Source organism: Cryobacterium sp. PH29-G1 (assembly GCF_030063365.1).
Classification (GTDB): domain Bacteria; phylum Actinomycetota; class Actinomycetes; order Actinomycetales; family Microbacteriaceae; genus Cryobacterium.
Genome location: NZ_JASISY010000018.1, coordinates 1 through 56,017, shown reverse-complemented (window position 1 = coordinate 56,017; position 56,017 = coordinate 1). Strand labels below are relative to the sequence as shown.

Sequence of the window (56,017 nt, the reverse complement as noted above, 5' to 3'; positions counted from 1 at the left end):
CGGAGTCCCTGGACGAGTCGGACAGCTCCGACGTTCTTGATCTGCTGCGCCAGTTGCCACGCGAGCGAGATTTGACGATGATCATCGTCACCAGTTCCGTCAGCGTTGCCGCGCTGATCTGCCATCGCGTCGCGGTGGTGAGCGACGGTTCGGTCGTGGAATACGCGTCGGTCAGTGATCTCTTCGGCTCTCCCAAGCATCCGTATACCCGCGCGCTCCTGAATGCGGCCGAGGGTGACTGGCCTGACCGGCCGGCATTGTAGATTGAGGGCATGGAGGCACACAACGGAGGGGGCGCTCGCGATGCGATCTTCGCGCAGCTGCACGATGCCGGCCGCACCGAGCAGGTGACGGCCCGGCTCACCGACGCCATCATTCTGGGCGTTCTCGCCCCGGACGAACGATTGCCGAGCGAATCCGATCTGGCGCGCCGCTTTGGCGTGGCGCTCATCACGGTGCGCGAGGGCCTCGCTGTGCTGCGCGACGCCGGCCTGATTGAAACCCGGCGCGGGCGCGGCGGCGGTAGTTTCGTCATGAAAGCGGATGCCCCGCACAGCACGCTCGTGCAGGCCCGGCTCCACGGTCTCGCGCAGGTCGACCTGTCAGACACGGCCGACTACTTCGCCACCATCGTTGAGGGCTGCGTTCAGCGGGCCGCCGTGCGCGCCTCACAGCCCGATTCCGACCGCCTCGACCGCTGGCTGAATCGTGCTGACTTCTCAACGGTCGCCGGCGCCCGAACCAACGCCGGCGGTTTCTACCTCGAGCTGGCAATACTCAGCCAGTCCGCACAATTGGTGCGTGAACTCATTCGATTGCAGGCCGAGTTCGGCCCACTCTTGCTGCTGGGTATGACAGATCCTGACGCTCGCCAGTCACTCCTCGACAGCAACCGGGCGATTGCCGGAGCCGTGCGCGCCAATGACGGGGCATCCGCTCGGCAGCTCGCGACCGAGCAGGTGCGCGGGCTGGCCGAATGGCTGTTGAACGCGAAAGCAAGAATCGAACGGGGCGGAGCCGTGAATGACTGACACCATATCCGACTGCGCCGCCGCAGTGAGCGCCTTTTTCGCCGATGCCTTTGCCGAGCTTGATGGGTGGCGAAACGACCTCTCCGGAGGGGAACCCGCAGTGCGGCCGACAGACCTCGATGCCCACGTGGAGGGGCTCGTAGTTCCGGCCCTGACCGGTACCAGCCCGCTTTTTGTCGGCGCCGGATTCATCGCGGCACCCGGATACGTGCGGGGCCGGGACATCCACTTCGCTTGGTGGCTCGGTCCGCAGACCGGAAACCCGCTGCTCGGCAGCAGCAGCAGTGCCACGCGTCTCGACCTCGCCACCCGCGCCTATACCGACTACGTGCGCGATTTTCGCACCCTGGAGTGGTATCAGGTGCCGCAATCCACCAATCAGACGCACGTCACCGGCCCCTACGTCGATCATCTCTGCACCTGCGAATACATTTTCACGTTGACGATGCCGGTGCGCATCGACGCCGACACACCGATGGTGGGCGTCGTCGGCGCGGATGTCTCGGTGCGCCGGCTCGAGACCGCCGTGCTTCCCCTCTTTCTCGCGGCCGATCGGCCACTCGCCCTGGTCAACGCTGTTGACCGGGTGGTGCTCTCCACGGAGCCGACCGTGCAGGTCGGCCAGCTCGCCCCGCATTCCGGCAACTGGTTGGAATGCACCGGCCTGCCGTTTCGAGTTCTCGTTGGACCGGACCCGCTGCCTCGTCTTTAATCATCCGTTGCTATATCTTTGACGAACCAGAGTTTGCATCGGCGCCGGTTTCCTGAGCGCCCGACCAGTGAAGGATAAAGCCTATGACCAGCTACGCAGTCATCAACCCGGCCACCGGGGAGACAGTGAAGACCTACGCCACAATCTCGGATGCCGAGCTCACCACCGCGATCGCCGGCGCAGACGACGCCCACACCTGGTCACGCTCCATCAGCGTCGACGAGCGCGCGGCACTCGTGCGCCGCGTGGCCGAACTGCACCTCGAGCGCCGCCAGGAGCTTGCCGATATCATCGTGCGCGAAATGGGTAAGCCCATGGAGCAGGCCCTCGGCGAGGTCGATTTCAGCGCCGACATCTACGCCTACTACGCCGACAACGCGACGGACCTGCTCAAGGACGAAACCATCAACCTGCTCGCCGGCGAGGGTTCGGCGCTCCTCCGTCGCAGCTCGCTCGGCGTACTGCTCGGCATCATGCCATGGAACTTCCCGTACTACCAGGTTGCCCGTTTCGCCGGACCGAACCTGATCATCGGCAACACCATCCTGCTCAAGCACGCCGAGCAGTGCCCCGAATCGGCCGCCGCGATCGCGCAGATCATGCTCGACGCCGGTTTCCCCGCGGGGGCATACACGAACCTCTACGCGTCCCATGATCAGATCGCCACCGTCATCGCCGACAAGCGCGTGCAGGGGGTCTCGCTCACCGGTTCGGAGCGCGCCGGAGCGGCGATTGCCGAGATCGCCGGGCGCAACCTGAAGAAGGTCGTACTCGAGCTCGGCGGCTCAGACCCGTTCATTCTGCTCTCCACCGACGACCTGGATGAGACCGTCGGCGCCGCCGTTGCTGCCCGCCTCGACAACAATGGCCAGGCCTGCAACGCCGCCAAGCGCTTCATCGTCATCGAGGAGCTGTACCAGCCGTTCCTCGACAAGTTCACCGCGGCAATCGCCGCCGTCGAGCTGGGCGACCCCACCAAGGACGGCACCGGACTCGGGCCGCTGTCCTCGAAAAAGGCCACCGAAACTCTCACCGAGCAGGTTGCGCGCGCCGTGGCTCAGGGGGCCACCCTCGTCACCGGCGGAACCTCAGAGGGCAACTTCTACGCCGGCACCGTGCTCACTGATGTCGAGCCCGACTCCGACGCCTTCCACGAAGAATTCTTCGGCCCGGTCGCACAGATTTTCAGCGTCCCCGACGAGGCCGCCGCAGTCGCTCTGGCCAACAACACCCCGTTCGGCCTGGGCTCCTACGTCTTCACCACCGACCCAGAGCAGGCGCTGCGCGTGGCCGACGGCATTGAGGCCGGCATGGTCTTCATCAACCTGGTCGGTGCCGACGGTGCCGAGCTGCCCTTCGGTGGCGTCAAGAGGTCCGGCTCGGGGCGCGAACTGGGCCGTTTCGGCGCCGACGAATTCGTCAACAAGAAGATGATCCGCATCGGCTAACCTGGCCGCTGCCGCTTTCGAGCCTGTCGAACCCCGCCGCCGTGCGGGTTTCGGCAGGCTCGGCGCGTTAAGGAGCCTGAAAACCTGCAACTGACCGGCACTCCAGTGGCGCACCGAAATCAATCATCCGGTTCTATAGCTTTAGTTGCCGGCATCCGCTAGGTTTGTGCACACACCTCAAGGTGTACCCGCCCTCAGGGCGTTTCGTTCGGATTGAAAGGCAGTCATGTCCGTAGAGGCCTCTCCCCAAAAGGGCATCGGCGATGGCGACCACCTCAAGGTGCTCGGCTACGACGACTCGTTCCATCGCTCCATGTCGTTGTGGTCCAACTTCGCGCTCGGATTCACCTACTTGTCTCCGCTTGTAGGCGTGTACTCGCTGTTCGCCCTGGCGATGAGCACCGGTGGTCCACCCTCGCTGTTCTGGCTGTTCATTGTGGGCACCGGCCAGTTGCTCGTTGCCCTGGTGTTCGGCGAGGTCGTATCGCAGTACCCGATCGCCGGCGGTATCTACCCGTGGACGCGGCGGCTGTGGGGCAAGCGGTATGCGTGGATGGCAGCCTGGGTCTATATCTGGGCGATGCTCGTCACCATTACCGCCGTCGCCGAATTCGGAACCGGGTTTCTGGCCAGCCTGATCAATGCTCCGGTCACCAAAGAGATCACCCTGGGCCTGACCGTCGCGTTTCTGGTGGCCGCCTTCGCGCTCAACTTTTCCGGGACCAAGATGCTGGCACGCGTGGCCCGCATCGGGCTCGCCGCCGAGCTCATCGGCGTCGTGGCTGTCGGACTGTACCTACTCATCTTTCAACGACACCAAGAGTTCAGCGTGTTCTTCAACTCCCTGGGCGTGCAGGGAAACGGCAGCTACGCCACAGCTTTTCTCGGCGCTGCCCTCACCGGACTGTTTCTCTTCTACGGTTTCGAGGCCTGCGGCGATGTCGCCGAGGAAGTAGAAAACCCGGCTCGCGGCATTCCCCGCGCCATGATTTTGACGATTTTCGTCGGAGGCATCTCGGCCCTTCTCTCGTTCAGCGGGTACGTAATGGCCGCACCGAACCTTCAGGAGATCGTCGACGGGGTCGACACTGACCCCATCCCGGCGATTCTGGACGCCGCGCTCGGTCCGATCGGCGCCAAGATCTTTCTCGTCGTGGCCCTCACCGCTTTCCTGTCGTGTGTACTCAGTCTCCAGGCCGCAGCCAGTCGCCTGCTGTTCTCTTTCGCTCGTGACGGCATGCTCCCCGGGCACAAGTGGCTCGCCAAGGTATCATCGCGCACCGCAGTACCGATCAATGCGCTGATCGTGGCCTGCTCGATTCCGGTGGTACTCGCCCTCGTTATCTACGTCGGCAGCGACGAAGTCTTGACCCAGATCACTTCCTTTGCCGTGCTGGGCATCTACGTGGCCTTCCAATCCGTGGTGCTCGCCGCCCTGCGGCAGCGTATCAAGGGGTGGAAACCGGCCGGACCGTTCAGCCTCGGCCGCGCCGGCTTCGCCGTGAACGTGGTCGCCCTGGCCTACGGCGTCTTCGCTATGGTCCTTCTTGCGATTCCGGGATCCAGCGGAAAGTTCTTCAGCGACTTCATCGTACTCATCGGCCTTGTGGTCGTCGGTGGCAGCGGCTTGTTGTATCTGTTCGTCGCGAAGCCGGACCGTTTGTCCACGGCACCCGCTGGCGATGCCATCGAGGTCGCCGCGCTGCTCCGGGCGCACCCCGACCACTAGTACCGACCGGGCGAGTCAGCTCCCGGCATCCGCTTAAAGCAAAGCAGGGCCCGTCCGAAGACGGGCCCTGCTTTGTTCTAGCGAATGCTTAGATGCTGTTCACATCGAGCTGGATGCCAGGACCGAAGGTGGTCGAGACGACGCCCTTCGTGATGTAGCGGCCCTTGGACGAGCTCGGCTTGAGACGAACAACCTCTTCGAGCGCTGCGGAGATGTTCTCGTTCAGCTGCTCGACGGAGAAGGATGCCTTGCCAACGACGAAGTGCACGTTGGAGTGCTTGTCAACGCGGAACTCGATCTTTCCGCCCTTGATGTCGGAAACGGCCTTGGCGACGTCGGGCGTCACGGTTCCGGTCTTCGGGTTCGGCATGAGGCCACGCGGGCCGAGTACCTTTCCGAGACGACCGACCTTACCCATGAGCTCGGGGGTCGACACGGCGGAGTCGAACGAGGTGTAACCAGCGGCTACCTTCTCGATGAGCTCGTCGCCACCAACCTCGTCGGCGCCAGCTGCGATAGCGGCTTCGGCGGCGGGGCCGGTTGCGAAGACGATAACGCGGGCGGTGCGTCCGGTGCCGTGCGGGAGGATGACGGTTCCACGAACCATCTGGTCGGCCTTGCGGGGGTCGACTCCGAGGCGGAGGGCGACCTCAACCGTGGAGTTGAACTTCGCGGAGCCGGTCTCCTTGGCCAGGGCCACGGCCTCAGCGGGGGTGAAGACGTTGTCTTCGCCGATTTTCGCGGCGGAGGCGCGGTACGCCTTTGACTTGGTTGCCATGTTAAATCTCCTGTATGTACTTCAGAGTGTGGTGCGAGCCTGGCAGGCTCTTCCACTAACTGCTAAGGGTGCGCGGCGCCGTGTGACGCCGAAACGGGGTGTGCTTAGGCGCTGACCGTAACGCCCATGGAGCGGGCGGTTCCGGCGATGATCTTTGCGGCGGCTTCGATGTCGTTGGCGTTGAGGTCAACCATCTTCGCTTCGGCAATCTCGCGGATCTGGGCCTGCGTCAGGGTGGCAACCTTGACGGTGTGCGGGGTCCCGCTGCCCTTGGCGACGCCGGCGGCCTTCTTGATGAGCTCCGCAGCGGGCGGGGTCTTCAGGATGAACGTGAACGAGCGGTCGTCGTAGACGGTGATCTCAACGGGGATGACGTTGCCACGCTGGGCTTCGGTCGCTGCGTTGTAGGCCTTGCAGAATTCCATGATGTTAACGCCGTGCTGACCCAGTGCCGGCCCGATGGGCGGTGCGGGGTTGGCTGCGCCGGCCTTGATCTGAAGTTTGATCAGACCTGTAACCTTCTTCTTCGGTGCCATTGTGTTGTCCTTCGTATTGGTGTGCGAGCAGCCCGCAGGCCGCTCTCCCGGTGGCCCGGATGGGCCCCGGTGGTTTGGGAGTACCAGTGTGAATGACCCTCGCGGGGCATCCGTTCTACTGGTGAGAGATTGCTGGGTTAGAGCTTGGTGACCTGATCGAAGCTGAGCTCGACCGGAGTCTCACGCTCGAACAGGGAGACGAGCACGATGAGCTTGCCGCTCTCCGGCTTGATCTCGCTGATCGAACCGGGCAGGCCCGCGAACGAACCCTCCTTGATCGTGATGGTCTCGCCGATTTCGTAGTCAACCTCGGCAGCAATGACGCGCTGCGCCGACTTTCCGGGGGCGCCGCCGGCCTTGGTCGGGGCTTCGACGATTTCGACGAGTCCCTTGAGCATGCCGAAGGCCTCTTCGAAGCGCAGCGGGGTGGGGTTGTGAGCGTTACCGACGAACCCGGTCACACCGGGAGTGTGGCGAACAACCGACCAGCTGTCTTCGTCGAGATCCATGCGCACGAGCACGTAGCCCGGGATGCGCACGCGGGTGACCATCTTGCGCTGGCCGTTCTTGATCTCAACGACGTCTTCCATGGGTACTTCGCACTGGTAGATGAAGTCTTCCATCGCCATCGACTGCTTGCGGTTCTCAATGTTCGACTTCACGCGACGCTCGAAGCCGGCGTAGGAGTGGATGACATACCACTTGCCCGGCAGAAAACGCAGTTCCTTGCGGAACGCTTCGTAGGGGTCAACCTCGACGTCAGCATCCGCTTCGGCCTCGGCGGTGACCAGCTCGTCTTCGTCTTCAACGGCTTCGACGGAGGCATCGGCTTCTTCAGCCGAATCAATGTCGAGGGCGTCGTCGACGACGGAGTCAGCTTCGGGATCGGTGGACTCGGCGAGGGCGTCGAGTGCGGCGTCGAGGTTGACCTCAACATCGTCATTCTCGTCGACGACGTGCAGGGCAACCTGCTCGGCAGCCTCTACGGAATCTTCGTCGGCAGCGAGGGTGTTGCCCTCCTGGGCTTCGTCGTCCTCGGAGGACTGCTCGGCGGCAGTGGCCCAGTCGACATCGTCGTGCTTCGTCTCAGTCACTAAATCTCAATCCCTAATTTTTGTACCGGTGCAAGTTGTGGGCACGTTTCCGTGCCGGTGATGCAGGCGTTTCGCCAAAGCGGATGCCGGTGTTGCTCGTTAGCCCGGCGTTCCGAACACATACAGAACGGCGAGGCCGAAGACCCAGTCAAATGCCGACACGATGACCATCATGATGATCACGAACACGAGCACGACGCCGGTGTAGCTCAGCAGCTCTTTACGAGTCGGGGTGACGACCTTGCGGAGCTCGGCAAAAACCTGCTTGATAAACAGGGACAACCGAGCGAAAGGACCGCGATTGGACTCGCGGGCCGTCCGTGCGTTCGCGACGACTTCCTCACTAGGTTCGTCGACAACTTTTCGGGCCACCTGTTACACCTCTCATGGTCGGCAGACTTCTACCGATGTGCAGGGCGGACAGGACTCGAACCTGCAACCTGCGGTTTTGGAGACCGCTGCTCTACCAATTGAGCCACCACCCTATGGAAGCAAACCCGCCACACTCCCAACACCTTCGACCAAAAGAAAAGATTGGAAATAGGCGCAAAAAAGCATGGCAGAATTCAACTACCTTGAACCAGTCTAGGTCACTCACCGGCCACTGTAAAGCTGAGACAGTTCCGCCCGGCGAACGAGCCCGGTGCCTCCCTGCCAGCTTGGCATAAGTTCCCCCGCAATCGCACCGTTAGCCCCACCTCCTTTCCCCGCGCGGGTCGGGTAGCTAAACTCAACGTGTGACTCACGAACTCAAGCGAATCTCTACTCGGATCGGCTCTATTGCAGAGTCGGCGACCCTCAAGGTTGACGGCAAGGCCAAGGCGCTGCAGGCAGCCGGCCGACCGGTAATCAGCTTCGCGGCGGGTGAACCTGATTTTCAAACGCCCGAGCACATCGTGGAGGCGGCGTTGGCCGCCGTGCGCGACCCGAAGAACTACCGGTACACCCCGGCGGCTGGACTGCCCGAGTTGCGCGAGGCCATCGCGGCCAAGACCCTGCGCGACAGCGGGCTGAAGGTGGCGCCGAGCCAGGTCGTGGTGACCAATGGTGGCAAGCAAGCGGTGTACGAAGCATTCGCCACTCTGCTCGATCCCGGCGACGAAGTTATCGTGCCGACCCCGTACTGGACCACGTACCCCGAGGCCATTCGCCTGGCCGGTGGCGTGCAGGTCGATGTCTTCGCCGGAAGCGATCAGGACTACCTCGTGACTGTCGAGCAGTTGGAGGCAGCGCGCACTCCGCGCAGCAAGGTGCTGCTGTTCGTCTCACCCTCCAACCCCACCGGCGCGGTCTACTCGCCGGAGCAGACCCGGGCCATCGGCCAATGGGCTGAGGACAACGGCCTCTGGGTCATTTCCGACGAGATCTACCAGAACCTGACCTATGACGGCGTGCGGGCCGTCTCGATCGTCGAAGCTGTACCGGCACTTGCTGACCGCACCATTTTGGTCAACGGCGTGGCGAAGACCTACGCCATGACCGGGTGGCGACTGGGCTGGATGGTGGGCCCCGCCGACGCCATCAAGGCGGCGGCAAACCTGCAATCACACCTCTCCTCGAACGTGTCGAATATCTCGCAGCGCGCCGGAATAGCGGCGCTGAACGGCCCGCAGGACGCCGCCGAGGACATGCGCGTGGCCTTTGACCGCCGCCGCAAGCTGATTGTCGCCGAGTTGAATAAGATTCCCGGCGTCGTGACCCCCACCCCACAGGGTGCCTTCTACGTCTACCCCGACGTGACTGGACTGCTGGGCCGCGAGTGGCGCGGGGTCACCCCCACGACCTCGCTCGAACTGGCCGACCTCATTCTCGACCAGGTCGAAGTGGCAGCTGTTCCCGGTGAGGCGTTCGGGCCCAGCGGGTTCCTACGCTTGTCGTATGCCCTCGGAGACGAGGCCCTGCTCGAAGGCATTCAGCGCCTGCAGCGCCTGTTCGCCTAGCGGCCTTCCACCGGCTTGGTGTGCTGCGCGGGATTTCCGCCAGTACGCGGGAGTTGCGCCTCCCGCGTACTGGCGCAGCTCCCGCGCGCCGCGAAATCGAGGATCCGGGCATGGCGGTGGTGCGGTGCGCGCAGGAGTGGGAGTCTGGAGCCATGACATCCACTCTCCCCATCGTGCAGGTGCGCGACCTGCAGAAGACCTATGGCAGCGTCGAGGCCGTGCGTGGCGTCAGTTTCTCCATTGCCGCCGGCGAGACCTTTGCCCTGCTCGGTCCCAATGGCGCCGGCAAGAGCACCACGATTGAGATTCTCGAGGGCTACCGCGCTCGCACCGGCGGCGAGGTGAGCGTGCTCGGGGTCGATCCGCACCGCGGCGGCCTCGATTGGAAAGCCCGCCTCGGCATCGTGTTACAGACCAGTGGCGAGAGCGGCAACGTGACCGTTACCGAGCAGTTGCGCCACTTCGCCGGGTTTTATCCCAATCCTCGCGACGTTGACGAGGTCATCGACGCAGCCGGCCTGCGGGAGAAGGCCACGACCCGCATCAGCAAGCTCTCGGGCGGGCAGCGCCGACGAGTGGATGTTGCGCTCGGTATCATCGGACGCCCCGAGCTGTTGTTTCTCGACGAACCGACCACCGGTTTCGATCCGGAGGCCCGGCATCAGTTTTGGGATCTCATCCGCGGGCTCAAGGCTGACGGCACGACTATCCTCCTGACCACCCACTACCTCGACGAGGCGGCGCAGCTCGGCGACCGCGCCGGGATCATTGCCGGCGGGAAGCTCATCGATATCGGCGCCATCGATGAGCTCGGCGGCGCCACCGCGCGAGTACCGTTCGTGCGCTGGAGAGATTGCAACGGCACGCTTCGCCAAGAACGCACCAGCAATCCCGGGCAGCTCGTCGCCGAACTCGTCGCGGGTTTGAACGGTGCCGAACCTGCAGACCTCGAAGTGATCCGGCCAAGCCTCGAAGACGTGTACCTGTCGCTGGTGCGCGGCGCTGAGGCGGCGGTACCGGGCGAGGCTGCGGCATCCACTCGCACGGGCCGCCATGTCTCCTCCATCCTCGCCGATCAGGACCTGACAGCATGAGTGCAACGATCCCGGGCATTCGGCCGGCCGCGAAGTCACCGAGCACGCTCGCGCTCGGCCTGTCTCGCATCGGCTACGAAACCCGAATGTACTTTCGTTCCCCGGACACCGTGTTTTTCACGTTTCTTTTTCCCTTTCTCATGCTCGGCATCTTCACGGCGGCTTTCAGCGCGGGCGGCAACCTGGGTACCAATCCCGATGGAACGGGAGGTGTGAGCGTCGGCGCGTACTACCTGCCCGGAATGCTCGCGGCCGGCATGTTGCTGTCGGGGGTGCAAAACCTGGCGATGGATATCGCCGGAGAAAAGAGCGACGGAACACTCAAACGGCTCGGAGGAACTCCGCTGTCGCCGATCGGCTACTTCATCGGCAAGATCGGCCAGGTCTTTGTGACCGCCGTTCTGCAGGCCGTGCTGCTGCTGCTCGTCGCTCGATTCGCGCTCGGTATCGACCTGCCCGCGTTTGGCGAGCGGTGGGTGGTGTTCGCCTGGGTGTTTCTGCTCGGCGTCATCACCTCAGCGTTTGTGGGCATCGCACTCTCGGCTGTCCCGCGATCGGGCAAGAGTGCCACCGCCGTGGTGATTCCCATCGTGCTCGTGCTGCAGTTCATCTCGGGCGTCTACCTGCAATTTGGCATGCTCCCCACCTGGATGCAGAATTTCGCCAGTGTATTTCCGTTGAAGTGGATGGCGCAGGGCATGCGCAGCGTTTTTCTACCCGATTCTTTCGCTGTCGCCGAGCAGAACGGCGTGTGGGATCTCCCCTGGGTCGCCGCCGCACTAGGTATCTGGCTCGTGGTCGGGCTTCTGCTCAGCCTGATGACGTTTCGGTGGATTCGCCGCGACGCCTGAGACTGTGCTGACGCCCGGCTAGAGGAGTTTGCGTTCCAACGCCCAGGCGGTCAATTCGTGACGACTCGACAGCTGCAGCTTTCGCAGCACTGAGGAGACATGCGTTTCCACGGTTTTGACCGCGATGAACAGGGTGCTGGATACCTCTTTGTAGCTGTAGCCGCGCGCGATCAGGCGCATGACCTCGGTTTCGCGGGCGGAGAGCCGATCGAGTTCCTCGGTCGTCTCTGCCGTCTCGCCGGCGACGGCGCCGAAGGCATCGAGCACAAACCCGGCCAGCCGTGGCGAGAATACCGCGTCGCCCTCGGCGACGCGGCGAGCCGCGTCGGATACCTCGGCCCCGGAGGCGCTCTTGGTGATGTACCCGCGGGCACCGGCCCGAATGACGTTCACCACATCGTCAGCAGCATCGGAGACACTCAGCGCCAGAAACAGGGTGCGCGCAGCGAGGGGCGCGGCTTCGCGAATGACCTCGGCGCCACCGCCGCCGCGCCCACCGGGCAGGTGCACGTCGAGCAGCACGACGCGCGGCTGCAGGGCGATCACCTGCAGGATCGCCGCATCGACCGTCGCCGCCTCGCCGAGCACATTGATGTCGTCGTCGAGTTCGGCACGCAGCCCCGAGCGAAAGATGGAATGGTCGTCGACGATGAGCACGCTCAGCGCCGCAAACCCTGCGGATGCGGGCGGTGCGGCAGGTGACTGAGCGCGCTCGCCGTTATCGCTGAGGTCGGGAGTGGTCATTGCACGCTCGTTTCGGAATGGTGCTGATCGGTCGATGTGGTGCCGGGCGATGGCACGGTCGCTGCTGCTGGCACGGTTAACAGAATCTCCGTGCCGGTACCGCCCGGACCGGGACGCACCGCGGCGTTTCCGCCGGCCCGACGCATCCGCCCGAGGATGGATTCGCGCACGCCCAGCCGGTCTGCGGGAATCTGGTCGAGCAGAAAACCAGGGCCACGGTCGGTGATGCTCAGTTCGACGCCGCGTGCACCGGTCTCCAGATAGACCGACACCGCTCCCCCCGCGTGCCGGGCCGCATTGAGCATGGCTTCCCGGGCGGCGGCGACGAGAGCTTCCGGGGCCTCCGCGTCGTTCGGGTTCACCCCGGAGCCCACCCCGGCGCCCACCGTCACCACCTCGAAATGCACCGCAAAGTCTTCTTCGATTTCGCCGGCAATGCGGCGCAGCGCGGCGCCCAGGTCGGTTGCCGGTTCGCCGCTACCGCCCCGCGTTCCGGTGAACAGCCATTCCCGCAATTCACGCTCCTGCGCCCGGGCCAGCCGCGCGGCGTCGCTGTGCGGTCCGGCTTTCTGCTGGATAAGGGCGAGGGTCTGCAGCACCGAGTCGTGCAGGTGCGCGGCGATGTCGGCTCGCTCGGCTTCACGGGCTCGCGCGGTCCGTTCATCGGCGAGGTCGCTCCACAATCGCAGCAGCCACGGCGCCGTCACCACGGCGACGCCGAGCAGAACGGATGCTGCCGCGAGGATGACCGTCCACGCGTTCGGGTTGGTGCCGGTCACGAAAAAAAGCAGAATCCCCACGGCAACGAGCAGGAGCGCCGCCAGGATGCGCGCGACCAGCGCTGAGGATTGCTGGGCCGCGCCACTGCGAATGTCGGCGAACTGGTGCCAGGCCAGCGCGGTTCCAGCCAGAACCACGATGGCGGGAACGACCACCGCGAGCGGAATATCGGCGCCGAGGCGGCTCGCTACGAGGGCACTCCCGGCAGCCAACAGTGCCAGACCGAGCAAAATTTCGGTGACCGGCGCGGCTCGGGCCGAGGCAGCATCCGCTCGTGAAGTGGGGGCGGCGGGAGAAGTCGGCCCAGTCGTGCCCGGCGCCGCCAGGAATGAGGCGACGCCAGACCTCGCGAGGCTCAACTTGGGCAACGGGTCGGCCACCACCTGGCGCTCAGCACTCGGTACGGTCGCCCACAACCAGATATAGAGCAAGACGCCGAACCCGCCGCACAGGCTCAGCAACACGGTGACCAACCGCACCGCGGGGAGGGGAATGCCGGTGTGCTCGGCGAAACCCGCACACACTCCGCCAACGAGGCGGAGCCGGGGACGGGCCATCCGTTCGGTTCTCACGTGTTCATCCAAGCACGCCCCACCGAGATCTGCGGTTTCACCGCCAGCAATCAGGGTTCAATCAGGGTCATCCCCCATGGCAGCGGTTTCGGCGCCCTGTCAGACTCGGATCATGACCGATACACCGAGGGCAGAAGCTCCGCACCAACCACAGCGTCCCGACCAGATCACCCGGTTCTTCGACTGGATTCGCGGCAGCGGCCTGAATCGTGACGGTGACCGCTGGATCGCGGGAGTCTGCGGTGGCATCGCCGCCCGCATCGGGCTCGACCCCCTCATTGTGCGGGGCATCGTTGTCGTGATCGCGATCCTCGGCGGCCCCGCCGTCTTCGCCTACGCCGTCGGCTGGGCCCTCATGCCGCGCGGCGCTGGCCGCATCTACGCTGAAGAGGCAATCCGCGGGCGGTTCGAGCCCGCTATGGTCGCCATCGGCGCGGTGCTCCTGTTCACCGCCGTGCCGCTCTTCAGCGGATTCTGGTGGGACGGTCCGAGCGGATTGTGGGCATTCTCTGGCTGGCTTGGCGGCATCTTCTCGCTCGGCTGGGGTCTGGCCATTACCGCCGGTGTCATCTGGCTGGTCGTATTCCTGGTGCGCCGCGCACAGAATCATCGCCCGACACCCCCCGCTGGCCCAGGATCCGGTGCCGGTGCCGGCCCGACCGGCCCATTCGGCCCGGGCAGCGTCTACGACCCCCGGCCGTTTACCGGTGCCCCAACGAGCTCCCCGGCGTCGTCATCGACGCCGTCCGCATCGCGTTCTGCGAGCGGCACATCGCCGACCGGCAGTTCGATGGCCGGCGCGACCGATGCCGCACAGGTCGGCGCACCCGTCGACGAACCGCGCGGTGCAGCGTCGGGCGAACAGTTCGGCGCACAGTTCGCCGCCACAACCCATCCGCCCACGGCGCCCTACTCCAGCGAATCGGCCAGGAACCTCCGCGTGGAGCAGAATCGGGCCTGGCAGGAACAGAACCGGGCGCGCCAGGCCGACCGCCGCGCCCGGATCCGGGCCCGGCGTCCCGGTGCCGGCTACAGCGCCATCGTTCTCGGCCTGGCCTGGGTCACCGGCGCCGTTGCTGCCGGGGTCTACTCAAACGGCTCCTGGTCGCAGGGCGCGGTGATTCTCGGTGTCGCCGTCGCGCTCGGGGTGCTGGCTCTGGGCATCGTGATCGCCGGTATCCGCGGGCGCACCGACGGCGCCATGGGCGGGTTCGCCTTTGCCGCAGCCATCACACTCGTGGTCCTGGGCGTTTTTCCGCAGGGCACCCAATTCACCGCGGTCGGATCCAACGTGTGGGCGCTCAGCGCGAACTCCGAAATGGTGAACCCGGCCACAAGCTACGCCATGGTCGCCGGGCAGACCACGCTCGACCTGAGCGACTTCGATAACCCCGGGCTGCAGAACGACCGCGTCATCGACGTCTGGCTCGGGGCCGGCGAGACTCGATTGATCCTGCCAGCGGATGCCCCCGTGCGCGTCGAAACGCACGCCCTGGTCGGCGGCGTGGAGTATTCCGGTCGCGCCGTTGCCACCGAAAACAGCGAGCACACCGGTCTGTTCGCCTCCGATCAACGCACCTTCAACGCGAGCAGTCGCAGTGCCGGACCGCTTTTGCGGATCTGGACCTTCGCCGGCGTCGTCGTGCTCGCTTCCTCCACCGACTAGGACCCCCCAATGACCAATCCGCTTTTTCCTGCCGACTCCGACGCCGCTGATTCCGGAGCGAATTATTTTGGCGCGAACTCTTCCGGCGCTGATTCCCCCACCGAGAATTTTGCCGCGAATCCGCTGGCTGACGGCAGTACACCCGCCACCACCGCCGTGCGCCGGCTGCGTCCGCGGCTTGGAACGATCCTCTGGGGCATCCTGCTCCTGGCCTTTGCCGCCTATATGGTGATCGTCACGCTGCTACCGGTGCCGCCCGACCCCACCCTCTGGCTGCTCGGCGGCGTGATCGTCGTCGGGCTGGGCCTCGTCGTGGCCGGCATCGCCGCCGCTGCCCGTCGCGCCGACTGACCGGTCGGGAGCATCCTGATCGGCTACAGGGTCAGCCCGACCAGTACCGGCTCAGCCTGCAGGTTCACGCCGAACTCGGCTTGCACCCGGCCGAGCACATACCGGGCCAGTTCGGCCACCTCCTCGGCGGTAGCGCCGCCGGTATTCGTTAGGGCGAGGGTGTGTTTGCTCGACACTGCGGCTTTCGAACCCGGGAGACGAAACCCCCGGTGGACACCGGACTGCTCGATCAGCCAGGCGGCGCTGAGTTTGACCAGACGCACGGGTTCCTCGCCGGGAATCGGCCCAACACCCATATATTCCTCAAGTGGAATAACTCGGTCGGCGGGCTCGGCGTCGAGTGGCCAGCGCGGCGCGTTTGTGGGCAGAGTGCGCGCAAATCCCTCGGTCACGATCGGGTTGGTGAAAAACGATCCGGCGCTGAACGTGTCGGGGTCATTCGGGTCGAGCACCATGCCCTTGCTGGCGCGCAGGCCGAGAACTGTGGCACGCACAATCTGCAGTGGCACCCGGTCGCTCACCTGCACTCCGAGTGCTCCCGCGAGTTGGGCATACTTCAGGGGCTGCCCCAGAGTGCTTCCCAAAACGGATGCCTCTGCCGCGGTATCGTGCAGCTCCAGTTCCAGCGCCAGCACTACGCCGCGCAGCCCCTGCTTGAGCACCGAGGTGCGGTAGCCGAGGCCGAGTTCGGAGCGCTCGAGACGATCCACCTCACCGGTTTCGTAGGAGAGAAAATCGATCGCAATGAGGCTGTCGGAGAGTTCCTGGCCGTAGGCACCAATGTTCTGCACGGGCGCAGCGCCGCACGATCCCGGGATGCCGGACAACGCCTCAATTCCGGACCAGCCACGCTCGACCGTGTACGCGACCAGGTCATCCCACGGCTCACCGGCCTGCACGCGCAAGCGGATCCGGTCGGCGAGGGGTGCTGCGACCGGTTCGACATCGTCGCCGTCTCCGCCTGCAGCCCCGTCAATGACCCCGTCAGCGGCATCCGCTTCGCTGCCCGGTTCAGCGCCGCCAGCGAGCACCTCGATGCCGCGGGTCACCACCTGAATGACGATGCCGTCGAAGCCCTCGTCGGCGACGACGGTGTTGGAGCCGCCGCCCAGCAGCAGCCAGTTTTCGTCCATGCCCCAGACGACGAGGGTCTCGTCAATGAGATCCTGTTCGGTCACCGGCGCCACCCGCGCTGCGGGTGGTCCACCGACGCCGAAGGTCGTGAGCGTGCTCAGGGCAACGGGTTCCAGCATGACTGATCTCCTCAGGCCAGGTTGACGCGCGCCTGCGCCTTGCCGAGAACCGTCGCGCCGTTGAAGGTCACAACGAGGTCGATGCGTGCCACCGTGGCTTCGAGGTCGAGGGCGCCCACCTTGGCGACCACGGTCACGGTGGCGCCAGCCGTGGCGTCGACGAAGACCGGGCGGGTGAACCGCACCTGGTAGTCGATGACCCGGGCCGGGTCGCCGGCCCAGTCGACGACCGGCTGCACGGCCAGGCCCATCGTGAGCATGCCGTGGGCGAGCACGCCCGACAAACCCACCGACTGCGCCACGTCATCGCGGTAGTGGATGGGGTTGAAATCACCGGATGCCCCGGCGTAGTGCACCAGGGAATCGCGGGTCAGGGCAAAGTTTGCCTCGGCGACGATGCTGCCAACCGAGAGGTCACTCATAGCGGGGGTCATTCGTCTCCCCTGACGACGAGGGTGGAGATGGCGGTCACGACGTGGGCGCCGGACGCGTCGACGATCGTGGACTCGGCGGTCACCATCGAGTGGCCTCCGAGAGTTTTAATGCTCGTCACCGCGAGGGTCGCCGTGAGTTCGTCGCCGGCGACGATCGGGCGGGTAAAGGTGAACCGCTGGTCGCCGTGCACGACGCGAGTGAAGTCAATGCCGCCATCCGGCTCGGCCAGCAGCTGCGCCAGGGTCGCCTCCTGCACGACCACGGCGAACGTGGGCGGGGCGACGACGTCGGTATGGCCGGCCGCGCGGGCCGCTTCGGGGTCGTGGTTGATCGGGTTGGTCGCGAACACGGCGCGCGAGAATTCGCGCACCTTTTCACGGCCGACAAGATACGGTGCGACCGGCGGAAAGACCCGCCCCTGCAACTCTGGGTTCACTGACACCCGTCGAGTCTACTAAGAGAGCTCCCGCAGACGGTCAGAAGCCGACCTCGAGAGGGCGCACACTTATAACCGTGAAATGTGTATCCGTACGCCTCGGCGACCCCGAGGTAGCTCCCCTGCTGCTTGACCTGCACCGTGAATATGAAACCCGATACGGCGACGGTGATTCCGTGCACGACGTCAATGGGACCGAGTTTGAGCCGCCCAACGGCGGCTTCCTGGTGATCGTCGACGGCGACACCACGGTTGCCGGCGGCGGCCTGCACCGGTACAACGCCACCACAGCCGAGGTCAAGCGCATGTGGACCAACCCGAACTACCGCCGCCAGGGGCACGCGCGCACGATCCTGCGCGAACTCGAGTCCCTCGCTCGCGCTCTCGGCTACGAACGGATGCGCCTGGAGACCGGCTACGCCCAGCCCGAAGCTCTCGCCCTGTACGCCAGCCTCGGCTACAACAACATCGGCAACTACGGCATCTACGAGCACGCCTCCGGCTTCGAAATCGACCTCACCTGATGTGCCGCGTGCTGTGTGCTGTGTGCTGTGTGCTGTGTGCTGTGTGCTGTGTGAAAGTTAGGCGGTGGGGATGACCAGACCGCCCCAGGTGTCGGTCATGTACTTCTGGGTCTCGGGGGCACGCAGCAGCTCGAGCAGCTTGAGCACGCGCGGGTCGTTCGCCAGTTCAGGCGTCGTCGCGAGCACGTTGGAGTACGGGCTGTCCGCACCCTCGATGAGGAGGGCCTGTTCTCCGGTCAGGCCGGCCGGCAGCGCGAAGGTGATCGTGACGAAGGCGACATCGACGTCGGGCAGCGCCTGCGGCAGGGTCGCGTTCTCCACCTCCACGAAGTCGTAGTCATGCGGGTTGCCGGTCACGTCGGCGACGGAGGTCGGCTCATCGCCGAGCTTGATGAGGCCCTCGGCGGCGAGCATCTTCAGCGCGCGGCCCTCGTTGGTCGGATCGTTGGGGATGGCGATCCGGGCGCCGTCGTCGAGGTCATCCAGGCTCGTGATCTTGTCGCTGTAGAACGCGGCGCTCGGCAGGTAGACCGAGCCCAGGCTCACCAGGTCGCCGCCGGTCGCGGTGTTGAAGGTTTCGAGGAAGGTCTCGTTCTGAAACAGGTTGGCGTCGATCGATCCGTCGGCGAGGGCAACGTTGGGGGTGTTGTAATCGGTGAAGTCTTTGTAGACGATGTTGAGTCCGGCATCGGCCGCGAGGTTGTCTTGCACGAAGTTGAGAATGTCGCCGGCCGGTGTCGCGAGAGCGCCGACGTTGATCGTGCCGAGGCTCGACGAGTCAGTCGCGGCGGGCGTCTGGGCGCAAGCCGACAAACCAAGCAGAGCGGATGCTGCGAGAGCGACGCCGGCAACACGGCCGACGGGGGTGGTGAGCTTCATGGGTTCTCTTTTTCTGGTTGCTGTGTGGAACTAAATGGCGGTGGGAACGGAGGTGCGGGTGCGCGCCGGCCGGGCGCGGTGGGAGAAGCGGCGGGCCAGCCAGGTTGCGGTCCCCTGCAAAATCATGACGATGATGAAGATGAGGATGATGACGGCGACCATGTGAATGGTGCTGTAGCGCTGGTAGCCGTACTGGATGGCAACCTGGCCGAGTCCGCCGCCGGCGACGGTGCCGACCATCGCGGAGAAGTTGATGATCGACGTCACGGTGGTGGAGAGCCCCAGGATCAGCGTCGAGAGCGACTCGGGCACGAGCACCTTCGACACGATCTGCCAGCGCGTCGCCCCGAGGGATTCAGCGGCTTCGATCAGACCGGAGTCGACCTCTTTAATGGCGATCTCGACCATGCGGGCAAAGAACGGGATGGCAACGACGGCCAGCGGCACGATGGCGGCCGTGGAACCGATGAAGGTACCAACGATCAGCCGGGTGAGGGGAATCAGCGCCACCATGAGAATGATGAACGGCACCGAGCGGCCGAGGTTGACGATGAATTCCAACACCCGGTTGATTACGCGGCCCAGCGGCCGGGAGCCGAACGGTGCCGCGAAGAGTCCGCCGCGCTCGGTGCCGACCAGCACGATACCCAATGGCAGCCCGACCAGGACGGTGAGCAGCAGGGCGATGCCGACCATATAGAGGGTCTCACCGGTGCCGACCAGAAGTACCTGGAAAAGTCCCGACCAGAAGTCGGGAGCCGTGGGGTCGATCATGCGTGTGCACCTTCCGCAGACGATGAGGAAGAGGGGGTCCATGAAGCAGCGCCGTCGCCGACGATTTCTACAAGCAGGCCCTGCCCGCGCAGGTCGGCGATCGGGGCGGCGTTGGCCACCGGGGAGCCGGGCAGTTCCAGACGTGTGCGCCCGGCCTGCTTACCACCGATGGTCTCGACGGCGGCACCGAGAATGCTCACGTCGAGACCGTAGTTGCGGGCCAGCTGGGCAATCACCGGCCGATCGGCCGAGCCGCCGCTGAAGGTGATTTCGATCACGGTGTTGCCGGCGTGGGGCGGAACCTCGCCGAGGGGGAACAGTTCGTGCGCGAGCCGGGAGCCGGGGGTGGAAATAAGCGACACGATGGAACCCTGCTCGAGGATGCGGCCATGTTCGAGCATGGCGGCCGAGTCGCAGACTCGTTTGACGACATCCATTTCATGCGTGATCAGCAGCACGGTGAGGCCGAGTTGCACGTTGATGGTCTTGACCAGGTCGAGAATCGACCGCGTCGTCTCGGGATCGAGGGCGCTGGTGGCTTCGTCGGAGAGCAGTATTTTGGGATTACCGGCGAGCGCACGGGCGATGCCAACGCGTTGCTTCTGCCCGCCGGAGAGTTCGGCGGGATAGGCTCCGGCCTTGTCACCGAGGCCGACCAGGTCGAGAATCTCCAACGAGCGACGGCGACGTTCCGCACCGGTGACGCCGACAATCTCCAGGCCCAGCTCAACATTTCCCTGCGCGGTACGCCCCGCCAGCAGGTTGAAATGCTGAAACACCATGCCGATCTTGCGGCGGGCCACGCGCAGCTGGTCGGGCGAGAGCAGAGTGAGCTCATCGCCGTCAACGGTCACCGTGCCGCTGGTCGGGCGTTCCAGCAGGTTGACCGCACGGATGAGTGTGCTCTTGCCGGCACCGCTCTGGCCGATAACACCGAAAATTTCACCGCGGGCAACGTCGAGGCTGACGTCGTCGAGCGCGGTCGTTGCCCCGGTACCAGACCCGAAGGTCTTGGAGACGTGTTTGATGGAGATCATGGGGCACCCGGGCCTGTCGTCGCGCGGTACCCGTTTACCGCAACAGTTCCAGTCTTGCGAACCAAACCCGGCTTGCCAAATCGTCGATTGCTTCTATTGCGTCGTATTACCGGGATGAGATCGCCGTCTGGGACCGGATTCGATGGCCCCCGCCGCCACGGGGAGGTAGCGTTAGAGGGCTATGCAAAACAAATTGATTCCGCACCCCGACCTTCCGATCGACCTGCCGACCGACGAGCGCATTCGCGCCGCTGTCGCGCACTACGGCGAGAGCGTCGTCGTCGACAACGCTGTGGCGCTGTTGCGGGCTAAGAATGCCGGAAAAGACTTTTTGCTCTACGCCGGCGGACGCCACGCCCTCGGTATCCTCGAGGGTGCCCCCGCGCTGTACTGGCCTGAGCTGTGGGGTGCCCGCGCGCTGCTGCACGTCTGGGGCGAATCGGCCGCGCCGTACATCGTCGTCGGCCTCACCAATCAGGCCTGGCGGGTGCGCGAAATGTGCGCCAAGGTTGTGCTGCTGCGCGGCCTGCAGGTCGCGCCCAAACTCGTGCGTCTCACCACCGATGAAAACCCACGAGTACGTTCTGCGGCGCTGCACGCCCTGGCCGACCAGGGCACGGCCGACAACATCGCCACGATCGAGGTGCGCCTGCGCGACTCCGACAAGGAGGTGCGCCGTGCGGCCCAACAGGCCCGCGACGCTATTCGCGGCCGTCTGAAGCTGACTGAACCGACCGTCGAAGCCGAAACGGACACCGAGGCGTAAATCGCCCGGTGGCCGGCTTGCGGCCATCGCGGGGGCCGGATCTAGGGTCGTCGCAGCAACGCCCCCTCGTGCCGGCAGGTAGCTGCGGCCGTGAGCATGGCGTCGACCAGCAGCGCCCGCCAGGCCACTGCATCGCGCGGCATCCCGGCGTTTAGGATCGTGCAGACGGATGCCGCAAGCGTCGCGTCCCCCGCTCCCATCGTGTCAATGACCGGGCCGTCGAGCTCCGCAATCGGAACACTGATCGGGTCGCTGCCGGCGACGGTGACCGAAGCCCCCAGACGCCCAGCTGTCGCCAGCACACTGTGCGCGCCGCCGTCAACCAGCCGTTCCCGCAGTTCATCGAGCGTGCTCTCGTAGAGCAGGTCGGCGTCATCGTCGCCCACCTTCACGAGCAGGCTCCGCGCGGCGAGCGCCTCAAAGTTGCGCACGAACCTCGGACCGTCGTGCAGCATCCCGGCACGCGGGTTCGGGTCGATGACCAGACGATGATCCGGGTCGGTCACACAGGCCGCGAATGCTTCGGTCTGTGCGGTGTCGTCGAACGGAAAACAACTCACAACGATGAGTTCGGCGCCAGCCAGCGCGGCCCGCTCCTCGGCACCGAAGTCAATGCGTCGCCCCTTGGCTGCGTCGTTGAAGAAGTAGCGGGGTTCGCCGTCCGTGCGATCGGACACCGCACGCGACGAGCCCAGCGGCCCGGGCGTAGCGATCAGCTGCACGCCGAACTGATCGAGAACGGCTCGCAGCGCGGCACCGTCAGCGTCGTCACCGACCATGGCGATGAGGGTCGTCGGCACCCCGAGCACGGCGAGACCCACGGCCACGTTCAGGGCGGCACCGCCGGCGAATTCCCGGCTCGCCTCCGAGTCGCGCAACACGTCGATAAGGGCGTCGCCGACGACGACGACACGGGCGGAGGTGCTGTTCTGGGTCATGCGGTCCATTCTTTCAGCCGGCCAGCGCTCCCACGAGTGCGGACACAGAAAACAGCCGTCACGAGAATCAATGACTCTCCTGACGGCTGCTCTCCTGCAGCGCTAGGCGCTCTTGCGTCCTGATATCGATCGCATCAGGAACATGATCACCGCAACAATGGCGAGCACGATACCGACCCAGATCAGAAACTGAAGCGACTGCACCAGTCCACCGGTAATGAGCAGTACCACCGCAACAATGGCCACAATTATCAGTAACGGGTTCATAATCCGACCTTTCATTCATGCGCGGGAAGGTCCCGATCGTAAGGATAATACCCCCCCAATGGGGAGGAAGAGCGGATGCCGGCTCCCGGCATCCGCTCGCGTGTCGCGGCCGGCACGCGACCGGCTGACGGCCTCTTACGCGCCGAGGTACGCGTCAATGATGCGCGGGTCGTTCAGCAGGTCGGACGCCTGGCCCTCGACCGTGGTGACACCGCTCTCAATGACGTAGGCGCGGTCGGTGACCCGCAAGGCGGCACGCGCGTTCTGTTCCACCAGCAACACTGTCGTGCCCTCCTCGCGAATCTCCCTGATCACGTCCATCACCTGGTTGACGATCAGCGGCGCGAGCCCCATCGAGGGCTCGTCGAGCATAAGCATCTTCGGGCCGGCGATGAGGCCGCGACCGATGGCGAGCATCTGCTGCTCGCCGCCGGACAGCGTGCCCCCCTGCTGGGCGCGCCGCTCGAACAAGAGCGGCAGCAGGGCGAACACGTGCTCGATGCGCTTGGCCACGACGCCGCGATCCTTAACCAGAAAACCACCGAGCTGCAGGTTCTCCAGCACGGAGAGCGTACTGAAAATGCGCCGACCCTCCGGAACATGAATGAGCCCGGCCCCGACGACATCCCAGGGATTGGCCCGGCTGATGTCATTGCCGTCGAAGGTCAGCTTTCCGGAGCCGACCTTGACCAACGCCGATGCGGTGGAGAGGGTGGTCGTCTTGCCGGCACCGTTATTGCCGAGCAGGGCGACAATCTCACCTTCGTCAACGTGCAGGCTCAGCCCACGCAGGGCCTGCACCTTGCCGTAATAGACCTCGACATTGTCGAATTCAAGCATTGTCATCGATCTCCACCTCCTCGTCCTTGCCGAGGTAGGCCTCAATCACGGCGGGATTCGCCTTGACTTCGGCCGGGGTTCCCTCAGCGATCTCGCGACCGAAGTTCATCACCACGATGCGCTCCGACAGTTCCATAACCAGCCCCATATCGTGCTCGATCAGCACAATTGAGGTGCCGAGGTCACGGATGCGGCGGCACAGTTCCAGCAGATTCTGCTTCTCCGTATAGTTCAGGCCGGCGGCCGGTTCATCGAGCAGGAGCAGCTTGGATTTTCGGGCCAATGCCCGGGAAATCTCGACCTGCTTCTGCTGCCCGTACGAGAGGTTGGCGATCGGCACCCCTCGAGGACCCTCAAAGTTGACGAAGTCGAGCCAGTAGTGCGCTTCGGCCGTATATGCGGCTTCGCTGCGCTTGAACCGGGGCGTGTGGAAAATCGCGTCCGCCCAGCTCTGACCCCGATTAAGGTGCATTCCGGCGCGCACATTGTCGAGCACGGTGAGGTCATTGAACAGCCGCAAGTTCTGAAACGTGCGGGCAACGCCGACGGCAGCGATGTCGGCCGGGCGGTGGCCGGTGATATCGGTGCCCTCCATGACGACGGAACCGCCGGTGGGCTTGTAGAAGCCCGTGATGCAGTTGAACGCGCTGGTTTTTCCGGCCCCGTTCGGGCCGATGACAGCGATAATCTCTTTTTCGTGCACATCGAAGGTGAGGCCGTCGACGGCTTTGACACCGCCGAAGGCAATCTGCAGGTCGTTGACCCCGAGTACCACGCTCATCGGCTTTCTCCTCTCGAGACGGCGGCATCCACCGCGGTCTGCGGCTCCGCGCCTGTGCGCTCGTCTTCATGCGGGCGAGCGGGCCACAGCCCCTTCGGACGAAAGACCATGGCGACCACGAGCAGCAGGCCGAAGGCCAGGTACCGGTACTCCGACAGGTCGCGCAGCAACTCCGGAAGCAGGGAGATCACCAGGGCGCCGACGACGACCCCGCGCATATTGCCCATACCGCCGAGCACAACGGCCATCAGCACGAGGGCCGACTGCAGAAAGATGAACGTCTTCGGCGAGATTGCTGTGAGGTGCGAAGCGAACAGTACGCCCGCGAAACCACCCCAGACCGCACCGAAGATGTAGGCCATGAGCTTCACCTTGTAGGTGTGGATGCCCATTGCCTCCGCGGCGTCCTCGTCTTCACGCACGAAGCGCCAGGCCCGGCCGAGACGCGACTTACCCAGGCGCGCCGAGGCCAGCACGAAGAACGCCACGATGAGGATGGTCACGTAGTAGAACACGGCCGGGCTGTGCACGCTGAAATCGCCGAAGGTCAGCAGCTTGGGAATACCGTAAATACCCGACGGCCCGCCGGTGACGGCGAGGTTGTTGGCTGTGATGCGGGTGATCTCACCAAAACCGAGAGTGACGATCGCGAGGTAGTCGCTGCGCAACCGGAGGGTGGGCGCGCCGATGATGAGCCCGGCCAGAATTGTCATCACCAGCACCGCGGGGATGGTGAAGAACAACGGCAGGTCGAAGGCCCGCGAGACGATGCCCGAGGTGTAGGCGCCCACCGCCATGAAGGCGATGTAGCCGAGGTCGAGCAAGCCACAATAGCCCACGACAATATTGAGACCGGCAGCGAGCATCACAAAGATCGCCGCCGTGGTCATCACGTTGAGCGAGTAGGGCGAGGCCGTGAGCAGCGGTGCCAGCAGGGCCGCGGCGAGGGCGATCCAGCCCAGGTATTTGCTCTCGAGCAGTCCCGATACCTTGGCAGCGACGGGGCCCATGCGACGCGGCGCCTGGCTCTTGAAAGTTGATCCGCTCATGCTAGACACGCTCCGTAACCCGTTCGCCGAGAATTCCGGTCGGACGCAATGTGAGGAAGAGGATCAGCACGACGAAGGAGAATACGTCACGCCACTCTCCGCCGAAGACCGAGGCACCGAAGGCTTCCAGCAGGCCGAGTACCAGGCCGCCGAGCATCGCGCCTTGGATATTGCCGATGCCGCCGATCACGGCAGCGGTGAACGCTTTGAGGCCGATCAGGAACCCCATCATGAAGTCGATTTTTCCGTAGTAGGCACCCGACATGACGCCGGCGGCACCCGCCAGAGCCGAACCGATGAAAAAGGTACGGGTAATCACGGAATTGACGTTGATTCCCATCAACAGGGAACCCTTCATATCGAGTGAAATGGAGCGCATGGCCCGACCGGTCGATGTCTTCTGAATATAGGTATTGAGCGAGATCATCAAAATTGCGGCGATGGCCATGAGCAGCACCTGGGGAAGCGAGATGCGAGCGCCGAGAACATCGAACACGTCGCCCTCGAGTCGCACCGGATAGGAGCGCGGGTTGGAGCCCATGATGGCGCTGACACCGTATTGCAGGGTGAAAGACACACCAACTGCGGTAATGAGCACGGCTAATCGTGGGGCCTTGCGCAGCGGCCGGTAGGCGAAGCGTTCAATCAGAACGCCGGCACCACCGGTGAGGGCCATGCTCACGAGCAACACGACGAGCAGCGCGCCGATGCCCAGGGCACCGGGGAGGCCACCCATCGATGTCAGCATCACGAAGCCGATGAAAGCGCCCAGCATGTAGATGTCACCGTGGGCGAAGTTAAGAAGTTTGATGATGCCGTAGACCATGCTGTAACCCAGCGCGATCAGGGCATAGAACGAGCCGACGAACAGCCCATCCCAGATAATTTGCGTCATGATGTCCCGTTTTCTGTGAACAGTTAAGCGGATGCCGCGGCCTGGGCCGCGGCATCCGCTACGTGGGTCAGAATCTTTTGATCACGGCCAAAGATCAGGACCCAGGGTCAGAACTACTGGATCAGGACAGGTCGTCCTCGAGCGCGAAGGCTCCATCCTGAACGGACAGGATGACGAATCCGCCGCTGGACAGGGTGTGGTCGGCCGTGAAGGTCAACGGGCCGGAGAACATCTTGAACCCGTCAACGGCTTCAAGGGCGGCGATGATGGCGTCGCCGTCGGTGGAACCGGCCTCGTCGATGGCGTGGGCCGCCAGGCGAACCGCGTCGTAGGACTGCAGCGAGAACGGTCCGGGAGCGCTCCCGAAGGCGTCTTCGTAGCTGGCGATCCAGTCGCCGCCGCCTTCGAGGGTGTCGGGGGTCTGGGTCATCGTGGCGAGCACGCCTTCGGCGTTGGCACCGGCGATTTCCGAGATGGAGGCGTCAACGCTGCCGTCGGCAACCATGATCTGGCCCGTGAAACCGGCGTTGCGCAGCTGGTTGATGATGAGCCCGCCTTCTTGGTAGTAGCCGGTCCAGTAGACCAGCTCCGGGTTGGCACTCATGATGTCGCGCACGGCAGCGGAGTAGTCGCTCTCACCCGGGGTGACCGAGGTGCTGAGGGCGACTGTGATTGTGCCGTCTTCTTCGATCAGGCGCTTGGTTTCGGCGGTGATGTCGACCGCGTAGCTGTCGTTGTCGTCGACGAGGGCCACCGAGGCGACGCCGGTCTTCAACATGTACTCGAGAGCGGCGTTGGACTGCTGATTGCCCGTTCCGTTCACGAGAAAGACGTTTTTCTTGCCGGCCTTGACCAGGTCCTGCGAGTTGGCGGCAGGGATGATCATGGGCACGTTGGCCTCTTCAAAGATGGGCAGCTGCGGAAGGGTGGCTCCCGAGCAATAGCCACCGACCGACACGACGGCGCCAGCCGAGACGGCCTTGTTCGCGCTGGCCACCCCCTGCTGGGCATCGCACGCTTCGTCTTCGACGAGCAACTCGAGCTGGCGGCCGTCGAGCACGCCGCCGGCCTCGTTGATTTCGTCCACGGCGAGCTGTGCCGCATTGGACATGTACTCACCGGACGGGGCGCTGGGCCCCGAGATAGGAACGACCATGGCGAGTTTGACCGGGCCGGTGTCATCGCTGCCGGCGTCGTCGCCGCCGAGCAATCCGCCACTGCATCCGGATGTCGCAAAAAGCATCGCTGTGGCGACGCCGAGCAGCAAAGTGCTGCGCTTTGAGATTCTCATGTGTGCCTCTCCTGTGGGAGCGTCGGGCGCGTGTTCTACTCGTCTTGATTGCAAGACGGCTTGGAATAAACGCCCAAACACCCCAGTGCTGTATGACACATTACACACTCGCAGCGTTTTACCAGCTTCCGAACCGGGCTTATCGCGTCTCGCCCGGGGCGCCGCTCCAGCCGGCTACCGTCGCCAAATGATTCGCCGTCAGCTCGCTCAGCGCGGCCGAATCTCCGTTCGCGAGCAGATCAAGCATGACGTGATGTTCCCGCGCTGTTCCCCAGAGTTCATCACTTTGCATCATCGCGGCGATGCTCACCATTCGGGTCTGGGCGCGCAGCTCCCCGACCATGTCGACGAGCCGTGAGCTGCCGTGCAACGCCAGAATTCCCAGGTGAAACCGACGGTCAGCGGCGAGAAAGCCCGCCAGATCTTTCTGCCGCGCATGCTCGGAGATCTCGTCAGCCACGCTGCGCCACAGCTCAATCTGGTCGGCATCGAGGGTTCCGGCAAGGGCGCCCATCGTGGGCGCCTCCAGCAGCTGGCGCAACTCAATAACCTCGCGCAGGTCCTGGTCGCTCATCTGGGTCACCCGAAACCCCTTGTTGCGTACCGCGGTCACAAAACCCCGTTGTTCCAGATCGAGCATCGCCTCCCGAACTGGGGTGGCCGACACCTCGAAGCGGATGGCGAGGGTCGGCACCGTCACGAGAGCCCCGGGAGCGAGTTCTCCGGTGTTGATCGCGGCCGCCAGCGACTGCGCAATGCGGTCCCGCAACGTTGAACCCTGCTCTACTTTTTGAATCAAAAACACCTCGGTGGCTCCTCACTGACACACGCGACCACGGCGAGCCTCGTGCCGCCAGTATCCACTGCCCCGTCCTAAATGGGTAATGCGGCCGGGCCGCGAACGGGTCCGCTCGGTAACATTGAGCAACCTCTGGAGCCCATGCGACACTTCACCCTGACCCAGTTGCGGTATTTCGCCGTCGTCGCCGAGCTGGAAAGCATGACGAAGGCCGCCGCCCGACTACTGGTGAGCCAATCCGCCGTATCGACGGCCATGGCGGAGTTGGAGCGCACGCTCGGCGCCCAACTCTTTCTGCGCAGTCCCTCGACCGGACTCAAGCTCACCCCCACCGGCCGCCGGTTCGCGCTCGATCTGAAAGGGTTTCTCGACCACGCCGATTCCCTGTTCGAATCTGCCTACGGTGCCGCGGAGTCGCTTTCCGGAGAGCTGACCGTGGGCGTGTTCTCGCCGCTCGCCTCGTTTCGACTGCCGGCCATTCTCAAGGCCTTCGAGGCCACCCATCCCGGCGTTGACGTAACTTTTCTGGAGGCCGACCTCGCATCCCTGCAGACCGCTCTGCTCGAGGGGCGCTGCGATCTCGCGCTCATGTATGGGCACGGGCTCGGCCGGGCTTTCGCCAGTCAGGTGCTCGAGCGCGTTCCCCCACACGTCATCGTTCCGGCCAGCCACCGAGCCGCGAACACCCCCGGTCAGGAGATCTCCCTGAGCGACCTCGCCGGTGAGCCGCTCATTCTGCTCGACTTGCCGCACAGTCGGGAGTACTACGAGAGCCTGTTCGCGCTGGCCGGGGTGACGCCCAACGTGCGCCACCGGTTCGCCGGCTACGAAACAGTGCGTTCCTTCGTCGCCCAGGGACACGGCTACGCCCTGCTCAACCAGCGGGTGTACAACGATGTGCCGTATTCCGGCGGTCGGGTCGTACCGCTGCGGCTGATCGATGAATTCCCACCGAGCGAGGTCATGCTCGTGCGCTTGCGCACCGCCCTGCCCACCCGGCGCGCGCTCGCGTTTGAAGAGATCTGCCGACGTTTGTATGGAGCAACCACCGCCTAGCCATCACCAAAACCGATGCGGTCGGTCAAGAGAATCAATTGGACAAGGGTGAACGGTGACGAGCAAGCTTGACCACAATCAGCCGCAGTCCCCCGGCATCGCCCCGTGTGACCGGGATCCGGCTGACCATGATCAAGGAGGATCAGTGTTCGAGCAGACGATTCATGTGTCGCCCCGGTTACCAAACAGCGGATGCGCCGCAATATGACCGACACACGGCCCGCGCAGAGTTCACGGGTCAGAAATGAAGCGGCGAGCGCCGGAATCATGCCGATCGTACGGTGGATTTCATGACCACGACCGCAGCCACCGCCCCGATCAGTCCGCCAGCCGAGACCGCTCCCCGCCAGAAAATCACCGGCTTGCAAAAGCGGGTTCTGCTCGGCGGCAGCATCGGCCAATTCATCGAGTTCTACGACTTCACGCTGTATGGCTTGACGGCGGTGATCTTCTCCCAGCTGTTCTTCCCCAGCTCGGACCCCATCCTCGCCCTGCTGGCCACCTTCGCCACCTTCGGCGTAGCGTTCGTGGTTCGCCCCCTCGGCGGCCTGTTCTTCGGCGCCCTCGGCGACCGGATCGGACGACGCAAGGTACTCGCCATCACCCTGCTCGCCATCGGCACCGCGACCGCGTGCATGGGATTGCTGCCGACCTTTGACCAGATTGGCTTCTGGGCTCCCCTGCTCCTGCTGCTGCTGCGTCTCGTGCAGGGCTTCTCGGCCGGCGGCGAATCGGTCGGCGCTCCCTCGTTCGTCTTCGAACACGCACCGATCGACCGACGCGGCCTCTGGTTGAACTTGACCATCGCCGCGACCGCGCTGCCATCCGTGTTCGCCGGCACGATGATCCTCATCCTCAGCCAGAGCATGTCCGATGAGTCGTTTATAGCCTGGGGCTGGCGCTTGCCGTTCCTGCTTGCCCTTCCCCTCGCGCTGTTCGGTGTCTGGATTCGTAGCAAAACCAGCGAGAGCAAGTCGTTCACCGACGCCCAAGCCACCGCTCCCGCAGAATTCAGCCCGGTCAAGGAATCCTTTCGCGAAAACAAGCTGCGCATGGTGCAGGTCATATTCGTTATGGGCCTCACCGCGATGGGCTTCTACTTTCTGTCGGCCTACTTTGTGGCATACGTGCAGACCACGGGAAACCTCAGCCGCGAGCAGTCTCTGCTGGCCAATGCGGCCGCCCTCGCCCTCTACGCCGTGCTGTTGCCGATCGGCGGGCGCATTGGAGACCGGGTCGGGCGCAAGCCCATGCTGATCGCCGGTTCCGCCGCTATCGCCATTCTCTCCGTTCCGAGTTTCATGCTCGTCACCAGCGGTAGCCTGCCGCTGGCGCTGCTCGGCCAGATGCTGTTCGTCATTCCGCTGTGCATCTATGGCGGCGGCTGCTACACCTTCTTCGTTGAGATCTTCACGACCAGAACCCGCTTCACGAGTGCTGCCGTGAGCTACAACCTCGGCTACGCCATCTTCGGCGGCACCGCACCGCTTATCGGTACCGCCCTCGTAGCCAGCTCCGGCGTGTCTTTCGCCCCGGGCTTCTATATGGCCGGTGCCGCCGTGATCGTGTTTCTGCTCGTGACCCTCACCAAGGTGCCCGAGACGCGGGGGCGGATGGGCTGAGCGCGCCGCAGCATCCGTTCCGTCATCACCCACTTTCAAAGGAGCTTCCCGTGTCATCTGCTGATTTTCTGACCGACTTCCACCACGTAGCCACTATCGGTGCCACACCCCGCCATGGCGTGGACCGGCAGGCCGCCACCGCCGAAGATGCGCAAAGCCGCGCCTGGTTCTCGAAGTGGGTCGCCGACGCCGGTTACACCCTGCACGTCGACGGCATCGGCAACATGTTCGGACTGATCGAGTGGACTCCCGGCGCTCCGTACGTGCTGATCGGCTCGCACCTCGACAGCCAGCCTCTCGGCGGGCGCTTCGATGGCGCCTACGGCGTGCTCGCGGCACTGCACGCCGCTCGGAACGTCGACGAACTGGCCACGAAGAGCGCCACGAGGCCACCGTTCAACCTTGCGGTGGTGAACTGGTTCAACGAAGAGGGCGGCCGTTTTGCCCCGAGCGTCATGGGCAGCAGCGTGTTCGTCGGGTTGTTCGACCAGGAGAAGATGCTCGACACCACCGACCTGGCCGGCGTCACGGCTCGCGCTGCCCTCGCCGAAATCGGCTATCTCGGTACCGACCCGCGCCCGGTCACGGTGAGCTACGCCGAGATCCACATTGAGCAGGGCCGCATTCTGGAACGCGAGAACATTGCGATCGGGGTGGTCGATCGCAGCTGGTACACCCAGAAGCTCGATATCGAGGTACTCGGCGAGCAGTCCCACACCGGGGCGACCGCTATGGCTGACCGGCACGACGCACTCGTGGCCGCCGCCAAGATCATCCTCATGGTGCGCGAGGTCACCACCGACTTCGCCGAGGAGGCCATCGTGTCTTCGGTGGGGCAGCTGACCCTCGAACCCAACTCCCCCATCGTGGTCGCCCGCCGGGTTCGACTGGTCGCTGATCTGCGCAGCGGCGACCCCGCGATCGTGCAGGCCGCCCGCGCCACCCTGCTGGAGAAAATCGCGGCTCTCGCCGTGGAGCACGACATCAAAATCAACGTCACGGACTTCGACATTCGTCCGATCCGCTATTTTCCGGAGAACGGCCTGCAACTGGCCGAGCAGGCCGCCGGGCGTGCGGGCCTCTCCACCCGCCGCATCCAGACCATGGCCGGCCACGACTCGGTCGCGATGAACACCATCGTGCCCTCGATCATGCTCTTCATTCCGAGCGTTGACGGAGTCTCGCACTGCGAACGAGAATTCACGACGGATGCCGACATGGTCGCCGGGCTCGCGCTGCTCACCGAAGTGGCCACCGATTTGGTCAACGGTGCCCTGGTCGATCCGGCACTGCTCGATCCGGCACTCTCGCCCGCCCTGGCTTCCTCGGCTCGCGCTTAGTCGGGTCGGTCATGATCAGCCGCACCGATTCCCCGACCATCCGATCCAGCAGCACCGGTACCGACCTGCACTACCTCGGCGCGAGCGAGGCGCTTGATCTGTTTCGATCGCGCGAGCTGTCGCCGGTCGACCTGCTCGAGGCCGTTCTCGTTCGGATTGACGCGGTCAACCCGCAGGTCAACGCGCTGACCGAGCAGCTGGTGGACGAGGCACGGGAATCGGCCAGGGACGCCGAGCGGCAGTATCGAGCGGGCACACCCGTCGCTCCGCTGCTGGGCCTGCCCGTCGCGGCCAAGGAGAAGCATTCGCTCGCCGGGCATGTGCTCAGCAATGGGCTCATCAATCAGCGTGCGGTACTGGCGAGCGCCGATCATCCGGTGATCAGCCGCATCCGCTTGGCCGGCGGCATCGTGCACGCCCGCACCACGACGCCCGAATTCTGCTGCGCCACGGTGACACATTCGCCGCTCTGGGGGGTCACGCGCAATCCGTTCAACCTTGAGCTCTCACCGGGCGGCTCGTCGGGCGGCTCAGGCGCTGCCCTCGCTGCCGGTTTTGCGCCGCTCGCGACGGGCTCGGACATTGCCGGGTCAACCCGGTTGCCTGCGGCGTTCACCGGAACCGTTGGATTCAAGGCTCCGTACGGGCGCGTTCCGGGCGTTGCCCCGCTCTCCGCCGACCATTATCGCGGCGACGGTCCGATGGCCCGCACGGTAGCCGATGCCGCCCTGCTCGCCAATGTCATGGTCGGCCAGCATTCGGGTGATCATGCTTCGCTGGCCGGGGCGAGGCCGCTGCCCGGAGTGTGGGCGTCGGTTGCGGGCCTGCGCATCGCCCTGTGCATTCGCCTGGGTGATTACCGCGTCGATCCCGACGTGGAGGCCAATACCCGCGCGGTCGCCGCGGCCCTGCACAGCGCCGGCGCGATCGTCGAAGAGGTCGAACTGCCGTGGACCTCGGCCGAGATTCACCGAGTGTCGTTCACCCACTTCGGCAACATATTGGGCCCGGCAATGGAAGATGAAACCCGCGGGGCCGACAGTGAACTCGCCGCCTATACGGTGCAGTTCATGGCGGATGCCCGCGCGGCCGCGGCCGGCAACCGCTTTCTCGACGGTCTCAGCATCGAAACCCGCATGCAGGGCGAGCTCGCCGCGGTGATGACCGGGTTCGATGCCCTCATCTGCCCCACCTCGGCGGTCGCGGCACTTCAGGCCGATGGCCATTATCTCGACGGCATTGCGGCCGGCGGCGAGCGCCTCGAGCACTACTGGCAGGCGCACATGACGGTGCCGTTCAACATCGCCAACCGCTGCCCGGTACTCGCCGTGCCCAGTGGCATGGCCGACTGCGGCATCCCGACCGGGGTGCAGATCGTCGGGCATCCCTTTGCTGACGATACGGTCTTTCGCGTTGGTGCCGCCGTCGAACTGGTGCGTCCCTGGGCTCACCGTTACGCGCAGATCGGCGGCTGAACCGCGCGGGCCTAGTACGTCGGAAGTGTGGGCTCAATCTCCTGCACCCAGGCCAGGATGCCACCGGTCAACTGGCGAACCCGGTCGTAGCCGCGACGCTCCAGCTCGGCGAGAACCGCAGCGGAGCGGGGACCAGCCTTGCAGTGCACGACAATATCGCGGTGTCGAGCGAGAGTCGACAGCGCCTGCCCCGAGAAGATGCCGCCCAGCGGAACGAGCCGGGCCCCGGCAATATGCACGATCTCGTATTCCTCGGGTTCTCGAACATCCACGAGGTCGAAGTCGTTCTCGCCCCGCGCTCGGCCCGCGAGCATGGCGGCGAGTTCCTGCACGGAAACATCATCAGCGCCCGGATTTGATGTTCCGCAGAAGAGGTCGTAGTCGATGAGCTCGGTGACCGGGTCGGTGGCGGGGTCGCGCGCAATCGCCATCTCGCGCCACGACGCGTCGAGGGCGTTGAACAGCACGACCCGGCCCAGCAGGGTGCGCCCGACCCCGGTGATCAGTTTTACGGCTTCGGCCACCATTGTCGCGCCGATCGTTCCGCAGAGCATGCCGAAGACTCCGCCCTCGCCGCAACCGGGCACGGAACCGGCCGGGGGAGCTTCGGGATACAGGTCGCGGTAGGTGGGACCGTGCAGGTTCCAGAACACGCTGACCTGCCCGTCGAAGCGCAAAATGGATCCCCAGACGCAGGGCTTGTCCAGCATCGCGGCGGCGTCGCTGACCAAATACCGTGTGGCGAAATTGTCGGCTCCGTCAATGATCAGGTCGTACTGGGCAAACAGCTCCAGGGCGTTGTCGGCAGACAGCCAGGCATCGTGTTGGTGCACGGTGACCAGAGGATTGAGTTCAGCGACCGCTGCGGCAGCCGACTCCAACTTCGAACGACCGAGACCCGTGACGCCATGAATGATCTGGCGCTGCAGGTTGCTCAGGTCCACGGCGTCATGGTCGACGATGCCGAGCGTTCCCACTCCGGCCGCCGCAAGGTAGAGCAGAACCGGCGAACCGAGACCGCCAGCGCCGATCACGAGCACGCGCGCGTTCCTTAATCGGCGCTGGCCCAGCATCCCGATTTCGGGAATGAGGATGTGGCGCGAGTATCGCTCGCGTTCGGCGGCACTAAGGTCGTCGCCCGGTTCGACCAGTGCTGCCAGCCCGGGCATCCGCTTCACAGGTCGGGCCGTCCGGCCATTGTCGATGAAGCCTGGGCGAGGGCACGCCGGGGAATGCGGCCGGCCTGCGCGGCCTGCCGGCCGGCGAGCACGGCATGCCTGAAGGCGTCAGCCATGCGAACCGGGTCTTGCGCGCGCGTCACCGCGGTGGCCAGCAGCACGGCATCGCAGCCCAGTTCCATGGCCAGCGCGGCGTCAGAAGCCGTACCGATTCCCGCATCCAGCACCACGGGAATGGCAGCGCGAGCAACGATCAGCTCGATATTGTGCGGATTGAGAATGCCCAGCCCGGTGCCGATCGGCGCCCCCAACGGCATCACGGCGACGGCTCCCAGGTGCTCGAGCCGCAACGCGAGCACGGGGTCGTCATTCGTGTAGGCGAACACTTTGAACCCCCGCGCCACGAGCTGTTCCGTGGCCGTGACCAGCTCGACCGCATCGGGCAGCAGAGTCTGCTCATCCGCGATGACCTCCAGCTTGATCCAGTCGGTCTCGAGGGCTTCCCGGGCCAGCTCGGCGGTCATGACGGCTTCTCGCGCGGTGAAACACCCCGCTGTATTGGGCAACACCCGGATGGAATTCTCTACCAAAAGGTCGAAGAGCGAGCCGGTGGTTGCCACGTTGTGGCGCCGCATGGCAACGGTGGTGAGCTCGGTTCCGGAGGCACGCAGCGCAGAGCCCAGGCCGTCGAGACTCGGGGCGCCACCGGTGCCCATGATCAGGCGCGAGGTCAGCTCCACCCCGTCGATGATCAGGCTGTCAGCGTTCGTGAAAGGCACGGTCAACCTCCCTGGACCGCGGTGACAATTTCGATGTCATCACCGTGGCGCAGCCCGGTGCACCACCACTGGCTGCGGGGAACGACCTCGGCGTTTCGTGCAACGGCCACGCCGAGACGGCTGCCGTCGGTGGCCCGGCCGTCTTCGGCGATGGGCCGTCCGGTGATCTCCGTCACGAGGTCGGTCACCGTACTGCCCGGCGACACGGTTCGGTGCTGACCGTTGACGGTGATCGTGGTGGTCAAGGCTTCGGTCACGAGTGGACTCCTTGGGGTAAAGCGGATGCGGGCGGGTGGCTTGCTGAGAAACGATCCGGCCGAAACCGTCGCCACCGGTCGTTGGCAGTCCCCTCGATGAGCTGAAGGCAGTACTCGGCCGCGACCGGCGTGAGCAACACCCCATGGCGAAAGAACCCGGTGGCAATGATGAGGCCCGGAATGTCGTCGGTGTCACCCTGCGCACCGGTGCGACCGACCCGACCCAGCAGCGGCGCGTTGTCGGGCGTTCCCGGACGAGCCCGAGCGGTCATCTCGAGCAGCTCAAGTTCGCTGACCGCGGGCAGCAGCACCTGGGCGTCACGCAACAGCTGGTATACACCGCCGGCCGATACCGTGCCGCAACCATCCTCACGTTGCGTGGCACCGATCACGAGCGTTCCGTCGGTGCGCGGAACCAGATAGACCGGCACACCGTGCACCAAACCGCGAACCGTGCAGGTGAGTAGCGGCCGAAGATGCTCGGGCACCCGCAATCGGAGAACGTCCCCGTAGACCGGGCGAAGGGGCAGGCTCAGCCCCTCGGGCAGGCCGCCCAGCCCGGCTGCCCCGAGCCCATTGGCCACAATCACCTCGCTGGCCTTCACCGTCGCCCCACCGTCCAGGGCCACACCGGTGACGCGCGATGAGGCATCCGCGCAATTTTCGTGCAGCAATCCGCGGGCGTTCACCCGCACCACGGCAGCGCGTGCGCCACCGGCGAGCGCGGCCAGAGCGAGCTGTAGCCGCTCGGCCAGCCGGCGCGGGTCAACCTGATGATCCTGCGGGGCGACGAATGCACCGGCGATGCGGGGGCTCAGCAGCGGCTCCAGCGCCCGGGCTTCGCCGATGGTCAGCGGCGGGGCCTGCAGCCCGTTGGCCAGTTGCACGCCACGCAGGTCGGCGAGGGCTTGCCGGTCGGACGAATCGGCACCGACGTTGAGGGTTCTGGTGCGCCGGTAGCCGGTTGTGCTCGAATCCGGTCCGAGCGATTCGATGAAGGCCGGATACAGCGCCGCGGAGGCGAGCATCAGCTCCAGCAGACCCTCCTCCTGATAGTGCAGTTCGCTTACTGCGGCGAGCATTCCGGCGGCCGCAAACGTTGCGCCTCCGGCCGGATCGGGGTCGATGACCACCACGCTGCGGCCCGAGCGCGCAACCGCCCAAGCGATGCCGAGTCCCACGATGCCCCCGCCGATGACGGCGACATCAACCGTGCGGGGCACGCCCCGCTCACTCATAATGGACACCGTTCCCGCCGTGCCGGGGTGCTGGAGCGCGCCGCGGCCCATGCCCTTTAGGGTTGGTCGAATGGACCAGATGACCGCCCGGCTGTATCTCTGCACCGATGCCAGAAAGGATCGTGGCGATTTCGCAGACTTCGTAAATGCGGCGTTTGCCGGCGGGGTCGACATCATCCAGCTGCGCGATAAGCACATCGACGCCGCCGAGGAACTGGACTACCTCGAGATTCTGCACTCGGTCGCCGAACGTCACGCCCGACTCTGGGCGGTCAACGATCGGGCCGATATCGCCGGCCTCGCGGGCGCGCCGGTCTTTCATGTCGGCCAGACGGATCTGCCGACGGCCTCGGCGCGCAAACTGCTCGGTGCGAGTGCACTGATTGGGCTGTCCACGCACACCACCGAGCAAGTGAATGCTGCACTGGCCGTCGAAGCCCTCGACTACTTTTGTGTCGGCCCGGTCTGGGCAACGCCGACGAAACCCGGTCGAGCAGCCGTCGGAACGCACCTGCTGAGCTATGCCGCCGCACGCAGCACGGCAGCCGCCCACCCTCGGCCCTGGTTCGCCATTGGTGGCATCGACCTCGGCACCATCGATCAGGTCGTCGAGGCCGGAGCGACCCGGGTGGTTGTGGTGCGGGCGATCACCGACGCCGACGACCCGACGGATGCCGCGCAGCGGCTGCTGGCCAGCCTGCCCCCGCTCGGCTAGTCGCGCCCACCGCAGCTCGTTCCACACCATCACCTCACACCCGCGCAAGCTGTCGCGGGGCGTCGAAAAAGTCGAGTTCGAACCGTGACGAGGCCGCAAACGCCTGGCGCATCGCCACGCGTTCCGATTCCGAAGCCGTCGCCGCCGCGTCGTCAGTGAGGGCGATCGCCCGCCTCGTGGCCGCGGCGAAATCGTCATCCGAGTAAGTTTCGAGCCAGGCGGCATACGGATGCTCCGCCCCGTCGGGGCGCGACCGAAACTCGGCGTGCAGCCGGTCACCGACATCGGCATACAACCAGAAGCAGGGCAATATTGCAGCGAGAAGCACGGCGAAGTTCCCGGCCTCGCTCACGGCGAGCAGGTGATCGAGATAGCCCGTCGTCGCCGGGCCAGCCTCGTGCGGCTCTGGTTGCTGGTGCAGCCAGGTTCGATGCAATTCCAGCTCAACGTCACGGCACTGCGTGGCGGAATCGGCTAGAAAGCGTTGCGCGCTCTCGGTCGGGGCGAGTTCACTGGCACGAGCGAGAACACTCGCGTAGGTGGCCAGATAGAGCGCATCCTGCGCGAGGTAGTAGGAGAAATCTTCGTGCGCCAGCGCGCCGCTGCCCAGATCAGTGATGAACGGAAGGTCAAAGATCTGCCGACGAATCAGCTCGACGTCTCGCCACAGGGTCGAGCTAAACGTCGGCGCAACACCGGGCGCGGGCGCGGCTGCCCCATCAGAGAACAGTCGATGAAAATGGTGGATCGGACCGTTTCCGTGGCCGACCTCGAGCTCGTCGGCGTGGGCCACGGCATCCTGAAGCCAATCTTTGGCCTCGGCGAGGGTTTGCGCCCAGTTTCCGGTTCTCGCTTGCACGGTGGCCAGCGCCGACGAGAGCGAGCACCCGGTGCCGTGGGTATTCGTGGTGGCAATGCGCGGCGCCGTGAATTCGATAACACCCGGCGCGAGTCGTCCGTGGGTATCGACCAGGGCATCCGGGCAGTCGCTGTCGTTGAAGTGCCCGCCCTTGACCAGCACGGTCACTCCGGTGCGGGCTGACAATCGTTTTCCCTGCTCGATGGCCGCCGCCCAGTCGGCCGCCGGTCGCTCGGCGAGCAGAACGGCAAGCTCGGGCAGGTTGGGCGTGACGAGATCCACGAGAACGATCAGGTCACGTAACGCCTGCTCGGCTGCGGGCTCGAGCAACCGGTCACCGCTCGTGGCGACCATCACCGGGTCGAGCACGACCAGGGGCGGCCGACATTCTTCAAGCCAACTCCGCACCGTGGTGATCACATCGAGATTGGCGAGCATGCCGATCTTGACGGCATCGATGACCACATCCTCGCTCACGGCGTGCAATTGCTGGCGCAAAAACTCCACCGGCGGGATGTGCACCGAGCGCACCCCGAGCGTGTTCTGCGCGACCAGGGCGCTCACCACCGCCATTCCGTAGCCGCCGTTGGCCGCGATGCTCTTCAGGTCGGCCTGGATTCCGGCTCCGCCGGTCGGATCGGTGCCGGCGATACTGAGAATTCGCGGCGTCTGCCGCAGAGGGTGGTTGGAGGTTCGATTGATCATCGGTGACATTCCTTCGCTAGTGCTAACTAGACAGGTTCAACGGGTATTGATCTCAGCGCGCAAACTGTATGCGGCACCCCGTGTCAGGAACCAAGCCTATAGGTAGCGCCCCGATAAAACTCGTCTCAGCCCACGGCCGCTTTCGGGCACTTTTCACGCCGTCACCGTCGCAGTCACAATCCGGCCGGTCGCGAGCATCCCGATGGCCGCAGCGCGTTTCTTCCGATCCGCTCACGCCACCTCGTGAGCGGAGGGCCGGTCAGGAGCCGATACGGTGGAAGTGCCGACCACCATCGCACTTGCGAACCCGGGTCTTCGGCCATCAACGATGAAGGAGATCCCCTATGCCCGTTCTCGATGAGCGGCTGGTGCCCATCTTCGAAGAAGTCCTGAGCCGCAACCCCGGTGAAACCGAGTTTCACCAAGCCGTGCGTGAAGTACTTGAGAGCTTGGGTCCGGTCGTATCGAAGCATCCGCAATACGCCGATTCTGCGGTAATCCGGCGTCTGTGCGAGCCGGAACGACAAATTATCTTTCGTGTGCCGTGGGTGACCGACAGCGGAAAGATCGAAGTCAATCGAGGCTTCCGGGTGGAGTTCAGCTCTGCACTCGGTCCGTACAAGGGCGGACTGCGCTTTCACCCCAGCGTGTATCTGGGAATCGTCAAGTTCCTCGGGTTCGAGCAGATCTTCAAGAATGCCCTGACCGGCCTGCCGATCGGCGGCGGCAAGGGCGGTTCCGACTTCGATCCGAAGGGACGCACCGACGCCGAGGTGATGCGCTTCTGCCAGTCCTTCATGACCGAGCTGTACCGTCACATCGGTGAATACACGGACGTCCCAGCCGGCGACATCGGCGTTGGCGGGCGTGAGCTCGGCTACATGTTTGGTCAGTACAAAAGAATCACCAACCGCTACGAATCCGGCACACTCACCGGCAAGGGCCTCAGCTGGGGCGGAGCACAGGTGCGCACAGAAGCCACCGGCTACGGCACCGCATTCTTCGTCAACGAGATGCTGAGAACCGAACAGGACAGCCTGGATGGCAAGAAGGTCGTCGTGTCCGGGTCGGGCAATGTTGCGATCTACGCAATTGAGAAGGTGCACCAGCTCGGCGGCATCGTCGTGGCATGCTCCGATTCTGCCGGCTACGTGCACGATCCGGCCGGAATCGACCTGGAGCTCCTCAAAGAGGTCAAGAACGTTCAGCGGGGTCGCGTCTCCGATTATGCCGTTGCGCGCGGCAATCAGGCCTCGTTCGTGTCGGATGGGTCGATTTGGGACGTACCGTGTGACATTGCCCTGCCCTGCGCGACGCAGAACGAACTCGATTCGATCGGCGTCGCAACGCTCATCCGCAACGGATGCTGCATCGTCGCCGAAGGCGCCAACATGCCCGTCACCCCAGACGCCATTCGCACCCTCGCCGACGCGAACGTTAGATTCGCGCCGGCCAAAGCGGTCAACGCGGGCGGCGTCGCGACCAGCGCGCTGGAGATGCAGCAGAACGCTTCCCGCGACACGTGGACATTCGACTACACGCAGAACCGCCTCGCCGAGATCATGCGCAGCATCCACGATCGCTGCCTGGAGACAGCCGACGAATACGGTTCTCCCGGAAATTACGTGGCGGGTGCCAACATCTCCGGCTTCACACGGGTCGCTGACTCCATGCTCGCCCTCGGAGTCATCTAGGGCTCGGTCGCTCGCCCAGCTCAGGTCGACTCGGGTTAGCCACCGAACGCGACGAGGTGGTGCTGAGAGGCGGTCAGCAGGTTTGCGTAGACGGCGAGCACGTCGGGAGCGGTGACTCCGACAGCGGCGGCGGTGAGGTCGGCGATATCGGTCTCTTCGACCGTTCGGGCGACCTCCTTCGCGGCGTCCAGACTGGCTGAACCTTGAGCCAGCAATGTGTCATAGAGGTTTTGCGTGGCTTCAGTCGGGAACACACCAACCGTCAGGCCGAGGGTCGTATCCGCGACGTCGTAGCGCTCCAAAAGCACCCGAACGGAACTGAGATGCTTCGTTTCTGAATTGGCGATTCGGCTGAAGACCGTTTCGTCGTACATCCCATCAAAGGCAATGTAGAGGTCGTGCGCCAGTTTCTCTTCGGCGGCCATCTCAGTGAGAACGGATGTTTGCTCCGCGCTCACCGTTCCGCTGGCCACGTTCGTGAGGCCATCGGCCGAGCTTTTGCCGGCACCGCGTGCAGCACCCCGACGCGCACCTGCCCCGTCGCCACCAGCCTGACGCATCCCCGCTCGATTTGACCGGTCGGTCGGCTGACCGAGCGACCGGGCGTAGGGGGCACTGGAACTCACACTTGATCGGGTATCTGCGGTGACGTCGTTCGTGCTCGCGAGGGCGAGACTCGGTGTGGCAATGAGGGCCGTTACAACAGCCCCGCCAGCAATAACCGCGGTTACGGTGGTTGACCTTCGCATGATGTTCTCCTTTGATTGGGGTTCTTTCCAACTACACGGTGCCCCACCGCCGTGGAGGGGTTCTGCCCACCGTGTGGAGACCGCGTGGAGATCTGACGCCGCCGCTCCACAGTGGCGTCCGTTGGCTAGGGTGAAGTTATGCCCACGGTCTTGGTAGTTGAGGACGAACGCGATATTCGAGACGTGCTCCGGCGTTACTTGGAGCGGGCCGGGTTCTCGATACTCACCACGGCGTCGGGTGCCGAAGCCCTCCGACTGCTGCCCTCGGCCGATCTGGTCATTCTCGATCTCGGTCTGCCCGATATCGACGGCACGGACATCCTGCGGGAGATTCATCAGGGCGGCGTACTTCCGGTCATCGTGCTGACCGCACGCAGCACCACCGAAGACCGTATTCACGGTCTCGAACTCGGAGCCGACGACTACGTGACCAAACCATTCAGCCCCGCCGAGGTGGTACTTCGGGTGCAGGCGGTGCTTCACCGTTACAGCGGGCACCCCACGCCGAGCGGCCCGGTCACGTATGGCAACCGCCGGCTGAGCATTGACGAAGGCGCACACCGAGCCTGGCTGGACGGCGCGCTACTCGACCTGACGCCCACGGAGTGGGGCCTCCTGGCCGCGGTAGCTAGAGCGCCGGGGCGGGTGTATTCACGCTACGAACTGGTGAATCAGGTTCGCGGCTACGAGTACGCGGGCTATGAGCGCACGATCGACTCGCATGTGAAGAATCTCAGACGCAAGCTCGGGGTCGCTGGCGCAGACGTCGTGGAGACCGTGCTCGGTGTCGGATACCGACTGGGGCTGCTTCGGGATGAGACGCCATGACGTCCATTGGTCCCGGGCTGGGGGCCCTCGGGCGGCGTCTCCTGCTGGCCTTCGTGCTGGTCGCGGTTTCTTCGGTTTTAGTTCTGTCTGGAGCTGCCCTCATCGGCGTCGATCGGGGCGTTCAGGTAGCGCAGCTCGACGACCGCGTGCGCATCGCGAACGTCGCGGCGGTGGCCGCCGCTGACGCCTACCGAGAAGCAGGGGGGTGGGATGAGGCGGATCTGACCCGGGTTGTCGCCACTGGTGAGGCGGCATCAGCCCACCTCGCCGTGGTGGATGCCGGCGGCGATACCGTTCTAGCGCGTGGTGGCGGCCGTACCACCTCCGCCCAACCGCGCGTGGCTGCGGGCGGCGGCGGGATTCAGAACGCTGTCACCGTGCCGATCCTGGTGGATGGAACGGCTGTCGGACAAGTACAAATGAACTTTGGCGGCAACGGCGGAGCCCGAGTGCTTGGTGTGGTCTGGAGTTGGATCGGCGTGGCGGCGGCCGTCGCCCTCGCTGTAGCGGTCGGCGCAAGCTGGCTGGTGTCGAGGCGCCTGGTCCGCCCGATCCGTGCCATGACGAACACGGCACGCTCGTTCACGGCCGGAAACCGAGAGACTCGCGTCGCGGGGCGCAACCCCGGGGAGCTCGGCGAACTCGCTCGAGCGTTCAACGGCATGGCCGATTCGGTTGTTCGTTCCGATCTCGTCCGCCGCAATCTCACCGCCGACGTTGCCCACGAGCTGCGCACGCCCCTGGCAGCGCTGCAGGCTGGATTGGAGGAGCTCCGTGACGGGCTGATCTCCCCCACGCCGGAAGGGCTCGCCGGCCTGCACGACCAGTCTCTTCGGCTTGGTCGAGTGGTGGCCGACCTGGCCGAGCTCTCGGCGGCGGAGACCGCGGGACAGTCTGTGCATCTGGAATCAGTCGATCTGGTCGAGATCGTGCGCGACGAATCGGTACTGCGTGAATCTCAGTTGCGGGCCGCGGAGATCCAGCTCACGGTTAATGCTGCTGCGCCCGTCTTCGTGCGGGCGGACGCCGACCGGTTGCACCAGGCCGTGGGCAACCTGCTGGCCAACGCGGTGCGATTTTGTCGACCGGGAGACGGCGTCACACTGACCGTGTCGGTCAGTGAAGGTCAGGCGGTACTCACGGTCGCCGACACCGGTCCTGGAATCCCACCCGACGAACTCCCCCACATCTTTGAGCGACTGTGGCGAGGACGAGCAGCGGAACAGATTGCCGGTTCTGGTATCGGCCTGGCCCTGGTTCGTGAAACAGTCAGGAACCATGGGGGAACCATCGAGGCCGTGTCTCCGCCGGGTGAGGGCACCACGATAACGGTCCGGTTGCCGGCTGTTTCCAGCTCGGTGCGGTGAGAACAAGGCTCCCCGAACCACGGCCACAGTCCATCGGACGGGCGTAGGAGTGTCGACACTGTGGTGATGACCGGGCCCGGCCATCCGCTTCTGTCGCACGGGCAGGAGCCGCGCCACGGCCTCGGACGCCTGTTCCGATCGTGTTGGATGGAGCTATGGACAATTCCCCGGCACGTTTTCAGAAGTGGGATTCCCGCGTGCGAATGCCGCTCACCGAACCGTGAGTTTCGCGCGTCGAGCGGTGAGGTTCAGACCATTTTTGCCGCAGAAATCGCTCAAGACTCACGGCTCGGCGTATGCAAAAAAGCCCCGGACTTCCGCAGAAGTCCGGGGCTATTTCGATGAATACCGTGTAGCGGGAGCGGGAATTGAACCCGCGACACCACGATTATCGTGAACCAGACTCAGCCGGGTCAAGGAGGCCTCATACAGTCATCGGTCCCAATAAAACACTGGGTAAGTGATCACGCTCTTACCGCCACGCGAGTTTCAATCTGCGGGGTTTCTGCGGGGTTTCTGCGGGGTTTCAGAAATGAACGCTCTGCCATACATCCCTATCACTGCTGATGACCCACAGTCGAAGTTCCGTCGCCGCCATCGAGCACTCGAATTCGCGGCGACGAAAGTCAATCGCGAGGCACATGATTATGAGCCATAAGTCCAATAAACAGACCCATCGATGGCCCCAAGCACCACAGGTACGTACCGGTGAGATTTGAACCCTAATGCGCACTCAATGAGACGGCGGATCCGGCCTCAGATCCGCGTGATTGGGCGTTTTTCCAATCATTTGAGCGAGTCTGAAACCAGAGCAATTTCATTCAACTGTTGCCAAAATGTTGCCAAGAGTCTGCCCGCGACAATAGCGGTCAATACCTCCCGGCGTTCACGCCGGTAGACGCCGGTAGACGCCTTGATCATCAACCACCGAATCGCCTCGGCGCTTCTCGGCCGGCGGCAAGGCCGCGAGCCTGGCCGTCTTCCAACCCATGCATCAGGAGAAAGAAAGCAACGATACACATTCGAGCGCTGCGTGGAGAGACTCGGAACGCCCGAGATCCGGCACCATAACCTTGCACTGCCCGGGGCGAGCTCGTCGGGGCAGGCTCCGACGTGCTCGGTCTGGTTCAAACGTCTGCGGTTGTGGTGATCGGCACGTCGATGCGGTCTCGAGCAACCACCATTCCGTCCTTAATGGCGTAACACTCCACAATGTGCTCCCCGCGGAAGATCGAGCTCTCTTTGCGGATGCCGGGCTGTGTTGAGTCGATGATGTCGCCGCGGATCACGTCGCGACGCTCCGCCTCCGGGCCTTGGTTGAGCACCTTCCACTTCAGCGTGTACGGCTCGGACACCGTGCAGCTTGCGACCTGGAACTTCAGGTGCTTGCCAGCATTGAGCGGGACTCCAACACGCCCCATCGCGCGCAGCCACAGCGGTCGCCAGCCATTTTGTGTGACCTCGCAGTCGATGGACACACTCTCGGTAATGTCGACCGGGTACTGATCCTCGATAAACTCCTCGGTGCCCGTCTGCAAACCGCTAGCCGAGGCCTTGAGAACGGCCTCGCTAACCGTCAGCGGCACGCTGGTGCCAAAGACCTCGCGCCACTTCTTGACCGACGCGGTCTTGCCCTCGTTCTCGATCGCAGAGGCACAGCGCTTGTAAGCCTTCTTCGCCTTGGCCTGGAACTTGGCCTTGACGTAGACGCGCTGCCGGCTACCGAGCGCCAGGTAATAGTCTTTCTCCGGCTGGTCCATGAGGAACGCAAAGAAGTCCCGGGACATCAGGTCAAACGATGCGGTGTTCGCGGAATCGTAGTCGTCGGTTTGCGTGAAGAAACTGTAGACCAGAGTGTCGATAACCAGGCCGCCGAGATTCACGCCGTTCGCGTTCTTCCAGGCCCGGGCCATCCGGGCAAGGTGACGCATATTCGTCGAGGTTCGGTCATTGCACTCTTTCGTCGCGGCAATCTCCGCGCGCGGCTTGGTGGTCTTCCAGCCGTCGGCCTTGGTGTCTGGGTAGTCGAAGCTGCCGTCGGGGTTCTCGAACACAGGCTGAACCTCAAACTTGAACGCGTCGGACGCGAACTGCACGCGTACAACGCACTGGTCGACCCGGATATCGGTGTTCTTGTACCGCGCCGTGAGCACGTTGCGCACGCGCTCCAGCACCCGGCGAGGGCCGTTGGCGTCGGCGAACCCGTCGCGCAGCCCCGGCGCCAGGATGAAGATCATATCTAGGTCGGAGATGGACTTGATCGCTGTGTGCCGTCCGAACGAGCCGATCATCAGTTTGTAGTCGACGCAGGCGTCCTTGCCTCGGAAGTCCTTATTCAGGGCTTTGGTGATCTCGTCACGGCGGGCTCGGATCGTCGCGACTTTCTCCCCCACTTTGAGGTTCGCCAGCAACCCGTCGAAGATCTCGGATGTGTCCATCCTCAGACCTCGCCTTCGTTAAGCCGCAACGCCGCGGGGAGCAGGAGGTCGAGCTCGCGGGAGGAGAACGTCAGCTCCTCGTTGAACTTCAGGCCGTTCTGAGCGCGGCCGTACGCCTTAGGTGTGGTCCGCGGCGCGAACGAGTAGACCGCGCGGGTGGTCTCCTGCAGCTCGTCGCGGCGAGCCCGGGCATCAACGTCCGCGATCTCACCGGACATCAGGTCGGCGATGAGCGAGACGTAGGACTCGCGCACGTTCCACAGTCGCGACGCGATGTCTCGGTGCGCCTCGGCCTCCTCGTGGAACCGGAACGTCTTGGCCCCAAGCGTCACCCAAGTCACCAGTACAGCGACGCTGGCGGTGATGAGGCTGGTCGTGGTTGTGCTGGCGAGCTGACTCACCGCGGCGACCAGGAACGTGCCGGAGCTGACCGCGGTCAGCGCGATGAGCACGCCCTGCTGCCAGCGATGCTTGGTTAAGCAGATGTCCGCTTGCTTCTCGTGGGTCTTATGGGTGTACGCCACGCGCCCGAAGGCCTCACGCCCCTGGGCAAGCAGATACCGGTCTCGGCCGGCGTCATCGTTGATCATTTCGCTCCGATCGCTCTTGAACAGTCGAAGCACACACATCCAGCGAATGCCCCCGGTCTGAGTATGGCGGTGACCTCCGACATCATGGAACGAACAGCACGTCTTTGAGCCAGAATGGCGGTGGCCGTATTCGATGAAGGGATCCACCGTGGACTTTTCGGCAATCCGAAACTCGTTGGGAGTCAGTGACTCTGTTCTCAGCAAGCAGGTCAACTTGACAAAACCGTAATCGATTCCCATGTGCGGAATTCACTCGCTCTCACTGCAAAGGACAGAAGCCAGACCGGGCGCATATCGAAGTCTTGCTAAAGCTGACGGCGATGGGCAACGAGGAAAGGATCCCTGCCTGGGGGCCATGCGCCCGAATCCTGACGGGCGGCCGCGCGCGCAGGAATATTGACTTCTGGCACTCACCGAACCGGTGTCGGCGTCTCGAAACCCTAGGGATTCGAGACTCGCGAGTATCGAGTGCATGTTGCGAAAAGCTCACCCGAGCGCGAATCACTTCCGGACGGGTGACGGAGACTGCACGGTCGACAAGGGCGCCGATGTCCTCCCGGTGTGCGGCCGCACGTTCTGGGTCCGCTTGTGCAAAGCGGGCACATCGGTTTGCGACGCGCCCTTACAACTATGCTCAAAGCAACAAATAGGGGGAGCACAAATGGCACTCAATGGCAGGGGCACCGGTTCATTCATACAGAACATCGGGCGAACCTTCGGCACCCAAGAAGTTATTGTCATCCACGCGCACGGTACCGCCGAAGAACAGCGAACCGAGCTTGAGTCGCAAGTGCAGGGCAGCAAAGCCTACTTTGATGTCGACGCGCCTGTCTATGAAGGTGACGCAATGGAGCTGGCCGACCCGCGCGGCGGCAGGCGTACGGTTCACATCTTCAAGGTGAAGATCAACGAAGCGCCTGGTTCATTTGGTGGTGGGATGAGCCACATCGTCGCCTCATACAGCGACACTCCTGCCCGGGCCAGAGGTCAGCAAGCCAGTCAAATCATCCATGGGAACGCCGTCATCGTTTCAGGCAGCCACGTCAACGTAGCACTCGACAACGGCTCTATCACCCAACATTTTGCGGTTACTGCAGGGTTCGAGGTCTTGGCCCGTTCCGTCGAGGATGCCCTCAGCTTGATGGAACAGAGGCAGGATCTTGACCCAGATGAGAGGAGCGCAGCTCAGGAAGCCGGAACGGCGGTCCTCACTGCCATCGTTGAGCCGAACCCCGACCTTTCTCTGATCAAGAAGGCACTTGCGACTATGAGGGGAGTGCTCCACTCTGCCGTGACGGCCGGAGCAGGCGCGGCTGCATCAGCACTGATTACGCAGCTCGTTCTTTGACCGACCCCAGACGCGGCTGAAGGTTCGGCTATCAGGCGTTCAAGGCGACCCGGCGTCACATGTGTTGTCCTCCGCTGTGGTCCAACGGACGGCCGAGCTACCTTCGAGACCGGCCAGCCGGCCAGGATCCGTGGTCGCGGTATTCATCGTGCTGAGGGATTTCTAGTTGCTCGTCGACAGCGGCTCGGCTTGCCGCGATCGGTAAGGACGAAACCGTTAGTCTTGGCCCGTGGATGAACTCAAGCGCCTCGGTGACAAGTGGAACAGCCGCGATTTGCCCGTGCTTGTCGCGGCCGCGCGGCTGCTCGAGGATCAGGACTTTGTCGACGCCGATATAATCGCGGCTGACTTGGGACTTTGTCGACGCCGATATAATCGCGGCTGACTTGGGACTTTCACACCGCGATGTGGTTCTGGCGCTCAAGAACCTTGAGCACCGCCATCTCGAGCTGCTAAACACAAGCACATACGACGGCCGTGACTACATGGTGCGAGGTATCTTTCCAGCTGGCCTAGAGGCCGCGGGTCAGTGGCCGAGCCCCGAATTGGCAGCGGACCGTCTCGAAGCTGCTCTGACCGCGTTGGTTGATGCTGCGCCGGAGGGGTCACCTCAGCGGGGCAAGTTGGTCGCGCTGCGCGATGGACTGCTTGCGGCCGGCCGAGACGTCATAATCGATGTCGCGGGGTCCGTGATTTCCGGACGCCTACCTTTCTGAACAAATCGTTGAAGTGCGGATGTGGTTGGCGCTATGTAGCGGCAATAGATGAACGCTCGTCCGTGCATCGAGCTGATTGCCGACGTCTTTCGAGCGAGGCCAGTGTCTTGTATCTGATGGGTTTTGAGGCACTTAGGTTACGAGACACTTCTTTGGGCGATGCCCCCTAGTTACGAGGCCCGTTTCGGCATCGTCTGGGGTGCCATGGGCGCAGCCCGGAGCTGCCTCGACGCCGCCATCTCGCGCTCGAGGACGCGCGAGGTGTTCGGCAAGCCGATCGGTGCCACCCAGCTCATCCAGGCGAAACTGGCCGACATGTTCGTGGAGTACGAGAAGGGGGTGCTGCTGGCGCTGCACCTCGGAAGCCTCAAGGAGCTGGGCGCTCTCACCCCGGCGCAGATCAGCGTCGGCAAGCTCAACAGCGTGCGGGAGCCCATCCAGATCGCCCGGGAGGCCAGGGTCATCCTAGGCGGCGACGGCGTCACCAGCGGCTCTCCGGTGATGCGGCACATGGCCAACCTCGAGTCCGTGAGCACCTACGAGGGCACCAATGAGATTCACCAGCTCGTGGTCGGCCGGGCACTGACCGACTTGGCCGAGTTCTCCTAGGACCGGGCCCTGCCCTAGTCTTCCGTTAGACGGAGAAAGATGGGGGACGGCTTGAGCTGGACAAACGTTGAAGAGCAGGTGCGCACGATCGCGGAGACCGTGTGGTCATCACCGTGTAAGAGCGAGATGATCGCGGGTGTCCAATGCGATGGCGTTATCCATGTACGGAAGGACTATCTCGTTCTGATCGAGATATCCGTCCGAGACGACCTCGCTAAGTTGCGAGAAGACGTTTCAAAGTTGGTCGCCATGAAGTCAGCCCTCATGTCTCAGGGAAAATACGCCGAGACGTATTTTGTGACTTCGCAGGACAAGCATCCTTCTATTACGGTCACGGCAGACGCTGCCGGCATCGAATTTCACACACTCGAGACGTTCGCTTCAAAGTTCCTGGCCTCGAAGCAGTACACCCATGAACGGTCGTCGATGCCCTTTGGGAGCGCGGTCGTTCCTCAGACGGGAGTCTCTGATCAGACCCCGTACACTGTCATCTCCTACGTCGACTCCAAGGGTAAGAAATATCTCGTAGACGACATCGCCTCGGCTCTCAAGAAGAAGCAGCGCATCATTCTCCTGGGTGAATTCGGAACCGGTAAGTCTCGGTGCATCAAGGAGACCTTCGCAGCGCTTTCAGATTCGACGGATGCTTTTGCCGCTGTAGCCATAAATCTGCGCGACAACTGGGGGTACAAGCGCCTAGATCACATGCTTCGTAACCATCTCGATGGCCTGGGTCTGTCCGACTTCGCCGACAACCTAGTAAAAAGTATTCGTCACGGCAATCACCCCGTGCTACTCGATGGGTTCGATGAGATTGGCTCTCAGTCGTGGTCCGGAAACAGTGCGATGCTGGCCGAGGTGAGGCGCAAAAGCCTCGAAGGAGTGCGGGATGCTGTTGAGGCAAGCGGTGGAGCTGGCATTCTAATCACTGGGCGAGAGCATTACTTCAGTACGGATAAAGAGATGCTGGACTGCTTGGGGCTTGACGACAGGGCTGTGGTTCTTCGGTGCCCAGATGAGTTCACAGAGGCTGAAGCAGCGGAATACATCAAAGCCCATTCCGCATCCTCTTTCATCCCTGATTGGATGCCCCGGAAGCCTCTCGTTTGCCAGCTTCTCGTGGGTCTAGATATCGATGAGATCGAGGCGCTGAAGGTGAACGCCTATGGCGAGTTGGAGTTCTTCGAGCAGGTGGTCGACGCTGTCTGCCGTCGCGAAACTCGAATTAATCCGTCAATCGACGCAGACACCGTCAAGAGCGTCCTCTTGCATTTGGCACAGCAATCCCGTACTCAGCCTGCGCAAGCCGAGCGCCTCACCCTGCCCATGATCAACGAGGCCTTTTATTCCATCACCGGTTACGCGCCGATCGATGAATCGGCCATTCTGTTACAGCGGTTGCCATACCTTGGCCGAGTGGGGGCAGAGAGTTCTGATCGCAGCTTCATTGATCCCTACGCGAGGAGCGGACTCCGCGGCTTGGCAATAGAGCAAACTTTCTCGACCAAAAACGTCGACGCTACCCGTGAAGCCTGGCTGCAACCACTTGACGACTTCGGACTTCGCATATGGGCGCGTCGCCTAGCTCGAGACCAGTCCCCTCTGAAATATGTGAGGCAGTGTCTGGCACATGGGAATAACCAGGCGGGGTCCGATTACGTCGCAGCACGACTTATGACGGGCGACGAACTTGTTGACTTCGAAAAGTTGAGTCTTGACGACGGCGAGATTAGCGAACTTTTCTTCGTCGACGTGACCGTCAGAAACCTTTCCCTCACCAACATTCACGTAGCGCATCTATCCATTGAAAACGCGAGGCTTGAAAACGTGTTTATTGATAATTGCGTAATGGACCGGGTCGAAGGAGTCAGTTCGCAAGGCAAGCTTCCGCCGAGCTTCGGACCGAAGTGCCAGGTCGAAGAATACGACTCTGCCCTTTCTTCGTCTCGTATCAGCACTCTCAATCTGAGCGACTCGCAAAAGACCTTGCTTGCGCTCATAAAGAAGTTGTTTTTCCAGCCCGGGTCGGGGCGCCGAGAGGAGGCTCTTCTGCGAGGAACCGAGGCTTACTGGGTAAAAGCGTCCGCCGACGGTGCTCTTCGCTACATGGAACAAGAACGTATGGTTCGCAAGGTGAAGGGGAATGACGGGTGGCTGTACATTCCCGAGCGTCGCCACATGAAGCGAATGGGGCTAATAGTTTCTGAGCAGAAGCAGTCGATTGACCCGTTATGGCTCCTCGCGGGTTAGCTCTCCTTCCAGTTTCGCCGCAACCTGGCGAGGCCGACGAGAGTTGTGAACACGGAGGGCGTCGACTCCGCGTCCAGAAAGAGGGTTGCTCAAAGTTGGGACTCGTCTTTGTCGCCACCCCTCAGGTCGCCCATCGGAGAAAGCTTCCGTTGACGTGTCTTGTATCCCTATGGTTATGGGGCGTCTCCCCGCCGATCCCCGTGCTTGATTCAGATAGCTGGATTCATAGGGTTGGTGAGCCTCGCAACTATGTATTGAAACCAAGCGCTCTGTTTTTGGACCCAATCGACGGTTGTGAGACACCCGCATCACAGTGGTGGAGTTGATTGGCTGTGCGGCGACACCCTCGCCGTTCTCGACCATGAAGGTTTCCGGCCACCGGGTCTTGACGAGGTTGAACCTGACACCCGAAGAGCTTCGTGATTTTCACTATCTGCCTTGCTCAGGCAATTCTCGGTTGGAGCATCCCCCATCCTGGCCGCCGTCCGATGGCAGATAATTGGCTCATGCTTTCCGACCTCGCACTCCGCACACGTGACGCTGCGGAATCAACGTCGGCTCATTTCCAGGTGCCCCGCGAGCTAGAGAGCAAGTAAGCGCGATGTCGAGAGAGCAGTTAGTTCAGGTTGAACCCGACTACCGCAACGAGTTCGTGCCGCGGCCGTTCAGCCTCACGCCGGATGAGCTGGGTGAGCTCCCCGTTACCGTGGCGAAGGGCCCCACTCAGGTGCTGGCTTGGGTGAGATACCCCGCCGTTGCCGAGCGTGTGCGCGGTGTGGCCCTGGCTTGGACGCAGCGCGCTGTCTACGTCGAGTGGGAAGATCGCGGCATCCATCGAGTGTGGGTGTGGGCCTCTGCTGTTGAGCGTGCGGCTGACGGCGCGGCTGGTGCTGCTGTCGTCGCTGAGTCACCTCGTGCAAGCGCGATTTCGGCGCTCGGCACGGAACCCTTGGTTCAGCTCGTCAACGTCGAGCTCGCGCTGATCGGCGCTGAGTTTGTGCGTGCGATGTCAAAGCCCACGGGCGCGTTCAGCTCGGTGGTGTTCGGGACCATCGACGGCCAGTCTGTACATCTGGATTTCCTCATCGACCCCGCGACCGATATGTGCGCTGTCCTGCTGGTGAGCATGGAGATTGAGGCTCTTCCCGGCCAAAGCGCAGGTCCTACGTTCGAGGAAGCGATCCAGGCCTACCCATGGGCGGTGGCGGTCGACGCACTCGACCTGGGTTAGCCATCCTGGGTGACGCGCGCCGCGGCCCAGGCGACTTTGCGGGACCGGAAGGGCACGCAAGTCTAATTGATCACGCCGCGGGTTACTTGCGGGTGGCGCTCCCCGTGGGTCGTGCGAAGACCGTCTTGAAGGAGACCTTGCTGGTGTAGGAGATGGATCCGTATCGGAAGAGGCGTGCGGCGACTTGCAGTACGAGCGCGGCGAGGAGGAAGAGTTCGATGATGACGATGGCCGCTTCCCAGCCGGCGAGGGAGCCGAACGCGTTGCGCAGCATCGCGGTGATCGGTGCCGAGTACGGGAAGTACGTGAAGATCTGAACGACGGGACTGTGCGGGTCTGACAGGACTAATGACAGCGCGTAGAGCGGGACGATCATGAGCACGATCAGTCCGGAGAACCAGCTGCCGGCATCTTTCGCAGTCGGCATCACGGCACCGATGGCGACGAGGGTGCCCGTGAACAAGGCGAACCCGCCGATGGCTAGGAGTGCTCCGACGATCATCTGTCTTGGCTCAATCGTCAAACTCGACACGTCCAACTCCGGAATGTTCAACGATGAGCGGAAGAACACATACGCGACCAGGACCGGCAGCAGGAACACGAGGACTTGAACGAATCCAACGACGAAAAGGGAGATGACCTTACCGCTGATCAACACGGTGGGGTTCAACGTCGTCAGGATCATCTCCGTCACCCGGTTCTCTTTCTCCTCCAGCGTGCTGGTGAGCATCTGGTTGGAGAGCAGAGTGAAGACCAGGAAGAAGATCACGACAAAGATCAGCGGCGGGATCATGCCCAAGAACCCAGCCGCTTCAACACCGTCGGTGTAGGTCGTCGCGGTGATGGGCACGTTGCCTTGCGCCAAGGCCGTGAGGGCGGGGTCTCCGATACGATCTTGAGCGCTGGTGATCAATACTTGCGTGGCGAGGCCGTTGTATGCCTCATTTCCAAACAGTCCTTTGTCGACGCCGTACACGTGAACCGGGGTCTCGGCTGGATCGACCGGGTACACAAAGTGGGCCTCTTCCGTCCCGGATTTCACTGCGGCAATCGCGGCTGTGTCGTCGGTGACAGCGGTGCCACCCAGCTCGGTGGCCACGGCAGGGTCCACATATCCGGACGCATCGCTGTAGGTGAAGGCCAGTTTGGCGTCCGCTTGACGTGCGGCCGTGTCAGCTGCCGTCATGTTCCCCAAAACCACGAGGGCCAAGACGATGCCGATCGCGATGGGCACCAGCAGGGTAATGAACCAGAAGCGTTTCTTGCCCAGTGTGCGGGTTACTTCGAACGCGAGGACGGTGCGCAGGTTGTGCTGGCCCATCTCAGGCACCCACCATTTCGTTCTGCGCACCATAGACCGTGACGAAGATCTCCTCCAGGGAGAGTTTGCTGGTGGTGAAGCTACGCACCAGGACCCCGGCCTGGACCAGATCACGCAGGATCAGCGCCTCGTCGACAGTGTCCGTCAGGGTGAGTTCGGCATAGTTGCGGTCACGAGTGCTGATCTCGTAGTGCGGCGACGCTGGGATTTCACCCGAGTAGCTGACCCGGATCATGGTTCCGCCGTACTGGTTTTGCACCTCGGAAATCGTCCCGTACGCCTCGGCGCGGCCGTCCTTGAGGAGGATGACGCGGTCGCAGAGTCGCTCGACTTCTTCCATCTGGTGGGTGACCATCAGCACCGTGGCCCCGGCGCGTTTCTGCTCCTCGATGATGTCCATCAGCAGGCGGCGATTGACCGGGTCGAAGCCTTTGGTCGGCTCATCCAGGATCAGCAATTCCGGATCGTTCATGATCGTCACTCCGAGCTGAACTTTCTGCTGCTGCCCGCCGGAGAGCTTGTCGACCCGCGATTTCGCGTGGTCGCCGAGCCCGACCCGCTCCAGGTAGTTTGACGACCAGGCCGATGCGGCCTTCTTGCTGAGGCCCTTGAGCTGGCCGAAGTAGGTCATCACGGTGAGGACAGATTCTTTCTTGTACAGTCCGCGTTCCTCCGGCAGATACCCCAGGCGGCTGCCGGCCTCCGGCGTGAACGGCCGGCCGTCCACGTGGAGAATGCCCGCGGTAGGAGCATAAATTCCTAGCAGCGCTCGAAGCGTGGTCGTCTTTCCTGAACCGTTAGACCCCAAAAATCCGAAAGTCTCGCCCCGCCGCACGTCAAACGAAAGATCCTCTACGACCGTGGTACTCCCGAAATCCATGCGGAAGTTCTGAATATGGACGAGGGGTTCATTGTGGGGCGCCATGCCCACACTCTATCGAGGAGGTCCCGCCGCCTCATCGTCGCCCGAGTTGGCCAAGGCGGACGTAGTCGCACCGGCATTTGCACTCCGGGCTGCTGACGATACCCGACAACATTGGATCGAAATGGTCGACACGTCCGCGATTCAGGTGCAGCCAAGCTCAGGTACCTCCCCGGAGCGAATGCCGGACAGCCTCGCGTAGAACGCCGCCCGTATGCGGAACCCTTATGCGTCAGGAGCGAACTGTAGCTGGGTGAACCCGGTCGACTAGCCATCGATGGCTGCTCCAATCACAGAACCGGGCCCGCAAACCGAAGGCTTAGCGGGAAGTCGACGACGGCGACGCGAGCGTCTCACGGAGCTCTTTCGGTGATGCCAGTGTCTTCCACGACCGGACGGCGACGATCCCGGCGAGCACGGCGATGCCCGCCAGTATGAGG

At 63.7% G+C, this 56,017-nt stretch carries 54 protein-coding genes, 1 tRNA gene, 1 pseudogene and 1 riboswitch (1 of these 57 cut by a window edge); of the genes and pseudogenes, 25 read left to right on the top strand and 31 right to left on the bottom strand.

Going from position 1 to position 56,017, the window contains the following annotated elements; all coding sequences use genetic code 11:
* From QMK22_RS16550 to QMK22_RS16530, 5 genes are all read left to right on the top strand, one after another.
* Nucleotides 1–263, top strand: partial view of an ATP-binding cassette domain-containing protein gene (locus QMK22_RS16550; protein ID WP_283498748.1) — the end only. It extends 697 nt beyond the left edge of the window; 263 of the gene's 960 nt are visible here — the last part of the coding sequence; its start codon lies beyond the left edge, outside the window; its stop codon occupies nt 261–263.
* A 9-nt stretch (nt 264–272) separates the two neighbouring features.
* The gene (locus QMK22_RS16545; RefSeq protein ID WP_283498747.1) at nt 273–1,031 is read left to right on the top strand and encodes a FadR/GntR family transcriptional regulator; all 759 of its coding nucleotides are present in this window, start codon (nt 273–275) and stop codon (nt 1,029–1,031) included.
* Nucleotides 1,024–1,743, top strand: coding sequence for a cache domain-containing protein (locus QMK22_RS16540; RefSeq protein ID WP_283498746.1), 720 nt, complete (start codon nt 1,024–1,026; stop codon nt 1,741–1,743). The genes QMK22_RS16545 and QMK22_RS16540 overlap by 8 nt, the downstream gene beginning before the upstream one ends.
* 83 nt (nt 1,744–1,826) lie before the next feature.
* On the top strand, nt 1,827–3,191 hold the full coding sequence (locus QMK22_RS16535) for an NAD-dependent succinate-semialdehyde dehydrogenase (RefSeq protein WP_283498745.1): 1,365 nt from the start codon (nt 1,827–1,829) through the stop codon (nt 3,189–3,191).
* Nucleotides 3,192–3,417: 226 nt separating this feature from the next.
* Nucleotides 3,418–4,920, top strand: a complete 1,503-nt coding sequence (locus tag QMK22_RS16530) for an APC family permease (RefSeq protein WP_283498744.1) — start codon at nt 3,418–3,420, stop codon at nt 4,918–4,920.
* An 88-nt stretch (nt 4,921–5,008) separates the two neighbouring features.
* On the opposite strand, the gene rplA is transcribed toward QMK22_RS16530, so the two are convergent.
* The 5 genes from rplA to QMK22_RS16505 form a co-directional block, all read right to left on the bottom strand.
* Nucleotides 5,009–5,698, bottom strand: a complete 690-nt coding sequence (gene rplA / locus QMK22_RS16525) for a 50S ribosomal protein L1 (RefSeq protein ID WP_104192468.1) — start codon at nt 5,696–5,698, stop codon at nt 5,009–5,011.
* A 104-nt stretch (nt 5,699–5,802) separates the two neighbouring features.
* On the bottom strand, nt 5,803–6,234 hold the full coding sequence (rplK, locus tag QMK22_RS16520) for a 50S ribosomal protein L11 (RefSeq protein ID WP_283498743.1): 432 nt from the start codon (nt 6,232–6,234) through the stop codon (nt 5,803–5,805).
* A gap of 137 nt (nt 6,235–6,371) precedes the next feature.
* Entirely contained in the window at nt 6,372–7,328 is a 957-nt protein-coding gene (gene nusG / locus QMK22_RS16515) for a transcription termination/antitermination protein NusG (RefSeq protein WP_283498742.1), read from the bottom strand.
* Between the two features lie 99 nt (nt 7,329–7,427).
* A complete protein-coding gene (secE, locus tag QMK22_RS16510; RefSeq protein WP_283498741.1) occupies nt 7,428–7,700 on the bottom strand; it encodes a preprotein translocase subunit SecE in 273 nt (90 codons plus the stop codon).
* 40 nt (nt 7,701–7,740) lie between these two features.
* Nucleotides 7,741–7,813, bottom strand: a tRNA-Trp gene (locus tag QMK22_RS16505).
* 252 nt (nt 7,814–8,065) lie between these two features.
* Here QMK22_RS16505 and QMK22_RS16500 point away from each other — a divergent pair.
* The 3 genes from QMK22_RS16500 (at nt 8,066) to QMK22_RS16490 (ending at nt 11,213) form a co-directional block, all read left to right on the top strand.
* The gene (locus QMK22_RS16500; RefSeq protein WP_283498740.1) at nt 8,066–9,268 is read left to right on the top strand and encodes a pyridoxal phosphate-dependent aminotransferase; all 1,203 of its coding nucleotides are present in this window, start codon (nt 8,066–8,068) and stop codon (nt 9,266–9,268) included.
* Between the two features lie 152 nt (nt 9,269–9,420).
* Nucleotides 9,421–10,362: an ABC transporter ATP-binding protein gene (locus tag QMK22_RS16495; protein WP_283498739.1), complete on the top strand. Its 942-nt coding sequence runs from the start codon at nt 9,421–9,423 to the stop codon at nt 10,360–10,362.
* On the top strand, nt 10,359–11,213 hold the full coding sequence (locus QMK22_RS16490; protein WP_283498738.1) for an ABC transporter permease: 855 nt from the start codon (nt 10,359–10,361) through the stop codon (nt 11,211–11,213). Before QMK22_RS16495 ends, QMK22_RS16490 begins: the two co-directional genes overlap by 4 nt.
* An 18-nt stretch (nt 11,214–11,231) precedes the next feature.
* Here the strand turns inward: QMK22_RS16490 and QMK22_RS16485 are convergent, their stop codons facing one another.
* Both QMK22_RS16485 and QMK22_RS16480 read right to left on the bottom strand, forming a co-directional pair.
* Nucleotides 11,232–11,957: a LuxR C-terminal-related transcriptional regulator gene (locus tag QMK22_RS16485; RefSeq protein WP_283498737.1), complete on the bottom strand. Its 726-nt coding sequence runs from the start codon at nt 11,955–11,957 to the stop codon at nt 11,232–11,234.
* Nucleotides 11,954–13,309: an ATP-binding protein gene (locus tag QMK22_RS16480; RefSeq protein ID WP_283498736.1), complete on the bottom strand. Its 1,356-nt coding sequence runs from the start codon at nt 13,307–13,309 to the stop codon at nt 11,954–11,956. Before QMK22_RS16480 ends, QMK22_RS16485 begins: the two co-directional genes overlap by 4 nt.
* Before the next feature lie 112 nt (nt 13,310–13,421).
* On the opposite strand from QMK22_RS16480, the gene QMK22_RS16475 reads away from it, so the two are divergent.
* On the top strand, nt 13,422–14,975 hold the full coding sequence (locus QMK22_RS16475; protein ID WP_283498735.1) for a PspC domain-containing protein: 1,554 nt from the start codon (nt 13,422–13,424) through the stop codon (nt 14,973–14,975).
* 9 nt (nt 14,976–14,984) lie between these two features.
* A complete protein-coding gene (locus QMK22_RS16470; RefSeq protein WP_283498734.1) occupies nt 14,985–15,326 on the top strand; it encodes a hypothetical protein in 342 nt (113 codons plus the stop codon).
* Between the two features lie 23 nt (nt 15,327–15,349).
* Here QMK22_RS16470 and QMK22_RS16465 read toward each other — a convergent pair whose 3' ends face one another.
* The 3 genes from QMK22_RS16465 to QMK22_RS16455 are packed head-to-tail and all read right to left on the bottom strand — an operon-like array spanning nt 15,350 to nt 17,456.
* Entirely contained in the window at nt 15,350–16,579 is a 1,230-nt protein-coding gene (locus tag QMK22_RS16465; RefSeq protein WP_283498733.1) for a UDP-N-acetylmuramate dehydrogenase, read from the bottom strand.
* A gap of 11 nt (nt 16,580–16,590) precedes the next feature.
* Complete coding sequence (locus QMK22_RS16460) at nt 16,591–17,001, bottom strand: MaoC family dehydratase (protein ID WP_502857916.1); 411 nt, start codon at nt 16,999–17,001, stop codon at nt 16,591–16,593.
* Nucleotides 17,002–17,009: 8 nt separating this feature from the next.
* Nucleotides 17,010–17,456, bottom strand: coding sequence for an FAS1-like dehydratase domain-containing protein (locus tag QMK22_RS16455; RefSeq protein WP_283498731.1), 447 nt, complete (start codon nt 17,454–17,456; stop codon nt 17,010–17,012).
* Nucleotides 17,457–17,527: 71 nt separating this feature from the next.
* On the opposite strand from QMK22_RS16455, the gene QMK22_RS16450 reads away from it, so the two are divergent.
* The gene (locus QMK22_RS16450; RefSeq protein WP_283498730.1) at nt 17,528–17,974 is read left to right on the top strand and encodes a GNAT family N-acetyltransferase; all 447 of its coding nucleotides are present in this window, start codon (nt 17,528–17,530) and stop codon (nt 17,972–17,974) included.
* A gap of 57 nt (nt 17,975–18,031) precedes the next feature.
* Here the strand turns inward: QMK22_RS16450 and QMK22_RS16445 are convergent, their stop codons facing one another.
* From QMK22_RS16445 to QMK22_RS16435, 3 genes are read right to left on the bottom strand one after another with little or no spacing between them, the layout of a single operon-like run.
* Complete coding sequence (locus QMK22_RS16445; protein WP_283498729.1) at nt 18,032–18,853, bottom strand: MetQ/NlpA family ABC transporter substrate-binding protein; 822 nt, start codon at nt 18,851–18,853, stop codon at nt 18,032–18,034.
* A 30-nt stretch (nt 18,854–18,883) separates the two neighbouring features.
* Nucleotides 18,884–19,627 (bottom strand): methionine ABC transporter permease, encoded by a 744-nt coding sequence (locus QMK22_RS16440; protein WP_283498728.1) that lies wholly within the window; start codon nt 19,625–19,627, stop codon nt 18,884–18,886.
* Nucleotides 19,624–20,664 (bottom strand): methionine ABC transporter ATP-binding protein, encoded by a 1,041-nt coding sequence (locus QMK22_RS16435; protein WP_283498727.1) that lies wholly within the window; start codon nt 20,662–20,664, stop codon nt 19,624–19,626. The genes QMK22_RS16440 and QMK22_RS16435 overlap by 4 nt, the downstream gene beginning before the upstream one ends.
* 181 nt (nt 20,665–20,845) lie before the next feature.
* Between QMK22_RS16435 and QMK22_RS16430 the strand changes: the two genes are divergently transcribed.
* Nucleotides 20,846–21,430, top strand: a complete 585-nt coding sequence (locus tag QMK22_RS16430; RefSeq protein WP_283498726.1) for a HEAT repeat domain-containing protein — start codon at nt 20,846–20,848, stop codon at nt 21,428–21,430.
* A 41-nt stretch (nt 21,431–21,471) separates the two neighbouring features.
* Here the strand turns inward: QMK22_RS16430 and QMK22_RS16425 are convergent, their stop codons facing one another.
* The 8 genes from QMK22_RS16425 to QMK22_RS16390 all read right to left on the bottom strand — a co-directional run bounded on the left by QMK22_RS16425 (nt 21,472) and on the right by QMK22_RS16390 (nt 28,260).
* On the bottom strand, nt 21,472–22,368 hold the full coding sequence (locus tag QMK22_RS16425; RefSeq protein WP_283498725.1) for a PfkB family carbohydrate kinase: 897 nt from the start codon (nt 22,366–22,368) through the stop codon (nt 21,472–21,474).
* A 102-nt stretch (nt 22,369–22,470) separates the two neighbouring features.
* On the bottom strand, nt 22,471–22,635 hold the full coding sequence (locus QMK22_RS16420; RefSeq protein WP_283498724.1) for a hypothetical protein: 165 nt from the start codon (nt 22,633–22,635) through the stop codon (nt 22,471–22,473).
* A 135-nt stretch (nt 22,636–22,770) separates the two neighbouring features.
* On the bottom strand, nt 22,771–23,481 hold the full coding sequence (locus tag QMK22_RS16415) for an ABC transporter ATP-binding protein (RefSeq protein WP_283498723.1): 711 nt from the start codon (nt 23,479–23,481) through the stop codon (nt 22,771–22,773).
* The gene (locus QMK22_RS16410; RefSeq protein ID WP_283498722.1) at nt 23,468–24,256 is read right to left on the bottom strand and encodes an ABC transporter ATP-binding protein; all 789 of its coding nucleotides are present in this window, start codon (nt 24,254–24,256) and stop codon (nt 23,468–23,470) included. Before QMK22_RS16410 ends, QMK22_RS16415 begins: the two co-directional genes overlap by 14 nt.
* Nucleotides 24,253–25,305, bottom strand: a complete 1,053-nt coding sequence (locus tag QMK22_RS16405) for a branched-chain amino acid ABC transporter permease (RefSeq protein ID WP_283498721.1) — start codon at nt 25,303–25,305, stop codon at nt 24,253–24,255. The genes QMK22_RS16410 and QMK22_RS16405 overlap by 4 nt, the downstream gene beginning before the upstream one ends.
* 1 nt (nt 25,306) lies before the next feature.
* Nucleotides 25,307–26,200 carry a branched-chain amino acid ABC transporter permease gene (locus tag QMK22_RS16400; RefSeq protein WP_283498720.1) on the bottom strand — a complete coding sequence of 298 codons (894 nt, stop codon included), beginning with the start codon at nt 26,198–26,200 and terminating at the stop codon, nt 25,307–25,309.
* Between the two features lie 121 nt (nt 26,201–26,321).
* Nucleotides 26,322–27,491: a branched-chain amino acid ABC transporter substrate-binding protein gene (locus tag QMK22_RS16395; RefSeq protein WP_283498719.1), complete on the bottom strand. Its 1,170-nt coding sequence runs from the start codon at nt 27,489–27,491 to the stop codon at nt 26,322–26,324.
* 139 nt (nt 27,492–27,630) lie between these two features.
* The gene (locus tag QMK22_RS16390) at nt 27,631–28,260 is read right to left on the bottom strand and encodes a GntR family transcriptional regulator (RefSeq protein WP_283498718.1); all 630 of its coding nucleotides are present in this window, start codon (nt 28,258–28,260) and stop codon (nt 27,631–27,633) included.
* Nucleotides 28,261–28,431: 171 nt separating this feature from the next.
* Here QMK22_RS16390 and QMK22_RS16385 point away from each other — a divergent pair, with 171 nt between their 5' ends.
* The 4 genes from QMK22_RS16385 (at nt 28,432) to QMK22_RS16370 (ending at nt 33,783) form a co-directional block, all read left to right on the top strand.
* Nucleotides 28,432–29,346, top strand: a complete 915-nt coding sequence (locus tag QMK22_RS16385; protein ID WP_283498717.1) for a LysR family transcriptional regulator — start codon at nt 28,432–28,434, stop codon at nt 29,344–29,346.
* A 290-nt stretch (nt 29,347–29,636) separates the two neighbouring features.
* On the top strand, nt 29,637–30,968 hold the full coding sequence (locus QMK22_RS16380; protein ID WP_283498716.1) for an MFS transporter: 1,332 nt from the start codon (nt 29,637–29,639) through the stop codon (nt 30,966–30,968).
* 50 nt (nt 30,969–31,018) lie between these two features.
* Complete coding sequence (locus QMK22_RS16375) at nt 31,019–32,308, top strand: M20 family metallo-hydrolase (RefSeq protein WP_283498715.1); 1,290 nt, start codon at nt 31,019–31,021, stop codon at nt 32,306–32,308.
* 11 nt (nt 32,309–32,319) lie between these two features.
* Nucleotides 32,320–33,783, top strand: a complete 1,464-nt coding sequence (locus QMK22_RS16370; protein ID WP_283498714.1) for an amidase — start codon at nt 32,320–32,322, stop codon at nt 33,781–33,783.
* Nucleotides 33,784–33,794: 11 nt separating this feature from the next.
* Here QMK22_RS16370 and moeB read toward each other — a convergent pair whose 3' ends face one another.
* The 4 genes from moeB to thiO all read right to left on the bottom strand — a co-directional run bounded on the left by moeB (nt 33,795) and on the right by thiO (nt 37,286).
* The gene (gene moeB, locus QMK22_RS16365; protein WP_283498759.1) at nt 33,795–34,952 is read right to left on the bottom strand and encodes a molybdopterin-synthase adenylyltransferase MoeB; all 1,158 of its coding nucleotides are present in this window, start codon (nt 34,950–34,952) and stop codon (nt 33,795–33,797) included.
* Nucleotides 34,953–34,957: 5 nt separating this feature from the next.
* Nucleotides 34,958–35,677 carry a thiazole synthase gene (locus tag QMK22_RS16360; protein WP_283498758.1) on the bottom strand — a complete coding sequence of 240 codons (720 nt, stop codon included), beginning with the start codon at nt 35,675–35,677 and terminating at the stop codon, nt 34,958–34,960.
* Between the two features lie 65 nt (nt 35,678–35,742).
* A complete protein-coding gene (gene thiS / locus QMK22_RS16355) occupies nt 35,743–35,997 on the bottom strand; it encodes a sulfur carrier protein ThiS (RefSeq protein ID WP_283498713.1) in 255 nt (84 codons plus the stop codon).
* Nucleotides 35,994–37,286, bottom strand: a complete 1,293-nt coding sequence (gene thiO / locus QMK22_RS16350; protein ID WP_502857908.1) for a glycine oxidase ThiO — start codon at nt 37,284–37,286, stop codon at nt 35,994–35,996. Before thiO ends, thiS begins: the two co-directional genes overlap by 4 nt.
* 19 nt (nt 37,287–37,305) lie before the next feature.
* Between thiO and thiE the strand changes: the two genes are divergently transcribed.
* Nucleotides 37,306–37,950, top strand: coding sequence for a thiamine phosphate synthase (gene thiE, locus QMK22_RS16345; protein WP_283498712.1), 645 nt, complete (start codon nt 37,306–37,308; stop codon nt 37,948–37,950).
* 34 nt (nt 37,951–37,984) lie between these two features.
* On the opposite strand, the gene QMK22_RS16340 is transcribed toward thiE, so the two are convergent.
* A complete protein-coding gene (locus QMK22_RS16340; protein WP_283498711.1) occupies nt 37,985–39,523 on the bottom strand; it encodes a bifunctional hydroxymethylpyrimidine kinase/phosphomethylpyrimidine kinase in 1,539 nt (512 codons plus the stop codon).
* A riboswitch (TPP riboswitch) is annotated at nt 39,506–39,605 on the bottom strand. (Overlaps the previous gene by 18 nt.)
* 253 nt (nt 39,606–39,858) lie before the next feature.
* Here QMK22_RS16340 and gdhA point away from each other — a divergent pair.
* Complete coding sequence (gene gdhA, locus QMK22_RS16335; protein ID WP_283498710.1) at nt 39,859–41,208, top strand: NADP-specific glutamate dehydrogenase; 1,350 nt, start codon at nt 39,859–39,861, stop codon at nt 41,206–41,208.
* A gap of 35 nt (nt 41,209–41,243) precedes the next feature.
* On the opposite strand, the gene QMK22_RS16330 is transcribed toward gdhA, so the two are convergent.
* On the bottom strand, nt 41,244–41,957 hold the full coding sequence (locus tag QMK22_RS16330) for a ferritin-like domain-containing protein (RefSeq protein ID WP_283498709.1): 714 nt from the start codon (nt 41,955–41,957) through the stop codon (nt 41,244–41,246).
* A gap of 138 nt (nt 41,958–42,095) precedes the next feature.
* Here QMK22_RS16330 and QMK22_RS16325 point away from each other — a divergent pair, with 138 nt between their 5' ends.
* Nucleotides 42,096–42,785, top strand: a complete 690-nt coding sequence (locus tag QMK22_RS16325; RefSeq protein WP_283498708.1) for a response regulator transcription factor — start codon at nt 42,096–42,098, stop codon at nt 42,783–42,785.
* Nucleotides 42,782–44,152, top strand: a complete 1,371-nt coding sequence (locus QMK22_RS16320; protein ID WP_283498707.1) for a HAMP domain-containing sensor histidine kinase — start codon at nt 42,782–42,784, stop codon at nt 44,150–44,152. The genes QMK22_RS16325 and QMK22_RS16320 overlap by 4 nt, the downstream gene beginning before the upstream one ends.
* Nucleotides 44,153–45,279: 1,127 nt before the next feature.
* On the opposite strand, the gene QMK22_RS16315 is transcribed toward QMK22_RS16320, so the two are convergent.
* Together QMK22_RS16315 and QMK22_RS16310 are read right to left on the bottom strand one after the other, a co-directional pair.
* Nucleotides 45,280–46,590 (bottom strand): nucleotide-binding domain-containing protein, encoded by a 1,311-nt coding sequence (locus QMK22_RS16315; RefSeq protein ID WP_283498706.1) that lies wholly within the window; start codon nt 46,588–46,590, stop codon nt 45,280–45,282.
* 2 nt (nt 46,591–46,592) lie between these two features.
* Nucleotides 46,593–47,180, bottom strand: coding sequence for an SLATT domain-containing protein (locus QMK22_RS16310; protein ID WP_283498705.1), 588 nt, complete (start codon nt 47,178–47,180; stop codon nt 46,593–46,595).
* 661 nt (nt 47,181–47,841) lie between these two features.
* On the opposite strand from QMK22_RS16310, the gene QMK22_RS16305 reads away from it, so the two are divergent.
* The 5 genes and pseudogenes from QMK22_RS16305 to QMK22_RS16285 all read left to right on the top strand — a co-directional run bounded on the left by QMK22_RS16305 (nt 47,842) and on the right by QMK22_RS16285 (nt 53,334).
* Nucleotides 47,842–48,528 (top strand): hypothetical protein, encoded by a 687-nt coding sequence (locus tag QMK22_RS16305; protein WP_283498704.1) that lies wholly within the window; start codon nt 47,842–47,844, stop codon nt 48,526–48,528.
* 229 nt (nt 48,529–48,757) lie between these two features.
* Entirely contained in the window at nt 48,758–48,913 is a 156-nt protein-coding gene (locus QMK22_RS16300; protein ID WP_283498703.1) for a hypothetical protein, read from the top strand.
* Between the two features lie 505 nt (nt 48,914–49,418).
* Nucleotides 49,419–49,853: pseudogene (locus QMK22_RS16295) on the top strand (acyl-CoA dehydrogenase family protein); the annotation flags it as partial.
* 51 nt (nt 49,854–49,904) lie between these two features.
* Nucleotides 49,905–52,103, top strand: coding sequence for an NACHT domain-containing protein (locus tag QMK22_RS16290; protein ID WP_283498702.1), 2,199 nt, complete (start codon nt 49,905–49,907; stop codon nt 52,101–52,103).
* A gap of 601 nt (nt 52,104–52,704) precedes the next feature.
* On the top strand, nt 52,705–53,334 hold the full coding sequence (locus QMK22_RS16285; RefSeq protein WP_283498701.1) for a hypothetical protein: 630 nt from the start codon (nt 52,705–52,707) through the stop codon (nt 53,332–53,334).
* Between the two features lie 82 nt (nt 53,335–53,416).
* On the opposite strand, the gene QMK22_RS16280 is transcribed toward QMK22_RS16285, so the two are convergent.
* Both QMK22_RS16280 and QMK22_RS16275 read right to left on the bottom strand, forming a co-directional pair.
* Nucleotides 53,417–54,655, bottom strand: a complete 1,239-nt coding sequence (locus tag QMK22_RS16280; RefSeq protein ID WP_283498700.1) for an ABC transporter permease — start codon at nt 54,653–54,655, stop codon at nt 53,417–53,419.
* A gap of 1 nt (nt 54,656) precedes the next feature.
* The gene (locus tag QMK22_RS16275) at nt 54,657–55,580 is read right to left on the bottom strand and encodes an ABC transporter ATP-binding protein (RefSeq protein WP_283498699.1); all 924 of its coding nucleotides are present in this window, start codon (nt 55,578–55,580) and stop codon (nt 54,657–54,659) included.
* Between the last annotated feature and the right edge of the window lie 437 nt (nt 55,581–56,017).

Bases quoted from the DNA above. Each gene is read 5' to 3' on its own strand.
- QMK22_RS16545 (WP_283498747.1), top strand. From the start codon at position 273: ATGGAGGCACACAACGGAGGGGGCGCTCGCGATGCGATCTTCGCGCAG.
- QMK22_RS16540 (WP_283498746.1), top strand. From the start codon at position 1,024: ATGACTGACACCATATCCGACTGCGCCGCCGCAGTGAGCGCCTTTTTC.
- QMK22_RS16535 (WP_283498745.1), top strand. From the start codon at position 1,827: ATGACCAGCTACGCAGTCATCAACCCGGCCACCGGGGAGACAGTGAAG.
- QMK22_RS16530 (WP_283498744.1), top strand. From the start codon at position 3,418: ATGTCCGTAGAGGCCTCTCCCCAAAAGGGCATCGGCGATGGCGACCAC.
- rplA (WP_104192468.1), bottom strand. From the start codon at position 5,698: ATGGCAACCAAGTCAAAGGCGTACCGCGCCTCCGCCGCGAAAATCGGC.
- rplK (WP_283498743.1), bottom strand. From the start codon at position 6,234: ATGGCACCGAAGAAGAAGGTTACAGGTCTGATCAAACTTCAGATCAAG.
- QMK22_RS16495 (WP_283498739.1), top strand. From the start codon at position 9,421: ATGACATCCACTCTCCCCATCGTGCAGGTGCGCGACCTGCAGAAGACC.
- QMK22_RS16490 (WP_283498738.1), top strand. From the start codon at position 10,359: ATGAGTGCAACGATCCCGGGCATTCGGCCGGCCGCGAAGTCACCGAGC.
- QMK22_RS16485 (WP_283498737.1), bottom strand. From the start codon at position 11,957: ATGACCACTCCCGACCTCAGCGATAACGGCGAGCGCGCTCAGTCACCT.
- QMK22_RS16475 (WP_283498735.1), top strand. From the start codon at position 13,422: ATGACCGATACACCGAGGGCAGAAGCTCCGCACCAACCACAGCGTCCC.
- QMK22_RS16470 (WP_283498734.1), top strand. From the start codon at position 14,985: ATGACCAATCCGCTTTTTCCTGCCGACTCCGACGCCGCTGATTCCGGA.
- QMK22_RS16465 (WP_283498733.1), bottom strand. From the start codon at position 16,579: ATGCTGGAACCCGTTGCCCTGAGCACGCTCACGACCTTCGGCGTCGGT.
- QMK22_RS16460 (WP_502857916.1), bottom strand. From the start codon at position 17,001: ATGAGTGACCTCTCGGTTGGCAGCATCGTCGCCGAGGCAAACTTTGCC.
- QMK22_RS16445 (WP_283498729.1), bottom strand. From the start codon at position 18,853: ATGAAGCTCACCACCCCCGTCGGCCGTGTTGCCGGCGTCGCTCTCGCA.
- QMK22_RS16440 (WP_283498728.1), bottom strand. From the start codon at position 19,627: ATGATCGACCCCACGGCTCCCGACTTCTGGTCGGGACTTTTCCAGGTA.
- QMK22_RS16435 (WP_283498727.1), bottom strand. From the start codon at position 20,664: ATGATCTCCATCAAACACGTCTCCAAGACCTTCGGGTCTGGTACCGGG.
- QMK22_RS16430 (WP_283498726.1), top strand. From the start codon at position 20,846: ATGCAAAACAAATTGATTCCGCACCCCGACCTTCCGATCGACCTGCCG.
- QMK22_RS16425 (WP_283498725.1), bottom strand. From the start codon at position 22,368: ATGACCCAGAACAGCACCTCCGCCCGTGTCGTCGTCGTCGGCGACGCC.
- QMK22_RS16420 (WP_283498724.1), bottom strand. From the start codon at position 22,635: ATGAACCCGTTACTGATAATTGTGGCCATTGTTGCGGTGGTACTGCTC.
- QMK22_RS16415 (WP_283498723.1), bottom strand. From the start codon at position 23,481: ATGACAATGCTTGAATTCGACAATGTCGAGGTCTATTACGGCAAGGTG.
- QMK22_RS16410 (WP_283498722.1), bottom strand. From the start codon at position 24,256: ATGAGCGTGGTACTCGGGGTCAACGACCTGCAGATTGCCTTCGGCGGT.
- QMK22_RS16405 (WP_283498721.1), bottom strand. From the start codon at position 25,305: ATGAGCGGATCAACTTTCAAGAGCCAGGCGCCGCGTCGCATGGGCCCC.
- QMK22_RS16400 (WP_283498720.1), bottom strand. From the start codon at position 26,200: ATGACGCAAATTATCTGGGATGGGCTGTTCGTCGGCTCGTTCTATGCC.
- QMK22_RS16395 (WP_283498719.1), bottom strand. From the start codon at position 27,491: ATGAGAATCTCAAAGCGCAGCACTTTGCTGCTCGGCGTCGCCACAGCG.
- QMK22_RS16385 (WP_283498717.1), top strand. From the start codon at position 28,432: ATGCGACACTTCACCCTGACCCAGTTGCGGTATTTCGCCGTCGTCGCC.
- QMK22_RS16380 (WP_283498716.1), top strand. From the start codon at position 29,637: ATGACCACGACCGCAGCCACCGCCCCGATCAGTCCGCCAGCCGAGACC.
- QMK22_RS16370 (WP_283498714.1), top strand. From the start codon at position 32,320: ATGATCAGCCGCACCGATTCCCCGACCATCCGATCCAGCAGCACCGGT.
- moeB (WP_283498759.1), bottom strand. From the start codon at position 34,952: ATGCCCGGGCTGGCAGCACTGGTCGAACCGGGCGACGACCTTAGTGCC.
- QMK22_RS16360 (WP_283498758.1), bottom strand. From the start codon at position 35,677: ATGGGCACCGGTGGCGCCCCGAGTCTCGACGGCCTGGGCTCTGCGCTG.
- thiO (WP_502857908.1), bottom strand. From the start codon at position 37,286: ATGGGCCGCGGCGCGCTCCAGCACCCCGGCACGGCGGGAACGGTGTCC.
- thiE (WP_283498712.1), top strand. From the start codon at position 37,306: ATGGACCAGATGACCGCCCGGCTGTATCTCTGCACCGATGCCAGAAAG.
- QMK22_RS16340 (WP_283498711.1), bottom strand. From the start codon at position 39,523: ATGTCACCGATGATCAATCGAACCTCCAACCACCCTCTGCGGCAGACG.
- gdhA (WP_283498710.1), top strand. From the start codon at position 39,859: ATGCCCGTTCTCGATGAGCGGCTGGTGCCCATCTTCGAAGAAGTCCTG.
- QMK22_RS16330 (WP_283498709.1), bottom strand. From the start codon at position 41,957: ATGCGAAGGTCAACCACCGTAACCGCGGTTATTGCTGGCGGGGCTGTT.
- QMK22_RS16325 (WP_283498708.1), top strand. From the start codon at position 42,096: ATGCCCACGGTCTTGGTAGTTGAGGACGAACGCGATATTCGAGACGTG.
- QMK22_RS16320 (WP_283498707.1), top strand. From the start codon at position 42,782: ATGACGTCCATTGGTCCCGGGCTGGGGGCCCTCGGGCGGCGTCTCCTG.
- QMK22_RS16315 (WP_283498706.1), bottom strand. From the start codon at position 46,590: ATGGACACATCCGAGATCTTCGACGGGTTGCTGGCGAACCTCAAAGTG.
- QMK22_RS16310 (WP_283498705.1), bottom strand. From the start codon at position 47,180: ATGATCAACGATGACGCCGGCCGAGACCGGTATCTGCTTGCCCAGGGG.
- QMK22_RS16305 (WP_283498704.1), top strand. From the start codon at position 47,842: ATGGCACTCAATGGCAGGGGCACCGGTTCATTCATACAGAACATCGGG.
- QMK22_RS16285 (WP_283498701.1), top strand. From the start codon at position 52,705: ATGTCGAGAGAGCAGTTAGTTCAGGTTGAACCCGACTACCGCAACGAG.
- QMK22_RS16280 (WP_283498700.1), bottom strand. From the start codon at position 54,655: ATGGGCCAGCACAACCTGCGCACCGTCCTCGCGTTCGAAGTAACCCGC.
- QMK22_RS16275 (WP_283498699.1), bottom strand. From the start codon at position 55,580: ATGGCGCCCCACAATGAACCCCTCGTCCATATTCAGAACTTCCGCATG.